This is a genomic window from Streptomyces sp. NPDC087901 (genome assembly GCF_044742205.1).
GTDB lineage: Bacteria > Actinomycetota > Actinomycetes > Streptomycetales > Streptomycetaceae > Streptomyces.
This window is the reverse complement of sequence record NZ_JBIUUC010000001.1, coordinates 60833-118001: the sequence shown is the minus strand read 5'-3', so window position 1 is coordinate 118001 and position 57169 is coordinate 60833. Positions and strand designations below refer to the sequence as shown.

Here is a 57169-nt window from a genome sequence, read left to right as displayed (position 1 = left end):
GGCGGGGCGGCCCGGACGGTCGACCCGGATGGCGACGGTGTTCTCGGGGGCCGGGCCGCTGCCGTCGCGCATGCCCGGCAGTGCACCGCGGGTGGGGTCCGCGGGTGCGGGGCGGCGCGGGTCGGCGGGGGCCCGGTCCACGGGTCCGGGGGCGCCGGTGTCCGGGGTGCCGCCCGCGGGCGTCCGCGGACCGGCCTCGGCGGGCCCGCCCTGGGGTCCGGGCTCGCCGCCCCAGGAGACCCGCCGGTCGCGCTCGCCGCCGAAGCCGGTCTGCCGGGAGGCGTCGGCCTGCCAGGCGGTGGCGGGTTCGGGGCGGTTCCCCTCGTACGGCTGCTCGTCGAAGAAGACCGGTCCGGTCTCCTCCACCGCGGCGGGGCCGGGTGCGGCGGCGTGCGGTGCGGCCTCCTCCCCGGCGGGTGCGGTGGGCAGGGGCTCACCCTGCTGCGGGGCGGGCCGGCTGGTGCCTGGCACCCACGAAGCGCCGTTCCAGTACCGGACGTATCCGGGAATGGACGGGTCGGGGTAGTACCCCTCGCGGGGGCTGTCGTCACCGGGTGCCGGGGTTGGGGCGCTCATCACCGTGGTCCCGTATCTCTTCGAGGCCTTGGACCGACCGGCGACTGGGGGCGGCGTCGCCCACCCCCCAATTGCGGGTCGGTCCCAATACAAGGGTCCACATCTATCAGACGCCCGCCCGCCAACGGGCCGGTCCTGGCGTTTGGGCCACTTTCCGGTCCCCCCGAAATATTTTTCCCGAAGTCGCGTAATGGATGACGGGGAGGGTGCTCTCTCCCTGTGCGGGCGGTCGTGCGACCGGCCCACAGGCATCGAAAGGACGCACCTCATGAACACCGTCGTGGAACGAGAGCTCGAGCTCAAGCTGGTCCTGTCGCCCGAGCGCAGCATTCCCGTGCCCGCCCGGCTGACGTATCGCACCGAGGATCCCTACGCCGTGCACATCACCTTCCACATCGGCTCGGACGCCCCCGTTCACTGGACGTTCGCCCGCGATCTGCTGGTCGAAGGGGTGTTCCGGCCGTGCGGGCACGGGGACGTGCGGATCTGGCCCACGAAGGTCGACGGGCGCAGTGTCATCTGTGTGGCGCTGACCTCGCCCGACGGCAACGCCCTGCTGGAGGTGCCGTCGGCCGCGGTGGCCACCTGGGTGGAGCGGACGCTGGGCCTCGTTCCGCCGGGTACGGAGTCCGGGCGGCTCGGCATCGACGAGGCGCTGGCCGAGCTGCTCGCGCCGCTGCCGGCCGACGACCTGTGGATGAGCGACCCGTGGCCGTCGGACGAGTCGCAGGACGGGGAGAGTTGAGAGCCGGGCGGGACCCTGGGCCGGTGCGTCAGAAGACCTTGCCCGGGTTGAGCAGGCCGAGTGGGTCGAAAGCCTGTTTGATGCCCCGGTGCAGTTCCACGCTCACGTCGCCGAGTTCCCGGGCGAGCCACTCCTTCTTGAGCACGCCCACGCCGTGTTCGCCGGTGATGGTGCCACCGAGTTCGAGGCCGAGCGCCATGATCTCGTCGAAGGACTCGCGGGCCCGCCGGGACTCGTCGGCGTCGGTGTGGTCGAAGCAGACGACGGGGTGGGTGTTGCCGTCGCCCGCGTGCGCGCAGACGCCGATGGTGAGGTCGTACTTCTCGGCGACGGCCGCCGTGCCTTCGAGCATGGCGCCGAGCTGCGAGCGCGGTACGCAGACGTCGTCGATCATGGTCGCCGACTTGACGGTCTCCAGCGCGGTGAGCGACATCCGCCGGGCCTGGAGCAGCATTTCGGACTCGGCCGCGTCCTCGGCGGGGACGACTTCGGTGGCTCCGGCCGCGGTGCAGAGTTCGGCGACGGCCGCGAGGTCGGCGGAGGGGTCCGGGGTGTCGAAGGCGGCGAGCAGGAGTGCCTCGGTGGTGTCGGGGAGGCCCATGTTCGCCATCTTGTTGACGGCACGGACTGTTGTACGGTCCATCAGTTCGAGGAGTGACGGTGTGTGACCGCGCTCCATGATGCGGCAGACGGCGTCGCACGCGGTCGCCGCGCTGGGGAACTCCGCGGCCAGGACGAGCTGCTGCGGCGGCTGCGGCTTGAGCGCGAGCACGGCCTTGACGACGATGCCGAGGCTGCCCTCGGAGCCGACGAAGAGCCGGGTGAGGTCGTATCCGGCGACGCCCTTGGCGGTGCGGCGGCCGGTGGTGAGCAGGCGTCCGTCCGCGAGGACGACATCGAGTCCCAGGACGTATTCGGCGGTGACCCCGTACTTCACGCAGCACAGGCCGCCGGACGCGGTGCCGATGTTGCCGCCGATGGTGCACATCTCCCAGCTGGAGGGGTCCGGCGGGTAGTACAGCCCGTGTTCGTTGACCGCCCGGGAGAGGACGGCGTTGATGACGCCCGGTTCGACGACGGCGATGCGGTCGACGGGGCTGATCTCCAGGATCCGGTCCATCTTCACCAGGGAGAGCACGATGCAGCCGTCCGAGGCGTTGGCCGCGCCGGACAGGCCCGTGCGGGCGCCCTGGGGGACGACCGGGACGCGCAGCGCGGTGGCGGTGCGCATGATGTGCTGGACCTGCTCGACGGTGCGGGGGAGCGTGACGACGGCGGGGGTGCCCGCGTCGCAGAAGCTGGCCATGTCGTTGGAGTAGGCGGCGGTGATGTCCGGATCGGTGACCACGGCCTCGGCCGGCAGACCCGCACGCAGTAGTTCGAGAAGATCGTCCATGATCCAAGACTCGCACCCGGGCCCATTGGTGTGAACCCGTCTGCGGCAGCGTTCGCAAGGCGCGGTGTGTTCTTCGTACTGACGCAGAGTGATCGGCATGGACGTCACGCCAGAGCAGACCCCGACGGCCCACGGGCCGGACCAAGACCTCGAGACTCCCCGCACCGCGCCCTACGAGTCCCCGCCCGACCCCGCGTCCCTGGCCGAGCCGCCGCCCGCCTCGCTGCGCACGACCCTGCGCAGGGCCGCGTTCGGTGTGGTGGCGGGGGCGGTGCTGGTGACGGGTGCGGTGGTCGCGGTGCCCCACGACGACCAGGACGCGGCGCCGCCCCTGCCGGGTCCGGTCGCGCGGGCGATGAGCGCGACGGCCGCGGGCTCCCCCGCCTCGCTCTCCGATCTGACGGCGCTCATCGGTGACCGGCAGAAGTGGGTGGGGACGCATCCGTCGGACGCGCGGTCGTGGGCGGTGCTCGGGTCGGCGTACGTGCAGTGGGGGCAGCGGGCGTCGGACGCGGCGTACTACGCCCGGGCCGAGCAGGCGCTGAAGCGGTCCCTGGACGTGCAGCCGGGAGAGCGGGGGAACGAGGCGGCCTGGGTGGGTCTCGCCTCGCTCGCCAACGCCCGGCACGACTACGTGACGGCGAAGAAGTGGGGCGAGACTGTACGGTCCCGGCAGCCCAAGCAGTGGACCGTTTACCCGGAGCTGGTCGACGCGTACAACGGCCTCGGTGACTACAAGTCGGCGACCAGGGCCGTGGAGAAGTACGCCGCGCTGCGGTCCGGTGTCCCGGCGCTGGGGCTGACGGCACAGATGTACCGGGACCGTGGCTGGCGGGAGGACGCGCTGGCGACCGCGCAGGACGCGGCGAACCGGGCGAAGACGCCCGCGGAGAAGGCGGCCTGCCTGTCCCGGCTGGGCGAGCTGGCCTGGGAGCGGGGTGAGCCGGAGGAGGCGGTGGCGCAGTACGGGGCCGCTCTGCGCACCGATCCCGCCCATCATCCGTCGCTCGCCGGCCGGGCGCGCGCACTGGCGGCCCTCGGGCGCACCGACGAGGCCCAGCGCGACTACCAGGCGGCGCTGACGAAGTCGCCGCGCCCGGCGTACATGCTGGAGCTGGGCGAGCTGTACGAGTCGCTCGGCCTGGACGGCGATTCGGTGAACCAGTACACGCAGCTGCGCAGGGCGCTGGCCCGGACGAAGGCGCGGGGTGTGGACGACTCCCTGCTCCTGGGCCGGTTCGAGGCCGCCCACGGCGACGCGGCCGCTGCGGTGGAGCTGCTGCGGGCGGCGTGGGGCCGCGGCCACCACAGCGTGGCGGTGGCCGATGCGCTGGGCTGGGCGCTGCACCGCTCGGGCGATTCGGACTCGGCACTGGAGTACGCGGAGCAGGCGGTCGACTCGGGTGGTCAGAACGCGTCGTACGCGTATCACCTGGGCATGGTCCAGAGGGCGTTGAAGGACTTCGGTCCGGCCCGCCGCCATCTGGAGGAGGCCCTGCGCACCAACCCGCAGTTCTCGCCGCTGGACGCGCCCCGGGCCCAGGAGGCGCTGGACACGCTGGGGCTGCCCCCGGCGGGTGGTCCGAAGGACATGCAGCCGGCCGTTCCGGCCGCCCCGCAGGCTCCGGAGCCGTCGCAGGAGCCGTCGCCGGCTGCCGAGCCGGAGCCCGGCCCGGTGGAGCCCGAGGCTCCCGCCGGGGAGGCGCCGGCTCCCGGTGAGGCCCCGGCCCCGGCGGCCGGGCCGCCGGGGCACCGGGCGAAGCCGGGCGCGCCGAAGGCCGCCGCGGCAGCCGCGAAGACCGGCGGCGCCGCGCACGCCCGGGCGAAGCCGTCGGCCGCGCATTCACCGGCGGGTCACTGACGCCGCCTACCGCACAGCACGACGGGTGGGCCGGGGATCCGGCCCACCCGTCCGCGACTGCGGGAACCCCGCCGGGGCAGCTCCCCAGCCCGTCGCGATGCGGGAACCGCTGCCACGAGTGTCCGCAGCCGCCACCGCGTTTACCTGGTTCTTATATTTCGTATATCGTGCGTGCGTTCGACCTCCATGCGACCTCAAGGAAGACCGCCGATGAGCGCTCCCACACCCCCCGCCGCCCCGCAGTTCCCGCAGGGGCAGCCCACTCACGGGGCTGGACCTGCGCCCGCTACCGCACCCCCCAAGAACAACAGGATGAGGAAGCTTCTCGGCGTCGTCGTCATGATCGTCGTCGCGGTGGTGGTGAAGCTCGGCATCGGTTACATCTCCTCCGACTCGCCGGTGCACGCCGAGGTCGGCGACTGCGTCAAGGTCACCGGCGCCGAGAACAGCCCCGACGTCGAGACCAAGGGCTGCGAGGACAGCGACGCCAACTACAAGGTCGTCAAGGTCATCGAGGACACCTTCGACACCAACTCCTGCACGGTCGGCGAGGCCGCGCTCGCGCAGGAGTGGGACGCCGAGAAGTTCGTTCTCTGCCTGGACCCCGTGAAGAAGTAGGGCGCGCCGGGACGTTCCGCAGGCGGGCCGGCGGCCTGCGGAACGTGTCTCCGGCAGGCGGATGTGCGGTGTCCCTGAACCGCCCTCATCCATGGAACGCGACGGGCGGACCGGAGAGATCCGGTCCGCCCGTCGCGGTCATCCCGCAGTCGTCACCGTTGGAACGCTCAGAGGTTGCCGCGCTTCTCCTGCTCGCGCTCGATCGCCTCGAACAGGGCCTTGAAGTTGCCCTTGCCGAAGCCCATCGAGCCGTGGCGCTCGATCATCTCGAAGAAGACCGTCGGCCGGTCCTGGACCGGCTTGGTGAAGATCTGCAGCAGATAGCCGTCCTCGTCGCGGTCGACGAGGATCTTCAGCTCGCGCAGGGTCTCGACGGGCACCCGGGTCTCGCCCGCCCACTCGCCGAGGGTGTCGTAGTACGAGTCCGGGGTGTCGAGGAACTGCACGCCGGCCGCGCGCATCGCCCGCACGGAGGCGACGATGTCGTTGGTGGCGAGCGCGATGTGCTGGACGCCGGCGCCCCCGTAGAACTCCAGGTACTCGTCGATCTGGGACTTCTTCTTCGCGACGGCCGGCTCGTTGATCGGGAACTTGACCTTGAGCGTGCCGTCGGCGACGACCTTGGACATGAGCGCGGAGTACTCGGTGGCGATGTCGTCGCCCACGAACTCCTTCATGTTGGTGAAGCCCATGACCTTGTTGTAGAAGCCGACCCACTCGTTCATCCGGCCGAGCTCGACGTTGCCGACGCAGTGGTCGACGGCCTGGAAGGTGCGCTTGGCCGGCGGCTCGACGATCGGGGCGGCGGCGGCGAAGCCGGGGAGGTAGGGGCCGTCGTAGCCGCTGCGGTCGACGAGGGTGTGGCGGGTCTTGCCGTACGTGGCGATGGCGGCCAGGACGACGGTGCCGTGCTCGTCCTTCACCTCGTGCGGCTCGGCGAGGCCGAGCGCGCCGTGCTCGACGGCGTAGGCGTACGCGGCCCGGGCGTCGGGGACCTCGATGGCCAGGTCGACGACGCCGTCGCCGTGCTCGGCCACGTGGTCGGCGAGGAAGCGGCCGTGGTCCGTGGACGCCCTGATGACGGAGGTGAAGACGAAGCGGGCGGAGCCGTTGGTGAGGACGTAACTGGCGGTCTCGCGGCTGCCGTTCTCCGGTCCGGAGTAGGCGACCAGCTTCATGCCGAAGGCCGTCGAGTAGTAGTGGGCGGCCTGCTTGGCGTTGCCGACGGCGAAGACGACCGCGTCCATTCCCTTGACCGGGAAGGGATCGGCCTGCCGCGCTGTCCTGGGGGTGCTGTGCATCGTCTCAGTCATGTCCGAAGGTTCCCGCCGCTTCGCAAGGTGCGCAACAGTTCGTGAATTCGCTGGGCAATCTGCCCAGCGCCTCGCCATGATGGGCGGGCTATCTGTACACGATGACCATCACAGTGACCCTTCGGAGGCCGGCCGTGGCGATCGATCACCTGGACGGGCGGCTCATCGTGCTGCTGGCACGTGAGCCCCGGATCGGCGTCCTGGAGGCCTCGCGCCGGCTCGGCGTGGCGCGCGGGACGGTGCAGGCGCGCCTGGACCGTCTTCAGTCGAATGGCGTCATCCGCGGCTTCGGTCCGGACGTCGACCCGGCCGCACTCGGCTATCCCGTCACCGCCTTCGCGACGCTGGAGATCAAGCAGGGCCAAGGCGCCGACGTGCGGGCCCACTTGGGCGGCGTACCGGAGGTGCTGGAACTGCACACCACCACCGGGCACGGCGACATGCTGTGCCGGCTGGTGGCCCGTTCCAACGCCGATCTCCAGCGAGTGATCGACCGGGTTGTCGGATTTGATGGCATTGTCCGGGCCTCCACGGCCATCGTCATGGAGAACCCCGTACCCCTGCGCATCATCCCGCTCGTCGAGCAGGCGGCGCAGGACACCGACTGAGCCGAGGAGTGACGTGTGAGCTTCTGGGAGTACCTGGGAAATCGTCACCAGCAGTTGCTCACCGACGCGTTCCAGCACGCCAGCGCGGTCTTTCAGTGCATGGTCATCGCCACCGCGCTCGGCGTCCTGATCGGGGTGGTCAGCTATCGCAGCGGCTGGGGCTCCTCGGTGGCGATCACCTCGACGGCGACCGTCCTGACCATTCCGTCGCTCGCCGCGATCGGTCTGCTGATCCCGCTGGTGGGGCTCGGGGTGGCGCCGACGGTGATCACCCTGACGCTGTACGGGCTGCTGCCCATCGTCCGTAACGCCATCGTCGGGCTGCGCGGCGTCGACCCGGCGCTCGTGGACGCGGCGAAGGGCATCGGGATGTCGCGGATCGCCCGGCTCACCAAAGTGGAACTGCCGCTCGCCTGGCCGCCGATCCTCACCGGCATCCGGGTCTCCACCCAGATGCTGATGGGGATCGCCGCCATCGCCGCGTACGCCTCCGGGCCCGGTCTCGGCAACGAGATCTTCCGCGGCATCGCCTCGCTGGGCAGTGCCAACGCGATCAATTCGGTGCTCGCGGGCACGCTCGGCATCGTCGTCCTCGCCCTGCTCTTCGACGCCGCCTACGTCCTGCTGGGGCGGCTCACCATCCCGAGGGGGATCCGTGTCTGAGACCGCGGCAGAGGCCGAACCGAAGCCGGCCGCCAACGCCACCTCCGGCGCCACCATCCAACTGGAGGACCTGACCAAGCACTATCCGGGGAACCCGAGCCCGGCCGTGGACAACGTGTCGATGGACATCAAGGCCGGCGAGACGGTCATCTTCGTGGGCCCGTCCGGCTGCGGGAAGTCGACCACCCTCAAGATGATCAACAGGCTGATCGAGCCGTCCTCCGGACGCATCAGGATCGGCGACGAGGACGTCACCGACATCGACCCGGTGAAGCTGCGCCGGAAGATCGGTTACGCGATCCAGTCGTCCGGGCTCTTCCCGCACATGACGGTCGCCGAGAACATCGCCCTCGTACCGAAGATGGTGGGCTGGTCGAAGTCGAAGGTGAAGGACCGGATCGAGGAGATGCTCGATCTGGTCGGTCTGGACCCGCGCGAGTTCCATGACCGCTATCCGCGCGGGCTCTCCGGGGGTCAGCAGCAACGCGTGGGCGTGGCACGGGCGCTGGCCGCGGATCCGCCGGTACTGCTGATGGACGAACCGTTCGGAGCGGTCGACCCGATCACCCGTGACCACCTCCAGGACGAACTGATCCGGCTCCAGCACGAGCTCCACAAGACGATCGTCTTCGTCACCCACGACTTCGACGAGGCGATCAAGCTGGGCGACCGGATCGCCGTGCTGCGCGAGCACTCGCACATCGCGCAGTTCGACACCCCGGAAGCCATCCTCACCAATCCGACGGACGACTTCGTCTCCGGATTCGTCGGGGCCGGTGCGGCACTGAAGCGGCTCAACCTCACCCGCGTACGGGATGTGGAGATCGCCGAGTTCCCGACGGTCACGGTCGACGACCCGCTCCAGTCCATCTTCAACAAGCTGCGCAGCGGCCCGCACAACGAGCTGCTGATGCTGGACCGCAGGAACCGTCCGTACAAGTGGCTGCGGCGCGGCGACCTGATGCGGGCCCGCGGTTCGCTGGCACGGGCCGGGCAGCTCGTGCACGACACGGTGACCAGGGACGCGACGCTGCACGACGCGCTGGAGGCGGTGCTGACCGACAGCGGCGGGCGGGTCGCGGTGACCGGGCGGCGCGGGGAGTTCATCGGCGTCGTGGACATGCACACCCTGATGAACTCCGTGCACGAGCTCCTGGAGGCCGACCGGCTCACCGCCATCGAGCACCAGCACGACCTGGAGGAGCTGCGCACCCACCAGACCGTCCAGGAGCTGGAGGGGGGCACGGGCGCATGAGTACCGACTCCCCGTCCGGCCCCCGCTCCCCCCGGAAGGCCCCCGCCTCCGACCGGGACCGCCCACCGGGCGAGCACGACGTCAAGGGGCTCGCCTTCCATGACGAGGAGGAGGAGCCCGCCCCTCCACCGGCCGGCCCCCCGCGCCGCCTCACCTGGCAGAAGCTGGTGGTGGTCCCTGCCGCGCTCGCGGTGGTGCTGGTCATCACGTACGTATGGATCACCAACGTCGACCTCGACTCGATCGCGGAGAACTCCCTGGCGGGTGACACGGTCCAGCTGCGGTGGTGGCAGCACGTCCGGCTGACGGCCATCTCGACGTTCTGGGTGCTGATCATCGCCATTCCGCTGGGCATCGCACTGACCCGGCGCGGTCTGAGCAAGGCCGCTCCGGTGGTCACCGCGATCGCCAACATCGGGCAGGCGACCCCGGCGATCGGTCTGCTGGCACTGCTGGTGATCTGGCTGGGCATCGGCCCGTCGACGGCGATCACCGGCATGGTGATCTACGCCGTGCTGCCGGTGCTCTCCAACACGGTGGCCGGTCTGAAGGCGATCGAACCGACGCTGGTGGAGGCCTCGCGCGGCATCGGGATGTCGGCGATGGGGACGCTCAGGAAGGTCGAACTCCCGCTGGCCGTGCCGCTGATCCTGGCAGGTGTGCGGACCGCGCTGGTGCTCAACGTGGGCACGGCGACCCTGGCGACGTTCGGCGGGGGCGGCGGGCTCGGGGACCTGATCACGTCCGGCATCCAGACGCAGCGCATGCCGGTGCTGGTGCTCGGTTCCGTGCTGACGGTGGTGCTGGCGCTGTTGGTGGACTGGCTGGCCTCACTGGTCGAGGTGGCGCTGACACCGCGCGGACTGGAGGTGGGGCAATGAGGACGCGACGCGTGCGCACGGTCCTGGCGGGTGCGGCCGCGCTGGCCCTCGCGCTGGCGGGGTGCGGGCTGAAGAGCGGCTCGCCGATGGTGGACGATGTGGTGCCGGGGCCGTCCGTGGAGGGGCAGCCGCTGGACGGTGCCTCACTGACCGTCACCTCGAAGAACTTCAGCGAGAACATCATCCTGGGCCAGATGATCGGCCTGATCTTCAAGGCCGCGGGGGCCGAGGTCCTGGACCGGACGAACCTGCCCGGCTCCATCAGCGCCCGCGAGGCGATCGCCCAGGGCGACGCCGACGCGATGTACGAGTACACGGGCACCGGCTGGATCACGTATCTGGGCCACGCCAAGCCCATCACCGACCCGCTGGAGCAGTGGGAGGCGGTGCGCGACGCGGACCGGAAGAACGGGGTGACATGGCTGCCGCAGTCCACCCTGAACAACACCTACGCGCTCGCCATCAGCAAGAAGAACAATGCGAAGTACCACCTGAAGACGCTCTCCGACGTCGCCGCACTGTCGAAGAAGAACCCCTCGGCGGTGACGGTCTGCGTGGAGAACGAGTTCGCCTCGCGCAACGACGGACTGCCCGGGATGGAGAAGGCGTACGGGATGTCGATCCCGGCCGGCAACATCAAGAAGATGGACGCGGGCATCGTCTACACCCAGGTGTCCAAGTCCGACTCCTGCCTGCTGGGCGAGGTGTTCACCACGGACGGCCGCATCAAGGCGATGGACCTGGACGTGCTGGTGGACAACAAGCACTTCTTCCCCAACTACAACGCGGCGCCCGTCATCCACACCGCGACCTTCGACAAGTACCCGGTGATCGCAGACCTGTTGGACCCGCTCAGCGCACGGCTGACCACGGAGGTCGCACAGGTGCTGAACGCCAGGGTGGACGTCGACGGGGAGGACCCGCACGAGGTGGCGAAGGCGTGGCTGATCGAGGAGGGGTTCATCGAGGAGGGGTGACGGGAGGGCCGGTTCCGGGGAGGGCAGCCCGAGGAGGACTTCCAAAGAAGATGTTGCAAAGACATGTTGCAAAGCTGTCTTTGTAACTCTATGGTTGGGGCATGCCAACGACAGACGGCGACGACAACACCGCCACCGCACCGGACCCGAAGGTCCTCAGCATCGACGCCCGCTCCCTGCGGGGCCTCGCCCATCCGCTGCGTCTGCGGCTGCTCAGCTCGCTGCGCGAGTTCGGACCCGCGACCGCCTCGGGCCTCGCCGAGCGGCTGGGCGAGTCCAGCGGCGCCACCAGCTACCACCTGCGGCAACTGGCCTCGTACGGCTTCGTCGAGGACGACCCGGCGCTCGGCAAGGGACGCGAGCGCTGGTGGCGGGCCGTGCACGCCGGCGCCTCCTTCGACCCGGAGTTCCTGTACGACCCCGATCCCGAGGTGCGCGGCGCCATGGGCGTCGTACTCCACGAGGTCGCGACGATGCACGCACAGGAGCTGAGCACCTGGCTCGGCACGATGCACGAGTGGCCCCGGGAGTGGTACGAGGGCTCGGACCTCAGCGACTTCAAGGTGCGGCTCACTCCTGAGCTCTCCAGGGAACTCGCCGACAAGGTCCACGAACTGGTCAACAGCTACCGCGGACGCGTCCCCGAGGACACCGAGGGATCCGCCGTCGTCCGCACCCACCTGCACGTCTTCCCGCGCCCCACCGACTGACGCCTCACCGACTGAAGGGACCACCCGCCATGCATCCCGAGACGCACCTTCAGCTCCACCGCATCCGCTCCGCCGAACTCCGCGACCGGGCAGACACCTTCCGCCTCGCACAGCGCCCCGCCGCCCCGCGCAAGGACCTGCGCACGCGGCTCGGCTGGACCATGGTCGAACTGGGCCTGCGCGTCCTGCCGGACCGGACCGCCCTGTCGCCGCGCGCACCGCGCACCGCGTAGCCGTAGCGCTCCCGGCGGCCCTGCGGGCCGCCCGCCCGCGGTCAGCAGCTCGGGATCTTCCCCCCGTGGTCCAGCGCCCTCAGCGAAGACACCGCACCCTTCAGAGTCGTGACCGGAATCAGCCGAAGCCCCTTCGGCAGTTCGGACTTCGCCTCCTTGCACTCGGCCTTCGGTACGAGGAAGACGGTCGCCCCGTCCCGCCGGGCCGCCTGCGTCTTGAGCGAGACACCGCCGACCGCGCCGACCTCGCCGTCCGCCTGGATGGTGCCCGTGCCGGCGACGGTGCGGCCGCCGGTGAGATCACCGCCGGAGCCGTCGCCGTCGAGCTTGTCGACGATGCCGAGCGCGAAGAACAGGCCGGCGCTGGGGCCGCCCACGTCGGCGAGGTGGAGGGTCACGTCGACCGAGCCGGGCTTCTCGCCGAGGTAGTTCAGAGCGGCGTCGACCGCGGAGTCCTGCGACTTCACCATGTCGTCGAGGTTGTGCTTCTCGATCTCCTTCTCGGAGCCGCCGGACGGGTAGACGGAGTCGCGCGGCATGACCGCCCGGTCCGTACGGAACCAGCTGTCGATCACATCGCCGAACCCGACATCGGCGTCGGGCCCGGTGGCCACGATCGTCGTCATCCGCAGCTGGCCCTTGGTGGGCCGGGTCGGAGTGCCCTCGATGCTGATCACGGGAGTGCCGTGGTCGTCGCCGAGCACATTCGTCGTCGTACCAGGCTGCGCCAGCGTGAACGGCAGCGGCGCGAAGGCGGCGACGCCGAAGAGGGCGACGACCGGGAGGGCGCACAGGGCGAGGGTGCGGGGGCGCGAGCGACGTGTGAACACCCACCCAATCTAACGGTCCGCGAGCCTGTGGTCCGCGGCCCCACCACGGGTGCTCCGCGTGGTACGGGTTCGCCGTGCCCGGTGGGTGGGGGTGTGGCCCCTCCGAGGCGTCTCCTCAGAAATGGCGTGTGCACCCGGCAACGCCGCGGACCCGGGTCGTACGCCATTTCCTGCGGGGCCCCCTGCACGCCCCCACCCGACCTCACCCGCGTCTGCACACCGGCGACACAACGCCCGCAGACGCCAGACGGCCGGGTCCGGGGCCGCGCAGGGGAGTCCCCGCAGGACGACGAACAGATACCCGGCTCCGGCTGCGTACCCGCCGAACGTTCGTCGTCCGAGGAGACACCCCGGAGGGGCCCCGGACCCCCACCACCGGCACACCGCGCACCCCACGGGGCACCCGCACAAACAAGCCCGTCCGGCGATTGAGGACAAAGACCCGCGCCCCGGACAGGCGCAACGAACAAGGGACCCGAGCCCAAGGCCCCCCACTGCCGCCCGCCCAAGGGCTACGCGCTAGCGAAGCGCGTCCGCGACCTCGCGCGCGGCGTCCACCACTCGGGGCCCCACCCGCTCCGGGACGGCGTCCGCGAGCATCACCACACCGACGCTGCCCTCGACCCCTGTCACTCCCATCAGCGCGGCCGCGGCCCCGCTGGCCCCCGCTTCGAGCTCCCCGTGGGTGAGGGTGAAGGCCGTCTCACCCACCGGCTTCAGCCGTGCGGCAAGGATCGCCCGGCCTGCGGCGCCCCGGTCGAGGGGGTGACGGAAGCCGGCCCGGTAGGCCACGTGGTAGTCCGTCCAGGTCGGTTCGACGACCGCGACGGCAAGCGCGTCCGAGCCGTCGACCAGCGTGAGGTGGGCCGTGGCCCCGATGTCCTCGGCCAGGGAACGCAGCGCGGGCAGCGCGGCCTCCCGTACGAGCGGATGCACCTGGCGGCCCAGGCGCAGCACGCCCAGGCCGACTCTCGCCCGGCCGCCCAAGTCTCTTCGGATCAGGGTGTGTTGTTCCAGCGTGGCGAGCAGACGGTAGACCACGGTGCGGTTGACGCCGAGTTTGTTGGACAACTCGGTGACCGTCAGGCCGTGGTCGGTGTCGGCGAGCAGCTTGAGGACGCGCAGTCCTCGGTCGAGCGTCTGGGAGGTCTCCGCGGTCACGACGCCCTCTCCCTCTTTGGTGAGCGGCGGCGGCTGTTCCCACGGATTGTGCGTCACCGGTCCCAGCGGCGACGCACGGAGAGGCCGCCGGTCTGGCCAGGCACCGGCTGCGCTCCGCGGCGGCGTTGCCACGGGGCGTTCACATTTTTGGGACAGTAGCGAGCCAGTCCGCTCAGCGGAAGACCTCGTCCAGAATCCGGGCGCTCGTGAAACCGCGGTTGGGCCGGAAGAACATAAGTGCCGGTCAGCGGGGCGCCGGCCGATCGGCGCGCATCTACGCGCGTCCATGTCGGCCGACTCCCTCGCGACGCTCCGTACACCGGATGTGAACCGGCGTTAACTCACTGTGAACAATTTCTGGACAGTTTTTCCGTTCACGAGTACCTCGCAGGCCCTGATCGCCTTCGTCGCCGGGTCCCGGACGGTGAAGTTGAGCGCGAAGGTGCCGTCGAGTCCGATGACCCGGGTGACATAGGAATCGGCGGTCTGCTTGCCGTCAGCGGTGCGTCCGGTGACGGAGACCGTGGCGACGGGGGCGAAGCCCCGGCCGGTCACCTGGACGACCGTGCCGGGTGGCCCTTCGGGCGGCGAGAGCGCGAAGGAGGCCCCGGCGGGGACGGTGCCGTCCTGGACGGTGAAGGCGGCCGTCTCGGTGCGCGGGTTGACGAGGACCTCGCGAACCCTCAGGGCAACGGTGTCGGCCGCGTTGACGGTGAAGGTCTGCGAGAACGCCCCGTCGAGGCCTACCACCTTGGTGCGCACCGGGTCGGAGGTCTGCGAGCCGTTCGCCCGCAGCCCGACGATCGACACGGTCGCCACCTTCGCGAAGCCCTGCCCGAGAACGGTGACCGCGGTGCCCTTGGGTCCGGCGGCCGGGGTGAGGACGACGAAGGTCGGGGCGACGGTCAGCTGGGTGAGGGCCTGCGCGCTGCCGGCGGTCACCTGGAGGGCGTAGACGCCGCGGGCGGTGGATCCGGCGGCGGTGACCGTACCGGTGAGCGTGCCGTCGGCTGCGATCCGCAGGGTGGAGCCGCTGATCCCGGCCGCGGCGCAGCCGCTGCCGTCGGCCGCGCACAGGGCGGCGGCGGGGGTGACGCCCGAGGGCCAGCCGTCACCGGACACACTGATCGTGCCGCCCGGCTTGACCTTGGCCACGCCCGCGGAGAGCGTCGCGGTGGCCTCGGTCACGGTGAACGGCGTGGTCAGTACGGTGGCCGGATCGTTGCCCTCGTCGACCTGGATCGAGGCGATCGCCGGGTCCGAGACGGTGAAGTCCACGGCGAACGTGCCGTCGGGGCGGCTCTTCACGTAGACGGCCGTGTCGTCGAGCGTCGATCCGGCCGCGTCGAGGCCGACGGTGTTGATCCACCGGTCCTGGTAGTAGTCGCTGCCGCTGACGGTGATGACACTGCCCACCGGTCCGCTGCCGCGGGACAGGGCGATCGCGCGGGGCCCGTCGGGGACGAAGGCCTTGACGGTCAGGGGTGCGGTCGCCTCCTTCGTACCGTCGCCGACCTTCACGAGGTACGAGCCGTCCGGCACCGCGCCGGCCGCGGCGAGCACGGCGCTGCCGGTCAGCTGTCCGGAGCCGTTGACGGCGAGGGAGCTCTCGGCGAACTTCCCGGCGTCGCAGCCGCCGCCGTCCGTCGCGCAGAGCGACGGTACGGGGGTGCCACCCACGGTCCAGCGGCTGCCCGACAGGGCGACGGAGGTGGACGGCCGGGCCGGCGCGATGGGGGCGATGAGGGTGGCCGGCTGGCCGGCGCTGCCCTCCGCGGTCACGGTGCCGATGGAGCCGCCGCCCGCGGTGACCTCACAGGTCGTCGTGTAGGTGGAGCCGAGGACCTTCGTGCGGGTGACGTTTCGCAGCGGGGTGAAGGTGATCGGGCCGCTCGCGTTGGCGGGGATGAGGAAGTCCCCCTCGTACGGCGGGATCTCGATCGGCTGGCCGGACGGGACGTCGAGGGAGACCTCGGGCCCGGTGACGGTGACCGTGCCGGTGGCGCCGCCCGACATGGCGAGGTCGACGCTCGGGGTGGTGGGCACGTCGTTGAGGCTGAGCCCGCTGGTGGCGGGGGACGGGCCGAGCGACACCTTCGCGTGGACCTTGCCACCCGGGTCGACGACATCGGGCGTCAGCTCGATGCTGAACTCCTGGGGCCCGGTCGCCTCGCCCTGACCGGCGGGCAGGGTGCAGTGGACGGTCGGGGTGATGGTGCCGGCGTGGGCGAGGGGGGCGAGCGCGACGGTTCCCCCGGTCCACGCGAGTACGGCTCCGGCGCCGAGGGCGACGGCGCGGCGCCATGCCGGGCGGCCCTGTTTTCCGGTGAGTCTGCGATGCGCGAACATGCGGCTCCTCCAAAGGAAACGGAATGCGACTGATCCGAATGCGGAATGGACGACGCCCGCCTGTTCCATTGCTGTACGGAACAGACGGGCGTCCTCGGTGCTTTCCCTGATGGCCCCTGTGGCCTTGATGACCCCTGTGGCCTTGATGGCCTTTAGGAACTCACAGCAGGGTCAGGGTCAGGGTGGCGCTGTAATCTCCGGGCCGGGTGAATTCGGGAACCGTGAGGGCGAGACCCGCCTCGGCGTCGAACTTCCCGCCGGTGAACGGACGTGATCCGTCCGGATTCATCCGGCAGAGGCTCGCCGCCTCGCTCCCGAGCACGGTGGGCGATCCGGCCACCGGCGTCCCCACGCTCCCGTCCTGTGCCGCGCAGGCCGGCGCCCACCGCACCGCACCGGCCGGGATGGTGCTCCCGTCGGCGCTCGTGAAGCCGGTGAGGGTGGCGGTCAGGGACCAGCCGCTGTTGACGCCGCGGGCATCCTGCACCTCCACCCGGTTCAGGTGGGCCCTCTGCACACCGCTGTCCGCGCCCAGGACCGTCGTACCGAAGTCGACGGTGTCACCGTCCTGGGTCATGGAGAGCGTTCCCGCCCTGACCTGGGTGCTCACCTGCTGCTCGGCCGTGCTGCCGCCCCCGCCGCCACCGGTGGTGACGGTGAACGGGGCGGTGCGTACGGTCGCCGGGTCGTTGCCCTCGTCGGCCTGGACGGCGGCGACGGCGTCGGAGATGACGGTGAACTCGACGGCGAAGGTGCCGTCCGCGCCGCTCTTCACATAGACCGCGCTGTCGTCGAGCGTGGTACCCGAGGCGTCGAGGCCGATGACGTTGATCCAGCGGTCCGGGTTGTAGTTCCGGCCACTGACGGTGATCACGCTGCCGACCGGGCCGCTGTCGGACGACAGCTCTATCTCCCGGTTGCCGGCTGCGACGGCTTCGACGGTGAGGGGGGCGGTGGCCTCCTTGGTGCCGTCGTTGACCTTCACCACGTAGCGGCCGTCGGGCACCGCTCCGGCCTCGCCGAGGGTCGCGGTGCCGGTGAGTGTGCCGTACGAGTCGATCCTCAGGGTGTGCGAGGTGAACTTCAGCGGATCGCAGCCTCCACCGCCCTCCGCACACAGCGACGGCACGGGGGCGGCGTCCGGGGTCCACCCCGAACCGCCCAGCTTCACCGCGGTGTTCGGACGCGCGGGGTCGGCGGGAGCGGTCAGCGTGGCGGGCTCGGCCGCGGAGCCCTCCGCGGTGACGGTGCCGATGGAACCGCCGCCGTCGACGATGTCGCAGGGGGTCTCGAAGACCGATCCGAACACCTTGGTCTGCGTCAGTGTGCGGATCGGAGCGAACGAGATCTCGCCCGAGGCGTCAGCCGGAACCAGGAAGTCGCCTTCGTACGTGGGGATCTCGATGTTCGTCCCGACCGGCACGTCCATCGAGAACTCGGCGCCGCGCACGGTGACGGTGCCGGTGGCCCCGCCGGACATCGCGAGGTCGAGACTGGGGATGGTCGGTACGTCCTCCAGGGCGATGGCACTGGTGGCCGGGGACGGGCCCAGCGTCACCGTCGCGTGCACCTTTCCGCCCGGTTCGACGACGGCCGGCGACAGATCGACGGTCATCTCCTGCGGTCCGGTCGCCTCTCCCTGACCCGCGGGCAGGACGCAGTGGACGGTCGGGGTCACCGTCCCGGCCGCGGCCGCCGTACCGGCGGACGGGGACGGTGCGGCCGTCGCCCCGACGCAGCCCAGTGACAGTACGAAGCAGGCCGCGAGCAGACCGGTCACACCGGGTCTTCGTCGTCGGATCACCTGACACCCTTTCATGGACCATTGATTGCGCACATTGAGGAGGTCACGTGCAGAGAAGTCAAGAGAGAGCTGATTGATCCTTTTCTGAAATGCCCTAAACGGATTTTGGCAGACGTTTTTCGCATACCTGTTGACTTCTTCGAAGATCACCGTTTCACTGCACCCGACATGCCGGGCCCGGCACGCAGATCCGCACGTACAGCGAATGCACCGAGTGCAGCGAGACGGCGGATCCGCGAAATTCAAACCGGAAGGAGTTCCACCCGTCATGTCGATCTCTTCAACCCGCGCGTCCGGCCGAAGACGCCTACCGCTGATCCTGGCGGCGGCGTGTTCGACAGCCGGACTGCTCGCCCTCTACGCCCCGACGGCCTCCGCGGTGACCCCGCTCGTCGCGACGGCCACCTTCGACTGCGGCTCCTGGGGCAGTGGCTCCGCGACCCTGACCGCCGCCGACAACGGCACGACCAAGTCCATCAAGCTCACTTCCTCGGCGATCACGATGCCGGCCGGCTCAAGTGCCGATCCGAACAGCATCACGACGACGCTCAAGGTCTCCAAGACCGTGGGCGGCGTCACCAGCCAGATCCAGTTCTCCGCCAAGGCCAACCCGGGAATGACCTACCCCAATCCGATCACCCTGGGGCCGCTGAAGCTCAGCTCCGGCACACTGGCGGCCAGCAACAGCACCAACTCCGTGGTGCTTTCCGCTCCCGCGACCGCCACCAACTGGTCACTGCAGATCGTGACCTCGTCCCCGACGTCCGCCACCGTGCCGTGTGTGGCGACGTCCGTCCAGTCCGCGCCGTTCGTCTGGTAGCGGCCCGCGCATGACGCCGGCCCGGGGCGAGGACAGCTGTCCCCGCTCCGGGCCGGTGCGTGCGCGCCGATGCCGGCTCACGTCATGCGGGTGGCCCACTCCTGGACCTTCTTGATCCGCTGCTCGATCTGCCCGGCCGTGGCCTCCGCGCTCGGCGGCCCGCCGCACACCCGGCGCAGCTCGGTGTGGATGACTCCGTGCGGCTTGCCGCTCTGATGCGTGTAGGCCGACACCATGGTGTTCAGCTGCTTGCGCAGCCCCAGCAGCTGCTTGTGCGTGACCACCGGCCGGTCCTCGGCCGGTTTCTCCAGCAGGTCCGCCTCCGAGGCCGGCCTCTGCCGGCTGTGCGCGATCTGCCGGGTCTGCCGCTTCTGGAGCAGCAGTTGCACCTGGTCGGGTTCGAGCAGCCCGGGGATGCCGAGGTAGTCCTGCTCCTCCTCGCTGCCCGGGTGTGCCTGCATGCCGAACTCGGCACCGTCGTACAGCACCCGGTCGAAGACCGCGTCGGACTCCAGCGCCTCGAACGGCAGCTGCTCCTCGGTCTCCTCGTCCTCCAGCTTCTCGGCGTCGGCGAGGAGCTTGTCCTCCTCGGCGAACGGGTTCTCCTCGTCGCTGCCCTTCTTGGGCTTGTCGAGGACGTGGTCCCGTTCGACCTCCATCTCGTTGGCGAAGTCGAGGAGCATCGGGATCGTCGGCACGAAGACGGAGGCGGTCTCGCCGCGTCTGCGGGAGCGCACGAAGCGGCCGACGGCCTGGGCGAAGAAGAGGGGCGTCGAGATGGTGGTGGCGTACACGCCGACGGCCAGGCGCGGCACGTCGACGCCCTCCGACACCATGCGGACGGCGACCATCCAGCGCGATCCGTCCTCGGTGAACGTGTCGATCTTCTTCGACGCGGCCTTCTCGTCGGAGAGGACGACGGTGGGCTTCTCGCCAGTCACCTTCTTGAGGATCTTGGCGTACTCGCGCGCCGACTCCTGGTCGGTGGCGATGACGAGCCCACCCGCGTCAGGGATGCCCTTGCGGACCTCGGTGAGCCGCTTGTCGGCGGCGCTGAGGACGTTGGGGATCCAGTCGCCGGTGGGCGCGAGCGCGGTGCGCCAGGCCTGCCCGATGGCGTCCTTGGTCATCGGCTCGCCGAGCCGCGCGGCGATCTCGTCACCGGCCTTGGTGCGCCAGCGCATGTTGCCGCTGTAGCTGAGGAAGATGACGGGGCGGACGACGCCGTCGGCGAGCGCGTTGCCGTAGCCGTAGGTGTAGTCGGCCGAGGACCGCCGGATCCCGTCGTTCCCCTCCTCGTACGCGACGAAGGGGATCGGGTTGGTGTCCGAGCGGAACGGCGTGCCGGTGAGGGCGAGCCGACGGGTCGCCGGGTCGAACGCCTCCTGGCAGGCCTCGCCCCAGGACTTCGAGTCGCCGGCGTGGTGGATCTCGTCGAGGATCACCAGGGTCTTGCGCTGCTCGCACCGGTTGCGGTGCAGCATCGGGCGGACGCCGACGCCCGCGTACGTGACCGCGACCCCGTGGTACTCCTTGCTCACGGGGCCCGCGCTGTACTCGGGGTCGAGCTTGATCCCTATCCGGGCGGCCGCCTCCGCCCACTGCTTCTTCAGGTGCTCGGTGGGAGCGACGACGGTGATCTGCTGCACGACGTGATGGTGAAGCAGCCATGAGGCGAGGGTCAGCGCGAAGGTGGTCTTCCCGGCGCCGGGGGTCGCGACCGCGAGGAAGTCGCGCGGCTGCTCCTGGATGTACCTCTCGAGGGCGCCCTGCTGCCAGGCTCGCAGCTTTCCGGCCGTGCCCCAGGGGGCGCGGCCGGGAAAGGCGGGTGAGAGGTGGTGGGAGGCGGTAGTAGTCACGGTCTCCGGTTCGGGTCTCTCGGGTGCGTGTGGTGCTGTCCGCACGGACCGGGACGGGCCCGTACGCGATACGACAACCGGGCCACCCTACCGGGGGGCGGGGTGGAACCCCGTACGAACCAGCCGTGGTTCGGCACCTCTGAGACCCTCTTCACAGGGGGACTCCCTACTTGGCAAACCTGGGCAGCTGCTCCGCGATCTTGGGCATGTCCAGCACTCCCTGACAGACGTCCAGCACGAACTGCTCGGCCTCGTCCACATCGAAGCCCGCGTTCAGCGGATGACCGTTCATATGCAGGAAAACCCAGGTCGCGTACCAGGCGATGCGCTTGTTTCCGTCGACCAGCGCGTGGTTGCGCGCCAGTGACTCCATCAGTGCGGCAGCCTTCTGCCAGACGTCCGGGTAGGCGTCCTGGCCGAACACGCTCGACTGCGGGCGGGCCAGTGCCGAGTCGAGCAGCCCGTAGTCACGTACCTCTGCCGTACTGAGGCGCTCCGCCAGGTTGAGCAGCTCGGGCATGGTCAGGTACTGCATCAGGCGAGCCTCCGGTTGAGCTCCTCACTCGCCTTCAACACGTGCTCCGCCGCCTCGTTGAAAAGGCGTGAGTGTTCGTTTATGGCGGTGATCACCGCATCGTGGGCGAAGGACTGCATGCTCCGCCCCTCCGCCTCGGCACGCGCACGCAAAGCGTCCAGCTCTTCTTCGGTGAACCGCAGATTCAAACCAGCCATGAACCGATGGTACTACGCGGTACTACGCAGTACTACGCGTTCACCCGCACCCGCGTAGCCACCCACGCCCCCACCAGCGCCACCCCCGCCATCGGCAGGAACACCACCGCGAACGCCCCCGGGTGCGAGCCGGAGCCGCCCGCCTCCACCGCCTCGTGCACGGCTCCCACCGCTCCCCCGCCGAGTGCCGCGAACGCCGCGCCGCCCGCCGCGAGCAGCAGGACGTTCGAGAGACCGTCGGAGATCTGCAGGGCCGCGGAGTTCGCCCCCGCCTCCTCGGGCGCGGACAGCTTGAGCAGCAGCACACTGGTCGAGGCGATCACCATGCCCATGCCGAAGCAGCCGAAGGCCCAGGCCACGGCGACCGTCCAGACCGGCACCCCGTCGATCAGCACGGCGGGCGCGGCCGCGATCGCCGCGGCGACCAGCACCATGCCGCCCACCATCAGCCGCTCGCGGTGCGGTTCCGCGCGCGGCCGGGACTGTACGTACGAGCCCAGCGCCCACGTCCCGCCGCCGGCGGCGAGCGAGAGTCCGGCCATCGTCGGGGACATCCCGCGCTGGGTGACCAGCATCAGCGGGACGAACGACTCGGCGGCGATGAACGATCCGGCCGCCACCCCGCGCAGCAGCACCACTGCGGGCAGCCCGCGTGCCGCGCGGCCGGTGCCCGGGGGCAGCAGGCCGCGGACGGCAGGGACGAGCAGGGCGACGCCGGCGGCGGCCGGCAGCAGCGAGAACCAGTTCCGCTCCTGCCCGGCGTACTGGAGCAGACCGGCGCCCAGCGAGATGCCCAGCGCGAGCGCGATGCGCCGGCGGTCGTACGGCTCGACGGGCGCCGCCGGGTCCGCGGGCCCGGACGCCATCCGCCGGATCGCAGGCAGCGCGAGCACCAGCGGGAAGACGACCAGCACGGGGATGCCGACGAAGACCCAGCGCCACCCCAGGTGCTCGGTCACACTCCCGGCGGCCAGTGGCCCCACGACGGACGGGATCACCCAGCTCGCGGCGAACGCGGCCAGGATCGCCGGCCGCAGACGCTCCGGGTAGGCCCGGCTGATCACCACGTACAGCGCGACGATCACCAGCCCGCCGCCGAGCCCCTGCACCGCCCGGCCCCCGATGAACATCCACATGCCGCCGGCGGTCCCGGACAGCAGCAGCCCCGCACCGAAGGCACTGATCCCGGCGGCGAGCGGCGCGAGCGGGCCGCGCCGGTCGGCCCACTGGCCGGACAGCACCATGGCGAAGAGGCTCGTGGTGAAGTACGCGGAGAACGCGAAGGCGTACAGCGGGATGCCGTGCAGCTCACGGGCGGCGACCGGCATCGCGGTCCCCACGGCGGTCGCCTCGAAAGCGATCAGGAACACGACGGAGACGATGCCGATGCTGAGCGCCCGGTAGGTCCGTCCGAGGACACCGTCGGGCGCTGCGGCCACCGCTGCCCCGAGGGCTTCGACGGTGTCTTCGGTGCGGGGCGAGACATCGGCGTCGCGCGGTTCCAGGGCGGTCATGAGCCCAAGGGTAAGGGGCATAATCCGTCATGAACCCTGTCTCGGGTCGCCCCCGTTCTCGTCCCTTGGTCGTAAGACCGCTCCGGGGAAACGTGAACGCCGTATGGCAGTCGCATTGCACGGCGGCCCGCACTCTTGAACGGCCGGCCGCCCCGGGCCTACGGTCGAGCACAGAACAACGCACGACCGTGTGCCCGAGAGGTTCAGGGGCTCGACTGCAACTCGAGTTACACCGGTTCGAATCCGGTCACGGTCTCCACACACCACCGCCCGCCCCTCACACAGAGGGGCGGGCGGTGGCATGTACGAGCCGCAGGATGCCAGGAGGCGACCGGCGCCGCCCCATCCCAGGAATGTATGACATTTTGGACACCCGAACGGTCCCGCGGGTCGCCCACGAGGTTTCCGGTCCTGATCGCTGAGTACGCTGCCGGCCGGGGACAGCCCGGCATTCTCCGGGCTGCGGGGCAACCCGGAGAACAGCGGCTGTGCGACGTTCAGGACTTGGCGGTGGCCACGGCCGCCTGGGGCCTGATCGGGAGGCGGTTGACCGGGCGCCCGGTGGCCGAGCGGACTGCCGCGGCCACGGCGGCCGGTGAGGTCACGACCGGGATCGCCGAGGCGGGCTTGGCGCCGAAGGGGGCCACCACATCGCGTTCCTCGACGAGCTTGACGATGCGGATGTCCGGTGCGTCCAGCGCCGTCGGCAGGGCGTAACCCGTGAGGTCGGGGTGGCGGATGAGACCGCGGGCGGTGCGGAGGTTCTCCGTCAGGGCGGTGCCGATGCCCTGCGTGATGCCCGCTTCGATCCGGGTCGCCAGCTGGGAGGGGTTCAGGACCCGGCCGACGTCCTGGGCGATCGCCATCTCCACGACACGGATCGAGCCGAGCTCGATGTCGACGTCCACCACCGCGCGGATCGCGCAGAACGCAAGGCCGACGAAGGCGTCGCCCTGACCCGACTCGTCGAGCGGCTCGGTGGGGTGGGGGCGGCACTGGGCGGTGGCCCAGAGCTCCTTGCCGTCCATCGCCTCCGCGACGGTCGTGGAGAGCACCCCGTCGTACGAGGTGATCTTGCCGTCGGCGATCTGGAGCAGCTCGGTGGACATGCCGAACTTGTGGGCCAGTGGCTGGAGCAGCTGGGTGCGGACCATCTTCGCCGCGCGTTCGACCGCTCCGGCGGAGACCCAGGTGTGGCGGCCGTGCGTCGCCGGACCCGCCGGAGGCTGGTCGGTGTCGACGGACGCGACGTGCACCTCTTCGATGCCCAGCGTCTCCTGCACGACCTGACGGGCCAGCGTCGAGAAGCCCTGCCCCGTCTCGACCGCGGCACAGATGACGGTGGCGACACCGTCGTGGACCCGGACCGTGGCCGTGGAGACCTCGTCGGCACCCTCGGCGCCGAGCATGTGGACCATGCCGAGCGCGTACCCGACCCCGCGCCGCACGGCGCCGGGTTCACCCGCACCCTCGGGGCCGCCGGGCAGCAGCCAGTCGTCCTCCGGGGTGTCCTTGGGCAGCGAGGGCAGCGGGAAGTCGCGTACCGCGCGCAGGAGTTCCGCGACCGGGGCGGGGCAGGTCACCGTCTGCCCGGTGGGCAGGATGTCGCCGGTGGACAGGGCGTTGCGCAGCCGCAGTTCGGCGGGTTCGATGCCGAGCTTGGCCGCCAGCTTGTCCATCTGTCCCTCGTACGCGGCACAGACCTGCATCGCGCCCTCGCCCCGGACATGGCCGGACGGCGGGTTGTTCGTACGGACCGCCCAGCCCTCGATGAAGGCGTGCGGGACGACGTACGGACCACAGGCAAAGGCGACGGCGGCGGCCAGGGACTCGGACGAGGAGTCGGCATACGCGCCCGCGTCCAGGAGGATCTGGGCCTCGACCTTGACCAGGCGGCCCTCGGCGTCCGCGTGGTGGCGGTAGCGGAGCAGCGTCGGGTGGCGGTGCGCGTGACCGAGGAAGGACTCCTCGCGGGTGGCGGCCAGCTTGACCGGGCAGCCGGTACGCAGCGCGAGCAGGCCGAGCGGGAGCTGGAAGCCGGGGTCCTCGCGGTCGCCGGTCGCGCCGGGCACGCCGGTGACGACGAGCTTCACCCGGTCCGGTTCGAGGCCGAAGCACGCGGCGGCGAGGTCCCGGTCGGTGTGCGGATCGGTGGACGCGGTGTAGATCTCCACGCCGCCGTCGGGGCGGGGCACGGCGAGTCCGGCCTCGGCGCCGATCGGGGCCGGGTCCTGACGGCCGATGCGGTACAGGCCCTCGACGACGACCTCGCCGACGATCTCGGGGTCGCCGTAGCGCAGCGGGATGTGGCGGATCAGGTTGCCGTCGGGGTGCAGCGGCTCGGCGGCGAACGCCTTCTCCGGGTCGGTGACCGGTTCCAGCACCTCGTACTCGACGGCGATCGCGGCAGCGGCCAGCCGGGCGGTGTCCGGGTGGTCGGCGGCGACCGCGGCGATCGGCTCGCCGTGGTGGCGGACCAGGTCGGACGCGAAGACGGGGCGGTCGACGACGAGGCGGCCGTAGTCGCTCTCGCCGGGGACGTCCTCGTGGGTGACGACCGCGCGGACGCCCGGCATCTCGGCGGCGGCCGAGGTGTCGATGGACAGGATGCGGGCATGCGGGTGCGGGGAGCGGAGCACGGCCGCCCAGAGCAGTCCCTCGGCCCACAGGTCGGCGGCGTACGGGAAGGTGCCCTCGGTCTTCGCGCGGGCGTCGGCGGGCGGCAGGGAGGCGCCGAGGCCGAGCAGCGGCTGCTCGGTGTCGGGGCCGCTCGGGCCGTCCAGTGACGGGATGCTGATCGCCGTGTGGGTCGCGCCCGCAGCGGTGGCCGCGTCGTTGCTCACGCCATCCCTCCGTCCTGCAGATGGGCCTGCACACTACCCGCGCCCGGCGCTGCCTGGTGCGGGATGCGGGCTTCGTCCGGCTCCGTGGTCTCCTGCGCGGGCCGCGAGGCCGCCTCGGAGGCGGCCTCGCGGCCCGCGACGACCTCGTTCACCGCGTCGAGCACACCGCGGTAACCGGAACAGCGGCAGAGGTTGCCGCAGAGCGCCTGACGGGTTTCCAGCTCGCTGGGGGCGTGGTTGCCCTCCAGCAGGTCGTGGATGGTCATCGCCATGCCCGGGATGCAGAAGCCGCACTGGACGGCACCGCAGTCCGCCAGGGCCCGCTGGACGTCGGACGGCTCGCCGTCGACGGCCAGGCCCTCGACCGTACGGACCTCGCTGCCCGCCGCCGTGGCCGCGGGGACCAGGCAGGAGGCGACGAGACGGCCGTCCACCTGGACGTTGCAGGCACCGCACTCGCCCTGCGAGCAGCCGTCCTTGGCGCCGGCGAGTCCGAGGCGCTCGCGCAGCACGTAGAGCAGCGACTCGCCGATCCAGGCATCGGTGACGGGCCGGTCGGCGCCGTTCACATGGAGCACGTAGGAGGCGGCGGGATGCTCGCTGGGCAGGTCGAGCGGGGCGGCGGGCACGGCGTCCGCGACGGCGTCGTCGGGGGCCGCGTCGGCCGGCGCCGCTTCGTCCGGGGCCGCGTTGTCCGGGGCCGCGTTGTCCGGGGCCGCCGCGTCGGGCTGCTCCGCGTCCTCGGGGGTGGCGTCCGGCGCGGCCTCGTCCGCCGGGGTCCGGTGCGCGGGGTCCTCGGATGTGCCCGGGGCGGCTTCCGCCTCGGGGCCGGCGACCGGGTCCGGGCCGGGCTCGTCCGCGGGGGCGTCGGCCGGCGCGTCGGAGGCGGGCTCCGGCAGGTGGCCCAGGTCCGTACCCAGCACCGGGGTGTCCCTGACGCCGGGCTGCGGCTCCTGCGTCGCCCACGGCGCGGGCGCGCCGCCCGGCAGCGTGGCCGGCGGGATGCGGTCCGCGTACAGGCCGGCCGCCAGCGCGGAGGCCGAGAACTCGCCGGACTCCTCCGGGAGCTCGCCGTCGGCGACCGGGATCGTCCACTGTCCGGTGTGGCCGGCCGGCTCGGCGGGGCCGCCGGACTCGGCGAAGTTCCACTGGCCGGTGGCGGCCGGGTCCACGGGGTACCGGTCCGGGTACTCCGGAGAGGCCTGCGGACCGGGCTGCGGGTATCCGTACGGTGTCTGCTGCTGGTTGGGGTCCGGCCAGTGCACCGCGGCGGGTGCGGACTCCGCACCGGGGCCCTGCGGGCCCGGCCGGCCGTGCTGGTCCTGATGGTCCGGCGTCGGGACGATCCAGCTGCCGGTGGCTGCCGGGTCGAGGCCGGCCGCGGGGGTCAGCGGAAGGATCATCGGCGGCACGTATCCCTGGCCGGGTGCGGCCAGCGGGATGTTCGCCAGGTCCTCCGGCGGCAGGTGCACGAAGGCGGTCGCCTCCGCGTCGTACTCGCCGCCCTGGGGGGTGGGCTCCCAGCCCCCGTGCTGATCGGTGTGGTCCTCGTTGCTCACGACAGTGCCCTCCCCAGCGCGCGTCGGGCCAGCGCGGCGACGGTGCGCCGCAGGTGCAGTACGGCGGGAGGCAGCGGTGGTGCCTCTCCCCCGTCGGCCGGTGGTGCCTGGTCCGGGATGCAGGCGGCGGCGACGTACTCGCCGAAGGCGGCCAGCGCGTCGGGGGCCAGGCCTCGTTCGCCGTCCCAGTCGATCAGTGAGGCGATCCAGCGCTCGGCCTCCAGCGGCCGCAGCGGCATCGGCGCGATGGCGCCGACCGCGCAGCGCACTCCCCGCCGGGCCGGGTCGAGCACGATCGCGACGGAGGCGGTGGCACGGCCGGGGCCGGTGCGTCCGGTCGCCTTGAGGAAGACCTGCGGGGCGTGCAGCAGCGGGACGCGGACGAAGCCGATCAGCTCGGCGGGCTCGAGCATCTCGCGGCCCGCCAGCAGGTGCGAGACGGGGATCTCGCGGCGCGCGCCGCCGGGGCCCGCGATGACGAGCTCGGCCTCCAGGGCGGCGAGCACGGGCAGGGCGTCGCCGGTCGGTGCGGCGGTGGCGATGTTGCCGCCGAGCGTTCCGGCGTTACGGATCTGGGGCGGGCCGGCCGCGCGCGCGGAGGCGGCGAGCGCGGGGATGAGGGCGGCGAAGTCGGGCCGCCCCATGCGTGCGTGGGTGAGACCGGCGCCCAGCAGGGCGTGGCCGTCCTGGTAGTGCCAGCCGCGGAGCTCACTGATCCGGCCGAGGCCGACCAGCCCGGAGGGGCGCAGGAGCCCCTTGTTGACAGCCGCCATCAGGTCCGTGCCGCCTGCCACGGGGACGGCGGCGGGCATGGCCCCGAGTGCCGCCACGGCCTCGTCCAGCGAGGCAGGCAGCGTGACGGACTGCGTCGCCTGCGGTGCGTGCGTGGTCAACCCAGCTGCCCCTTCCCGGTGTCCCGGCTGTCCCGCCTGTTCCGCCGTACGGTACGTGCTCAAGGCCCGGACGTGGCAACTCTGGCACATCTTCGGACCGGCCCGACGCGAGGGTCCACGAAGGGAGTATCCGTCCCCGACCAGGGGAATGATCCCGTTTCGCACCTCTTCGGTACAGAGTGCGAATTGCCGTGCTTACACGTGCTTGTACGACATATCCGTTCCGGTGGATGAGGGCTCCCCCGGGCAGACTCCCCGACCGAACGGGCACCGCCACCACGGTCCCTGGGACCGTGGTGGCGGCAACCGGGCAGCGTCCGGCACTCACACGTTCGGGGGTGTCCCCTCGATCGGGCGTCCGAGGACGCCGGGGCGCTGCTGCCACGGCAACGGGCCGCCCGGCGGCCGGTAGTCGACACCGAGGGCGTCAAGTCGCGCGTAATGCGTGGACATTCGCCGCTCGAAGTCCGCGAAGTCCCGGTCCGCGGGGGCGGGCAGGGCCGACCAGGCGACCTCGGCGAAGGCCGCGAGGCGGGGAAAGACCTGGTAGTCGACGCGGGACCGGTTCTGCATGACCTCGGTCCAGACGTTGGCCTGGGCGCCGAGGACGTGACGGGCCGCGTCCGGGGAGAGCGCCGGCGGTACGGGCTCGAAGCGGTACACGTCCTCCAGGGTGCGGACGTATCCGATGGGCATCGGCTCGTCGGGGCCGCCGTGCTGACGGTGGTCCAGATACACCTGCTGCTCCGGGCACATCACGACGTCGTGCCCGGCCTCGGCTGCCGCGATGCCGCCGGCGTACCCACGCCACGAGGAGACGGCCGCGCCCTCGGCCAGTCCGCCCTCCAGGATCTCGTCCCAGCCGATGAGCCGGCGGCCCCGTGCGGTGAGCCAGGTGTCGAAGTGGCGGATGAACCAGGACTGCAGCTCGTCCTCGTCGGCGAGGCCGAGTTCCTTGATGCGGGCCTGCGCGGCCGGTGACTGCTTCCACTGGTCCTTGGGGCATTCGTCGCCGCCGACGTGGATGAACGGCGAGGTGGCCGCGGGGAAGAGCTCCAGCAGCTCCTCGAAGACGCCCTCGAAGAAGCGCAGGGTGTGGTCGGAGGGGGCGAGCACGTTCGGGTTGACGCCCCAGTTGTCCCAGACGGTCAGTGCGGCGGTGTCGACGACGTCGGTGTTGCCCAGCTCCGGATAGGCGCTGATGGCGGCCTGCGAGTGGCCCGGGATGTCGATCTCGGGGACGACCCGGATGTGGCGCTCGGCGGCGTACGCCACGATCTCGCGGATGTCGTCCTGCGTGTAGTAGCCGCCGTGCGGCGTCTCGTCCCAGAGCTCGGACGCCCGATGGCCGTACTTCGTGCGCGAACGCCACGCGCCCACCTCGGTCAGGCGCGGGTAGCGCTTGATCTCGACGCGCCAGCCCTGGTCGTCGGTGAGGTGGAAGTGGAAGACGTTCAGCTTGTGTGCGGCGAGGAGGTCGAGGTAGCGCAGGACGTCGTCCTTCGGCAGGAAGTGCCGTGCCACGTCGAGCATCAGCCCGCGCCAGCCGAAGCGGGGGCGGTCCTCGATGTCCCTGAACGCGAGGGCGGTCTCGGTACGGCCGTCGACGGGTGCCCGGCGGAAGGCCTCCGGCCCCAGCAGCTGACGCAGCGTCTGGGCGCCCCAGAAGACGCCGGCGGGGCTGCCGCCCGTGATCACGACGCTCTCGTCGAGCTGGGTGGTCAGCCGGTAGCCCTCTGACGCCAGCGCCGGGTCGATGCGCAGCCGGATCGCTCGCGCGGTGTCCTCGCCGCCCGGTGCGAGCGGCAGACCGAAGGCCGCGCCGAGCGTGGCACGCAGCCACCGTTCGGTGCCCTCGGTGCCGGGTGCCGCCGCGATGGTGGTGGACGGATCCAGGAGGAATCCGCACCGCCGTTGGTCACCGACGCTCACGGGCGCCGGGATCAGTTCCATGTCCATGACGTCAGTCCTTAACCGCTCCGCCCAGTCCCGAGACCAGGCGTCGCTGTACGAGTACGAAGAAGACCAGCACGGGCACGGTCATCACCGTCGAGGCTGCCATGATCCCTCCCCAGTCGTTTTCGTCGGGTTTGAAGAAGACCAGCAGCGCCATCGGGAGCGTCGACTGGGAGGTGTCGCTGATGAGGAAGGACTTCGCGAACAGGAAGTCGTTCCAGGTCGAGATGAACGAGAAGACGCTGGTCGCCACCAGCCCCGGGAAGACCAGCGGGAAGAGGATCTGCCACAGGAACCGCGTACGGCTCGCCCCGTCGATGTACGCCGCCTCCTCCAGGGCGTCGGGGACGGCCTTGACGAAGCCGCGCAGCATCCAGATCGCGAACGGCAGCGAGAAGGCCAGGTGCGGCAGGATCAGCGAGCCGAGCGTGTTCAGCTGGCCGAAGTCCCGCATCAGGAAGAACAGCGGGATCGTCAGCGCCTCGACCGGCACCATCTGCGCGACCAGGAACATGATCAGCAGAGTGGTCCGGAAGCGGAACCTGAACCGGGTCACCGCCGTGGCCGCCAGGAAGGCGATCAGCGCGGAGAGCACGACGACCGTGCCGGCGACGAGCAGGCTGTTCAGGAAGTAGCGCCCGAAGTCCTGCTGCTGGAAGACCCGGCGGAAGGAGTCCAGGGACGGCGACAGCGTCCAGGGCCGCGGGTGCGCGGACTGGATCTCGCCCGCCGGCTTGAGGGCGGAGAGCACCATCCAGTACAGCGGGAAGGCGACCGCGGCGGCGATCAGCAGGGCCGCGGCCTCGGCGGCGAGCCGGCCCGGCCGGCGGACGCGCAACAGGGACGGCACGCTCACAGTTCCTCCCCCTGGCGCCGCACGAGGCGCAGATAGACCAGCGTGACGGCCAGCAGGATCACCAGCATCACGACGCCGATCGCCGAACCGAGGCTGTACTGCGAGGACGCGAACGCCTTCTGGTACGCGTACACGTTGAGCACCAGGTTCTGGCCTGCGATGCCTCCGCCGTTGGTCATGACGTAGATCTGGGTGAAGACCTTGAAGTCCCAGATGACCGACTGGATGGTGACGACGACCAGGATCGGCCGCAGCATCGGCGCCATGACCGACCGCCAGATCCGCCACTGCGAGGCCCCGTCCAGCGCGGCCGCCTCCAGCACCTCGGCCGGGATCGCCCGGATGCCCGCGTACACGGTCACCATCACGAACGGGAACGAGCACCACAGAACTTCGAGGAGCACCAGCGCGAAGGCGCTGTAGCGCCCGTACGTCCAGGAGTGGTCGCCGAGCCCCAGCACCCGGTTGACCGGCCCGAAGTCGGCGTCGAAGAGGAAGACCCAGACGGTCGAGCCGGTGATCGCCGGGGTGGCCCAGGCACCGAGCGCGGCCATCATCAGCGCGAGCCTGGGCACGGCCCGCACCCGGGTCAGCAGGACGGCCAGCGCGCAGCCGGTCAGCAGGGTGGCCAGGACGCAGGCCGCGGCGAAGACCACGGTGGCCAGGAGCACCTGCCAGAACTGGCTGTCGTGGAAGAGCGTCGCGTAGTTGCCGAAGCCCTGGAAGGTGGCCGGTTCGCCCCCGCTGACCTGGGCCTGGGTGTACTCCAGGAAGGAGATCAGGCCCAGTTGGTAGATCGGGTAGACCAGCAGCCCGCCGATCGTCACGAGTGCGGGCAGCAGATAGAGCCAGGGGGTCCAGCCCGGCCGCCCGGCGGGTGAGGCCGGGCGGGCGCGGCGCCGGAGCGGGCGGGGAGGGGGACCGTCCGTTCCGGGTACGGGGGGCGCTTTGTACGCCGTGCTGTTCGCCGTCATCGTCAGCCCGCGTCGGCGAACGCCGCGTCCATCTTCTTCGCCGCGTCGTCCGAGGCCTTCGCCACGTCCTTACGACCGCTGACGATCTCCTGGAACATCGTCGGCAGGATCAGCGAGGAGTCGATCTGCCCCCACGCCGGCGAGGCGGGGACGAACCTGGCGCCGGCGCCGAGCGTCCTGACGAACGGTTCGACGAACGGCTCCCGCTTCGCGGCATCGGCCCGCACGTCCGTGTAAGTCGGCAGGAATCCCATCGCGTCGAACATCTTCGCCTGGGTCGCCTTGCCGGTGAGCGCCTTCATCAGGTCGACGGCCAGGGTGCGGTGCGTGCTGCTCTTCAGTACGCCGATGTTGTTGCCGCCCGCGAACGCCGGGGCGACGGAGCCCTCGGCCACTCCCGGCAGCGGCACCACGGCGTACTTCCCCTTCACCGTGCCCGCCTCGACCGCCGTGTGGCTGAAGTCGCCGCCGATGGCCATGGCGGCCTTGCCTGCGGCGAAGGCGGTGACGGTCGCGTTGCCGCCCATGGCGGCGCACTTGGCGGCCGGGCAGTTGGTGTCACCGAAGAGCGAGGTGTAGGCCTCGATGCCCTTGCGCGCCTTGTCGCTGTTGATGGCGGCCTTGTACGAGGAACCGCTCCCGTCGGCCAGTTCGCCGCCGTTGGCCCAGAGGAACGGCATCGCGCCGTAGGTGTAGGCGCCGCCGACCGCGAGCCCGTACAGGTCCGGCTTCTCCTTGTGGATCTTCTTCGCCGTGGATATCAGCTCGGCCTGGGACTTGGGGGCCTTGATCCCCAGCTCCGCGAAGACGTCGGTGCGGTAGTACAGCGCCCGTACGCCGACGAAGAGCGGCGCCCCGTAGACCTTGCCGCCGACCGTCACGGACTGCCTTGCGGTCGGGTCTGTGTCCTTGGCCTCGTCCCAGGCGGCGAACTCCGCGCTCACGTCGGCCAGTCCGCCGTCCTTGACGTAGCCGGCGGTGTCCGTGTTGCCGTACTCGATGAGGTCCGGGGCGCTCTTGGGGTCGTTGAACGCGGCCTTGACGCGCTGGGCTCGGGTCTCGACCGGGATGTACTCGATCTCGACCTTCGCGTCCTTGTGGGCCTTCGCGAAGCCGGCGACGGCGGCGTCGACGACTTTCTCCTTGGGCTTGTTGCCGACCTCCTGGAACAGCCAGACGCGCAGCGTGCCGGTCTTCTCGTCCCCCTTGGCGCCGGTGTCGGAGGTCTGCGGCGCACCGCAGGCGGTGGCGGTCAGGCCGGCCAGCACAAGGGCCGCGGCCGGGGCGGCAATTCGGGCAGAAAGCTTCATCCGGGAACCCCTACCGGTAGGCGTTGCAGCATATGCAACGCTCGTTTCGTTCTGCACAACTTGCAGGAGGGTAGGTCCGGACCATGCTGCCGACAAGTGGTCTCAACCACTCTGTGACCGACGGACGCAGCCCGCGCGACGCCGCCGGGGCCGCACAACGAAAAACCCCCGGGGCACGCACCTGCGTGCCCCGGGGGTTCTCCCGGGCTGTTCGGTGGTGCGGGTGGGACTACTGCTTGTCCTTGCCGCCCTTGCCCTTGTCCTTGTCGCCGCCGGCGCCCATGGACTCGTAGATCTCCTTGCACATGGGGCAGACCGGGTACTTCTTGGGGTCGCGCCCCGGTACCCAGACCTTGCCGCACAGTGCGACCACGGGGGTGCCCTCCAGGGCACTCGCCATGATCTTGTCCTTCTGGACGTAATGGGCGTAGCGCTCGTGGTCGCCGTCGCCGTTCGACACCTGTGGTGTCGGCTCCACGAGGGTTCCGGTGCCTGACCCGCGCTCGGGCTCAAGAGTGCTCATAACCGCCAAGCGTACTGAAAGACCGGGCATCAGTTCAGCGAAGGGTCGTCCGGATACGTGGCGATCATGGCCAGTTCGCTGCGCTGACGGCGCAGGACCGCCCGCCAGAGGCTTTCCGGGCGCGGCGAGGAGACGTCACCCGGTTCCGACTCGACGACGAACCAGGCGCCCTCGGCCAGCTCCGCCTCCAGCTGGCCGGGGCCCCAGCCCGCGTAACCGGCGAAGATCCGCAGTGAGCCGAGGGCCGCGGCCAGCAGTTCCGGGGGCGTCTCCAGGTCCACCAGGCCGATCGCCCCGTACACCCGGCGCCAGCCCAGGGGGCCCTCGTCGCCGGGGATCACCGCCACACCGAGCGCCGAGTCCAGCGAGACGGGGCCGCCCTGGAAGACGACGTCCGGCTCGCCGGTCAGCTCGGCCCAGGACGCGAGGATGTCCCCGACGCCGACCGGGGTCGGGCGGTTCAGGACCACACCGAGCGAGCCCTCCTCGTCGTGGTCGAGGAGCAGCACCACCGCGCGGTCGAAATTCGGGTCGGCGAGGGCGGGTGCGGCCACGAGCAGTCGCCCTGTGAGCGAGGACACCTCCGTCATGGCAGAAATGATCCCGCATCTTCGGCGTTCGCGGGGGCCAAGTGACCTCCTCGTCGCCCAGGGTGCCCGAGCGCAGCTCAGGGCGCACGGGTGCACAAGGAGCGCACGGCCTGACGGCCGATCCGGACGGTAACCCTCCGCAAGATCTGAGGAGCACAGCGTGTTGTGGCGGATTCATGACGTTCGCGCACCCCCCGCTCTCTTATGGAAGGGGGGTGCCTGGCCATTACCCTTTCGGTTGGCCCCCTGCCCGACCACTCCGGAACGCGAGATTCATGACCGGCACAGACGATGTCCTGCTTGTCCACGGCGGAACCCCGCTGGAGGGCGAGATCCGCGTCCGAGGCGCCAAGAACCTGGTGCCGAAGGCAATGGTCGCCGCGCTGCTCGGCAGCGGGCCCAGCCGACTGCGCAACGTGCCCGACATCCGCGATGTGCGGGTGGTGCGCGGGCTGCTGCAGCTGCACGGTGTGACGGTCCGTCCGGGTGACGAACCGGGTGAGCTGATCCTCGACCCCACCCATGTCGAGAGTGCGAACGTCGCCGACATCGATGCCCACGCGGGCTCGTCGCGCATCCCGATCCTCTTCTGCGGCCCGCTGCTGCACCGGCTGGGCCACGCGTTCATCCCGGGGCTCGGCGGCTGCGACATCGGCGGCCGGCCTATCGACTTCCACTTCGACGTGCTGCGCCAGTTCGGCGCGACGATCGAGAAGCGGGCGGACGGCCAGTACCTGGAGGCCCCGCAGCGGCTGCGCGGCACCAAGATCCGGCTGCCGTACCCGTCGGTCGGCTCCACCGAGCAGGTGCTGCTGACCGCGGTGCTCGCCGAGGGTGTCACCGAGCTGTCCAACGCGGCCGTGGAGCCGGAGATCGAGGACCTCATCTGCGTGCTGCAGAAGATGGGCGCGATCATCTCCATGGACACCGACCGGACCATCCGGATCACCGGTGTCGACCGTCTCGACGGCTACACGCACCGGGCGATCCCGGACCGTCTGGAGGCCGCCTCCTGGGCGTCCGCGGCGCTGGCGACCGAGGGCAACATCTACGTCCGCGGCGCTCAGCAGCGTTCGATGATGACGTTCCTGAACACCTTCCGCCGGGTCGGCGGTGCCTTCGAGATCGACGACGAGGGCATCCGCTTCTGGCACCCGGGCGGCGCTCTCAACGCCATCGCGCTGGAGACGGACGTGCACCCCGGCTTCCAGACCGACTGGCAGCAGCCGCTGGTCGTGGCCCTGACGCAGGCCGCCGGTCTGTCGATCGTGCACGAGACGGTGTACGAGTCGCGGCTCGGCTTCACCTCGGCGCTCAACCAGATGGGCGCGCACATCCAGCTCTACCGTGAGTGCCTGGGCGGCAGCGACTGCCGCTTCGGCCAGCGCAACTTCCTGCACTCCGCGGTCGTCTCCGGGCCGACGAAGCTGCAGGGCGCCGATCTGGTCATCCCGGACCTGCGCGGCGGTTTCTCGTACCTGATCGCCGCCCTGGCGGCCCAGGGGACGTCCCGGGTGCACGGGATCGACCTGATCAACCGCGGCTACGAGAACTTCATGGACAAGCTGGAGAAGCTCGGCGCGAAGGTGGAGCTGCCGGGCGGTTCACTGGTCTGAGGACACGTCCCGGGGGCCCGCGCCCCCGGGACTGTGCCTCTGAAGGCCCGGAACGGCGTTCTGCGGCCCGTACGCCAAAGGGCGGCCACCCTGGTCGGGGTGACCGCCCTTCGTCGTACCCAGGGGTGTTACTTGCCCTTGGCGGCTTCCTTGAGCTTCGAGCCCGCGGAGACCTTCACGCTGTAGCCGGCCGGGATGTTGATCGGGTCGCCGGTCTGCGGGTTACGAGCGGTGCGAGCGGCACGGTGGGTGCGCTCGAAGGTCAGGAAACCGGGGATGGTGACCTTCTCGTCGCCCTTGGCGACGATCTCACCGACGGTCTCGGCGAGCGCGGCCAGCACGGCGTCGGCGTCCTTGCGAGTCACCTCGGCGCGGTCGGCCAGGGCGGCCACCAGCTCACTGCGGTTCATGTTGTTACTCCCGTGTTCTTCTTGCCTGTGAGGCGTGAGATCGAAGCCGATGCTGCCAGGGCCCTCGGACAGTTCCCGGACCCGGGTCTGTCCTAAGAGGATCCGTAACCGGACCCTCTTAACCTCGCGCCCTGTGGGGTCTCCCCTGGACGTAGTCCTGAGGAAGCATCCTGCCCCCACCTGCGGCGGGAAAGCCAATCCGGCACCCTCCGGAGTCACACGAAAGGCACCACTGCCTCGTCGTGGTGACGTTCCGTCGACTCCCCGAAAGCGGTCCGCAGCGGATGCGGGGCTCTGTGGGACGCGTCGCCCGCCCACCCTAAAGGGGCGTTTGGGGCGCCGCGACCCGCGACGCGCCGGATATCAGACGGACGTGGGGCCCGTCACAGCCGCGCCGGCCGCCTTCGCGGCCTCCCGGACGGCTCCCGCGACCGCTCCGGCGACCTTGTCGTTGAAGACCGACGGGATGATGTAGTTCGCGTTCACCTCGTCCTCGGCGACGACGTCGGCGAGGGCGCGCGCGGCGGCGAGCATCATCTCCGTGTTGACGGTGCGGGACTGGGCGTCCAGCAGGCCGCGGAAGACGCCGGGGAAGACCAGGACGTTGTTGATCTGGTTGGGGAAGTCCGAGCGGCCGGTGGCCACAACCGCCGCCGTCTGACGTGCGATTGCCGGGTCGACCTCGGGGTCCGGGTTCGCAAGCGCGAACACGATCGCACCGTCGGCCATGGCCGCGACATCGTCGCCGTCCAGCACGTTCGGGGCCGACACGCCGATGAAGACGTCGGCGCCCACGACGGCCTGCTTGAGGGTGCCGGTGACGGACTCGGGGTTGGTGTTGTCGGCGATCCAGCGCAGCGGCGAGTCGGCGTCGGCGGAGACCAGGTCCTCGCGGCCGGCGTGCACCACACCGTGGATGTCGGCGACGACCGCGTGCTTGACGCCTGCGGCGATGAGCAGCTTCAGAATGGCCGTACCGGCCGCTCCGGCACCGGACATGACGACCCGTACGTCCCCGATCCCCTTGCCCACCACGCGCAGGGCGTTGGTCAGGGCGGCCAGGACGACGATGGCGGTGCCGTGCTGGTCGTCGTGGAAGACGGGGATGTCGAGGGCCTCGCGCAGCCGGGCCTCGATCTCGAAGCAGCGCGGCGCGGAGATGTCCTCCAGGTTGATGCCCGCGAAGCCGGGGGCGATCGCCTTGACGATCTCGACGATCGCGTCGGTGTCCTGGGTGTCCAGGCAGATCGGCCAGGCGTCGATGCCGGCGAAGCGCTTGAAGAGGGCCGCCTTGCCCTCCATCACGGGGAGGGCGGCCATCGGGCCGATGTTGCCGAGACCGAGCACCGCGGAGCCGTCCGTCACGACTGCGACGGAGTTGCGCTTGATCGTGAGGCGCCGGGCGTCCTCGGGGTTCTCGGCGATCGCCATGCAGACCCGGGCCACACCCGGGGTGTAGATCATCGAGAGGTCGTCACGGTTACGGATGGGGTGCTTCGACTGCATCTCGATCTTGCCGCCGAGGTGCATCAGGAACGTACGGTCGGACACCTTGCCGAGGATGACGCCCTCGATGTCGCGCAGGCCTTCGACGATCTCGTCGGCGTGCGACGTGGAGGAGGCGGCGATCGTGACGTCGATCCGCAGCTTGTCGTGGCCGGAAGCGGTCACATCGAGGCCGGTGACCGAGCCGCCGGAGGACTCCACGGCCGTGGTGAGCTGGGAGACCGCTGTGCCGCTCGCGGGCACCTCCAGCCTGACCGTCATCGAGTACGAGACGCTGGGCGCCGTTGCCATGGCCGAGTCCTTCGCTTTCCTTAGCTTCATTGCTATACGTGGCCGGATCTGTCGCTGCCGGACACGCCTTCCGATATTCGCACCTACCGACGAGTAGCCGGTAATGACTGCCGCTCTTCGGAAAGAGTTTTCCACCATACGAGACATGGCGGGTCCGGCGGAACCCCCGTCGGACCCGTAAACAGAAACAGACCCGCGTCACCGGAGGGTGACGCGGGTCTGTCTTCTTCAGTTGAACGGCACCGACCCGCCATGCTCGCCTCGCGGCAAGTGGTCGCTCGAAGCGACTAAGGTTGGGCCCGGGGGCTTGGATCGAGCCGGTGCCGACTCCAGGCTAACAAACACCCCGGAGAAGTGATTCCCCCAGCGCAGGCTGACCGTGAAAAGGCTCCGCGCCCCCGCCGCCCGGGGCCCGTCAGTCCCTGAGCAGGTCCGGCACCCCGTCCTCGTCGGGCAGGTCCCGCTCCCCCGAGACGACCGTCAGCTGCTGGGTCGCTCGTGTCAGCGCCACGTACAGCACCCGCAGCCCCGCCGGGGACTCGTCCGCGATCTCCGCGGGCGAGACGACCACCGTCGCGTCGTACTCCAGGCCCTTCGCCTCCAGGCTGCCCAGCGCCACCACGCGCTCGCCGAGCTCCGCGAGCCACCCACGGGCCTGCGCCCGCCGGTTCATCGCGACGACGACACCGACCGTGCCGTCCACCTCGCCGAGCAGCCGCCGCGCCTCCTCGCGCACGGCGCCGGCCAGATCGCCGTCCCGCACGGTCGCGAAGCGCGGCTTCACGCCCGTGGAGCGGACCGCGGCCGGTGACTCCATGCCCGGCATCGCGAGCGCCAGGACCTTGGCTGCGAGCTCGGCGATCTCCGCCGGGTTGCGGTAGTTGACGGTCAGCGTGAAGTTCCGGCGCGGGCGGCTGCCCAGCGCCTCGTCACGGGCCGCCGACGCCTCGTCCGGATCGGACCAGGAGGACTGCGCCGGGTCCCCGACGATCGTCCAGGTGGCGTGCCGGCCGCGGCGGCCGACCATCCGCCACTGCATGGGCGTGAGGTCCTGCGCCTCGTCGACGATGACGTGCGCGTACTCCGTGCGCTCCGCCGCGAGCCGCTCGGCCCGCTCCCACTGGGTCTCCTCGCGCTGCGGCATCAGCTCCTCCAGCCCCGTGAGCTGGTCCAGCGGATCGAACTCGCGCTTGCGCTTGGGCCGGTTCGGCGTGCCGAGCAGCGTCTGGAGCTCGTCGAGGATGGCCACGTCGTGGACGGAGAGCGGCCCGCGGCCCTCCGCGTCCAGCCGCTTCAGGGAGCGCGCGAACCGGCGCACCTCGCCCTGATTGAGGGTCCGGCGTGCCCAGCGGCCCAGCCGCTTCTCGTCGGCCATCGCCGCGAGCACCCCGCGCGGGGTGAGCTCGGGCCACCAGGCGTTCAGGAACTCGATGAAGGGAGTCTCGGTCGAGACGTCCTCGTCGAACGACGAGCGCAGTTCGGCCGCGAGCTCCTGATCGGTGTAGCGGCCCCGGCCCGACGACCTGCTCCACAACGCGTCGAGCAGCAGTTTGCGGGCGCGCGGGCGCAGCAGGTTGACCGGTGCCGTGCCGCTGAGCACGTTGTTGCGGATGCGCCGGAGCTCGTCCTCGTGCAGCTCGACGCGGGCGCCGAAGGCCACCACCCTGAGCCGGGTGGGCGTCCCGGCCTCCTGAGGGGCCTCGTCGGCCTCTCCGAACGCCAGCTGGCCCTCCTGGGCCGCCGGGCGCGGCACGGGCTGTTCCAGCGCCCCGCGGGCCGCCTTGCGCAGCACGTGGAGCATCCGTGAGGAGCCCTTGATCCGCGCGACGGCCGGTTCGTCGTAGGTGGTGGCGCCCTCGGTGCCGGCCGCCTCGTCGGACAGGGAGCCGACCGCACGGATCGCGACCTGGCCCTCCTCGCCGAGCGAGGGCAGCACGCCCTCGGTGTACGCGACCAGCAGCGGCGTCGGCGAGACGACGAGGATGCCGCCCGCGTACCGCCGCCGGTCCTGGTAGAGCAGGTACGCGGCACGGTGCAGGGCGACCGCGGTCTTGCCGGTGCCGGGACCGCCCGAGACCTCGGTGACCGAGGCGGCGGGCGCCCGGATCACCAGGTCCTGCTCGGCCTGGATGGAGGAGACGATGTCCCGCATGGTGTGGCTGCGGGCCTGTCCGAGCGCCGCCATCAGCGCGCCGTCCCCGATGACCGGGAGCTTCTCGCCCCCCAGGAACGCGGTCAGCTCGGGCCGCATCAGGTCGTCCTCGACCCCGAGGACCCGGCGGCCCTTGGAGCGGATGACCCGGCGGCGTACCACCCGGCCCGGTTCCTTCGGCGTCGAGCGGTAGAACGGTGCGGCCGCCGGGGCCCGCCAGTCGATGACCAGCGGCGCGTAGTCGGCGTCGAGGACCCCGATCCGGCCGATGTGCAGCGTCTCGGCGATATCGGCGGTGCTGTCCTCCCGTACGACGTCGTCGGCGGGTTCGACGGAGGTGAACGCGCCGTCCGGGCCGCGCTCACCGTCCTTGCCGAGCAGCAGGTCGATCCTTCCGAAGAGGAAGTCCTCGAACTCGCTGTTCAGCCGGTTGAGGTGGATTCCGGCGCGGAACACCTGGGCGTCACGTTCGGCGAGCGCACCCGGTGTACCCACCTGGCCCCGCTTGACGGCGTCATTCATGAGAAATTCCGCCTCGTGGATCTTCTCCTCGAGGCGGTGGTAAACACGGTCGAGATGTTCCTGCTCGACACCGATTTCCCGGTCCCGCAACGAATCGACAGCGGCATCCTGCGCGGCCACCGAGGCCCCTTTCTGACGTGCATTGGGCAGCCGTCAACCCTATGCGAAGGGGGGCCGTCGCGCACCTGCCGCAGGCATCGATCTTGCGCTCCGGGATATCGATTGCGTGTCGGGGAACATGCGGGCCCCCTCAGACGCCGACGCTCACCAGCCGTTCACCGTCGAACGTACGGACCTCGAAGTGGTCGATGTCCGCCCGCGCCATGGCCGCGCCGCCGTGGACGTAGAGCGGGTACCTGGCGGTGGGGTGGGTGGAGTCCGTGATGCCGTATCCCCATTTCGGAACGGACCAGGAGGTGACGACCTCCTCCTCACCGGTCTTCGAGACGGCGATCAGCCTGCACTTCTGCGGGCCCTTCACGTTCTTCAGCTCCAGCACGGTGTGCGTGCCCCAGGCCTTCGGCTCCATACCGACCGTGGCGTCGACCGCGGTGACCGGGTCGGTCGCCTGCGCCTTCTCCTTCATGTGGTGGAAGAAGGCGTCCTCGGCGGGGCTGGTGGGGTGCGGGTCGGCCGCCTCCACGCTGCTCGTGCCGCCGCCGGTGGCCATCACCGCGACCACCGGGCCGCCGATGATCAGCGCCGCTGCCGCCGCCATCAGATATCTCCCGCGCCGGGTGCGCCGGGCGCGCTTGGCCGCCACTTCGTCGACCAGGGTGTCGAGCACCCGGGGCGCGGGCGGCGTCGGAACGTGCGGGACCGGGCGGGCGCCCGGCACGGAGGCCGGGGACTCGGCGAGCATCGCAAGCATCGGCTCCATCCCGGCGAACTCGTCGAGGTGGGCGGCGCAGCGGGCGCAGCGGGCCAGGTGCGCCTCGAAGGCGGCGGCCTCGGCCGGGTCCAGGATGCCCAGGACGTACGCGCCCGCCACGTCGTGCCCGGAGTCGTCCACGGGGCCGCCGTGGCCGCCGGTGGCGGCGGGGGCGGGGGCTGCGGCAAAGGGGTCGGGGGGACCGGCCGGCCGGGGTCCGAAGGGCTCCCATTCCTGGTCGCTCATGCCGTGATCCCCCTCTCTTCGAGTGCGAGCTTCATCGAGCGCAGTGCGTAGAAGACCCGGGACCGCACCGTGCCACTGGGGATACCGAGCACCTCCGCCGCCTCGTTGACCGTACGGCCCTTGAAGTAGGTCTCGACCAATGCTTCCCGGTGGGCCGGGGTCAAATCGTCGAGTGCGTCCGAGAGCGTCATCAGCCACAGCGCCTTGTCGATCTCGTCCTCCGCGGGAATGACCTCCAGTGGCGACGGGTCGACCTCGTGCGGCCGGGCCTGCCGGCTGCGGTGGCCATCGATGACGATGCGCCGGGCGACCGTCACCAGCCAGGGCCGGACGGAACCGGTGGCCCTGTTGAGCGAACCGGCGTTCTTCCAGGCACGGATGAGCGTTTCCTGCACCACGTCCTCGGCGCGCTGTCGGTCGCCGGCGACGAGGCGGAGCACGTACGCGAGCAGAGGTCCGGCATGTTCGCGGTAGAGCGCCCGCATCAGCTCCTCGTCGGGGACGGCGGAGGGTGACGGGGGCGGCCCACTGCGATGCCGGGCCCTGTGCGGACGGTCATCGGCCACGGCCGCATCCTTGCGCACACGAACCTCCCGGTCGAGACCCTGTCGAGCTCCTTGGCCTTCGATACGGGGATGCGGGGCGATCCATTCAATGCGCGTCCAAGATTCTTTACGGCTCCGGGGTCTCCCGTTGCGGGAGGGCGCCCGCCGGGTCCGTGTGGCGCCGGCGGTGCCGGGCGACGCGTTCGCGGTTGCCGCAGACCTCGCTGGAGCACCAGCGCCGGCGCCGGCCGCGTGAGGTGTCCAAGTAGACGCGGCGGCAGTGGTCCGCCTCGCAGCGGCGCAGCCCGGCCAGGGCGACGGGGTCGGTGAGGAGGTCCACCGCGTCCCGCGCCACGGCGGCGAGCAGCGCCCCGCAGCCGGGTTCGGTGCTCAGGCCGCGTACCAGGGCGCCGTTCCCGGCGCGCACGGCGCACAGGCCGGGCGGGGCGGCGGCGGCGAGCGCGTTGACGCACTCCAGGGCGCCGTCCGCTGCCCGCCCGCCGAGCTGCGCGGTCAGCAGCCGGTCCACGGCGCTTCTCAGCTGCCGGAACCGCACGAGCCAGTGCTCGTCGACGCCGTCGAGCCGGGTGCCGCGCGGTACGGCCCCGGCGGCCACCAGCCAGTCGGCGAGCCCCTCGGACCGGTCCAGCGGGTCGGCGGCGGCCGGGCTCCCGGCCGCCGTCACGACCAGGTCCAGGCAGAGCCGCCCGGAGTCGAACCGCCAGTCGTACGAGCCCTTGCGCGCCGCCATGCGCATGCCACCGCCTCGGGTCCGGTCGCCGTCCCCACCAGAGTGCCCCGCGCGGCCGCCGGCCGTAACCCCTGCCGCGCGGACCCGCGACAACTGCCCTCCTACGATGACCTGATGGATGATCACCTGCGCAACGAGCGCCTCCGAGCCGGCTCCCTCGTGCTCCGCCCCTGGCTCCCGGGCGACCTCACGGTCCTGCTCGACGCGTACCGCGACCCGGCGATCCAGGCGGGGTCGCGCGCGCCGGTGGCGGACGAGGAGGCGGCGGCCCGCTGGCTGCATGACCAGGAGGAGGGCCGGGCTTCCGGGCTGCGCCACAGCTTCGCCGTGGTGGACACGGCGCTCGGGGACGGGCCGGTCGGCAACGTCGTCCTCGTGCACCCCGCGCCGGGGTCCGGTCCGGCCGAGGTCGGCTACTGGACGGCGGCGCACGCCCGCGGCCGCTCCATCGCCCCGCAGGCCCTCGAAGCGCTCACCGGCTGGGCGTTCACGGCGTTCGCCGGGGACGGACTCGTCACGCTCGACCTGCTGCACGAGGTGGACAACGAGGCATCGTGCCGGGTGGCGGAGAAGGCCGGATACGGCTTCGTGGAAGTGCTGCCCGCGCGCCCGCCGTGGCCGCGGGAGATCCACCGCCACGCGCACCGGGCGGACTGACGCGACAGCCGCCTCAGGCTCCGGACCCCGCCGGGTTCCCGGTCACCGGGCCGTCGTGCAGGATGCGCTGGAAGAGCCGGTGGTCGCGCCACTCCCCGTTGATGTGGAGATAGCGCGGGGCCACGCCGAACTCCTCGAAACCGCACTTGGCGAGCACCCGCTGCGACGCCGCGTTGTCCAGCACCGTACCGGCCTCGACCCGGTGCAACCGCAGCTCGTCCCGGGCGAGTTCGCAGATCAGCCGCACCGCGGCGGTGGCCAGCCCGCGCCCCGCGAAGTCCACGTCGACCCAGTAGCCGAGGGTGGCGCTGCGAAACGGCCCGAGCACCACGCCGTTGAGGCTGAACGCGCCGATCGCCCGGTCCTGCGCGTCGCAGAGCACCCAGGGCATGGCACGCCCCGCGTCACGGTCCGCCAGCGCACCCGCCAGCCGCTCGCGCTGCCCCTCCTCGGTGTAGAAGGCATCGGGCCGCACGGGCTCCCAGGGCCGCATGTACGTACGGCTGCGGGTCAGTGATCCGGCGAGGGAGCCTGCGTCGGCAAGGGCCGCGGGGCGCAGCCGCACCCCGGCGTCGACGCGATGGGTGTCACTACTCATCCGTCCACCGTAACCGCAGGTCGCAGCGGTCCGCCTATGGATTTGGCAGCGCTCAGGAGTCGGCGTACTTGGCGTCCGATGCCGGGTCCAGGGCCAGCCGGTAACCGCGTTTGACCACCGTCTGGATCAGCCGGGGCACCCCGAGCGCCGTGCGCAGCCGGGCCATCGCCGTCTCCACCGCGTGCTCGTCCGTACCGCTGCCGGGCAGGGCGCGCAGCAGATCGGCGCGGGCCACCACCCAGCCCGGCCGGCGGGCCAGAGTGTGCAGCAGGGCCATGCCTGCGGGCGGCACCGCACGCAGTTCGTCGTCGACCAGGACCGCGTGGCCGCGGATCTCGACCCGGTGACCGGCGACGGGCAACGTCCTTGCGCGGGAGGGCAGTTCGCGGCAGACCAGCTGAACGAGCGGGCCGAGCCGGAAGCGTTCCGGCTGGGCGGTGTCGATGCCGCGGTCCTGCAAGGGCAGTGCGGTGACCGGTCCGACGCAGGCCGAGAGGACGTCGCCCTGCAGGGCGCCCATCAGTTCGGTCAGCAGCCCGCGTTCCTCGGCCCGGCGCAGCAGGGAGACCGCTGCCGGGGCGCTGGTGAAGGTGAGCGCGTCCAGACCGCGGGCGACCGTGATGTCGATCAGCCGGTCGAGGGGGGCGATGTCCTCGGGCGGCATCCAGCGGTAGACGGGGACGCCGATGACCTCGCCGCCGGCCGCGCGCAGCGACTCCACGAATCCGGGGAGGGGTTCGCCGTGCAGCTGGAGGGCGATGCGGCGGCCCTCGACGCCCTCCTCCAGGAGCCGCTCCAGGACCTCCGCCATGGATTCGGACGCCGGTGACCAGGTCTCGGTCAGCCCGGCGGCGCGTACCGCCCCCTTGACCTTGGGGCCGCGGGCCAGCAGTTCGACCCCGCGCAGAGTGTCCAGCAGTTGTTCCCCGATGCCCCAGCCGTCGGCGGCCTCGATCCAGCCGCGGAAGCCGATCGCCGTGGTCGCGAGGACCACATCCGGGACGACGTCGATGAGTTCCTTGGTGGCGGCGAGCAGTTCGCTGTCGTCGGCGAGCGGCACGATGCGCAGAGCGGGCGCGTGCACCACGGTGGCGCCCCGCCGCCGCAGCAGCGTGCCGAGCTCGTCCGCCCGGCGCGCGGCGGTGACACCGACCGTGAAACCCGCGAGGGGCCCGTGCTGTTCGTCGTCGTGCATATGGTCTACCCGGCTCTCGTCCCGCTGCTGCTCAATGGTGCGGAGGGCCGAGCCTGCCAACGAACCATGACAGGCTCGGTTCACCCATATTTCCCGCCCGTTACGTCACCCGACATCGCAAGGTCATCATCACACCTCGGCGTAGCTGAGCTGGGGCTTCGCCGGGACGGCCGCGGTGCGGCGAAGGTATACCGCCCAGGTGAGTGCGAAACACACCCCGTAGAAGGCCAGGAAGGACCAGAAGGCCGCCGTTCCGGTGCCCGAGGTCTGGAAGGACTGCCGGAAGGCGAGGTTGATGGCGAGCCCGCCGAGCGCCCCGACCGCGCCGATGAGTCCCATCGCCGCCCCGGACAGCCGCCGTCCCTGGGCCGCCGCCTCCTCGCCGCGCAGCCCCTGGGCGATCGCCTTGGCGTGGAAGATGCCCGGGATCATCTTGAACGTCGATCCGTTGCCGAGCCCCGTGAGGACGAACAGCGCGGTGAAGCCGATCAGGAACACGGTGAGCGATTCGATGCCGGAGGCGTAGACGACGACACCGGTCGCCACAGCCATCGCGGCGTAGTTCGCCAGGGTGATCCGGGCGCCGCCGTACCGGTCGGCCAGCCAGCCGCCGACCGGCCTGATGAGCGAGCCCAGCAGCGGGCCGACGAAGGTGAGCGAGGCGGCCTGCAGCGGGGTCCGGCCGAACTGGGTCTGCAGGACGAGCCCGAAGGCGAAGCTGTAGCCGATGAAGGAGCCGAAGGTGCCGATGTAGAGCACCGCCATGATCCACGTGTGCGGATCGCGCGCGGCGTCCTTCGCGGCCCCGGTGTCGTTCTGCACGGGCGCCAGGTTGTCCATGAACCTCGCGGCGCACAGCCCGGCGACGACGATCAGCGGGATGTACACGCCGAGCACGATCCGCGGGTGCATGGCGCCCGCGGTCCCGATCACGAGGAGTCCGATGAGCTGCACGACGGGCACGCCGATGTTGCCGCCGCCCGCGTTCAGCCCGAGCGCCCAGCCCTTCTTGCGCAGCGGGAAGAACGCGTTGATGTTCGTCATCGAGGAGGCGAAGTTGCCGCCGCCGATGCCGGTCAGCGCGGCCACGGCCACGAAGGTGGTGTACGAGGTCCCCGGCTCCATCACCATGAAGGCGGTGACCGTCGGCACCAGCAGGGTGAACGCGCTGAACACGGTCCAGTTCCGGCCGCCGAACCTGGCGACGGCGAAGGTGTACGGCACCCGCACCAGGGCACCGACCAGCGTCGCGGTGGAGATCAGGAAGAACTTCCCGGCCGGGTCCACTCCGTACTCCGGGCCCATGAAGAGGACCATCACCGACCACAGGGTCCAGATCGAGAACCCGATGTGCTCGGAGAGTACGGAGAACCAGAGGTTCCGGCGGGCGATCCGCTCGCCCTTCTCCTGCCAGAACGTCTCGTCCTCCGGCTCCCAATGCTCGATCCAACGGCCAGCCATCACGCGCCTCCACGGGTGGTCGGGGTGTTGTCCCCGACGCTAGAGAGCGCGCGTTTCGGTGTGGTGCCGCGAGGTGACCGGTGCGCAACCTTGCTCTCACCGGGCCTGGGGCGGCCCGGTGAGACGGTGGCCGACGACCGCGTTTCAGCGGCTGTGGGCCGACTGCCGCTCGGGCCGGTTCTCTGCCGCGCCCGGCCGCCGGATCCTTTTCGGGGCGCCGTTGGGCCACAGCTGCGGCCGGCGCTTCGCCGCCACGTCCTCGGTCCAGCCGAACGCCAGGATGCACACCGCGATCAGCGCCCAGGCGAAGATCAGGACCGGTACCCAGCTCTCCAGCAGCCAGGGCACGTGCTCGCCGAGGAAGTCGACGGCCCACAGCCGGTCGTACATCGTCGCGGCGACGAGGATGCAGACGTTGTGCCAGAGGTAGATCGTGACCGCGCGTGAGTTGAGCAGCGTGATCGTGGTGTCCCAGGCCTGCAGCCGCTTGGGCCACTGGGTCCAGGACGGGCTGTAGTGCAGCAGGAGCATGACGCAGCCGACCGACCACAGGGCCTGCGCCAGCGGAATGGAGTCCAGGTCGAAACCGGCCCGGAACCCCTCGTGCGAGGCCCACCAGAGCCCCAGCGCGGCTACGACCGGGGCGAGGGACGGCACGATGTACGACGGCAGCCGCTTCAGGATCCCCTCCTGGTGGGCCATCCCGAGCACCCAGCAGGCACCGAACGTACTGAAGTCGGTGATCGCCGAGTCGATGCGCTCCGGGGTGGAGATCATCTCCCTGGACATGACGAAGGCCAGCACCAGAGGGGCGAGCAGGGTCGGCCAGGGCATCTTGCGCAGCCCCCGCAGGATCAGCGGCGACATCAGGACGTACCAGAGGTACGCGCGGATGTACCAGAGGGGCCCGGCGAGGTCGCTTCCCCAGGTCTCGCCCAGGAAGCCGTGGATGCCCGGCAGTTCTTCGGCGAACGGCGGATCGCTGAGCGGAAGGATCCAGAACAGCAGATGGGTCCACCACCAGCCGGGGTGCCCGTCGCTGTCCGGCGCCCAGCCCTGGAGCACCATGCCGGTGACCCCGATCGCGCCGAGCAGCCAGAGCGGCGGCAGCAGACGGCGGACGCGGCTGCGGATCACCTGCGCGGCGGGCCGTTTCAGCGAGCGGGCCATGAGGTTGCCGGCCAGGGCGAACATGACGCCCATCGACGGGAAGACGATCGGCAGCCACGCCCAGCCGGTGAGGTGGTAGAGGACGACGCGGAACAGCGCGAGGGCCCGGAGCAGGTCGAAGTAGCGGTCGCGGCCGGGCTTCCTCGGCCCGGGCACGGGTTCCGCCCCCGGTGTGGCGGAGGCCGGTACGTCCGGGGTCCGCGCCGGCATGTCCCGGGCCGGCGGCACCTGCTGCGGCAACGGCTGCGGCAACGGCTGGGTCCGCGGGCTGTAGGGGTCGTACGCGTTGTACGGCTTGTACGCGTCGTACGGCTTGTACGGCTCGTACGCGTCGTACGGTCCCTGGTTCTCGCGCGGGGCCGATTCGGGCGGGGTGGGGCTGGGATATGTCACGCGACGGGCCTCCGGTCGTTGCTGCGTCCGGTCCCCTGGCTCGGCATGGACCGCGGCGCTTCCACGGCCCCCGTGCGGCGCAGCTTCTGCCAGCGGAGCCGCCCGCCGGTGAGAGCGGTGATCCAGGACTGGAGCAACACCACGTACATGAGCTGCCGGTAGAGAATCTGCTGGAGGGGCAGCGAAAGCAGGTGGGTCATGCGCTCCCGGTCGAGCCGGAAGGCGTACGCGGCGCAGACCGCCTGTACCGCGAGGACACCGAGCCAGGCGACGATCGTCTGCTCGGTGGGGCCGAAGACGAGCCCGTACAGCAGGAAGACGTCGATGAGCGGGGCGAGCAGCGGGGCGACGACCATGAACAGGGCGACGAACGGCAGCCCGACGCGTCCGAAGCGGCCGGACGGGCCGCGCTCGATCACCGCGCGGCGGTGCTTCCAGATCGCCTGCATCGTGCCGTACGACCACCGGTAGCGCTGCGACCAGAGCTGCTGCACGGACTCCGGCGCCTCGGTCCAGGCGCGGGCGTTCTCCGCGTACACGACGCGCCAGCCGTCCCGGTGCAGGGCCATCGTGACGTCGGTGTCCTCGGCGAGGGTGTCCTCGCTCATGCCGCCGATCCGCTTCAGAGCTTCGCGGCGGAACGCCCCCACCGCGCCGGGGATGGTGGGCATGCAGCGCAGCATGTCGTACATCCGGCGGTCGAGGTTGAAGCCCATCACGTACTCGATGTGCTGCCAGGCGCCGATCAGTGTGTCGCGGTTGCCGACCTTGGCGTTGCCCGCGACGGCCCCGACCCGCGGGTCGGCGAAGGGCTGCACGAGCTCGCGGACGGTGGACGGTTCGAAGACCGTGTCGCCGTCCATCATCACGATGATGTCGTGACGGGCGTGCGCGATGCCGTTGTTCAGGGCGGCGGGCTTCCCGGCGTTGCGCTGGCGCACCACCCGGACGTGGCGCAGCCGCATCCGGTCGACCAGGTCCGCGGTGCCGTCCGTGGAACCGTCGTCGATGACGATGACCTCGAGCGGATAGTCGCTCGCCACCAGCGAGCGGACCGTGTTGGCGATGCACTTGCTCTCGTTGTACGCGGGCACCAGGACGGACACCGGGCGGGTGAGCGGCTCGCCCCAGCTGAAGTCCGGTTTGCGGACCCGGCGGGCGTGCGCGAAGGACAGCAGCAGCATCAGGCCGAAACGGGCCAGGACCAGCACTCCGATGACGGCGAGACCCACCACCAGCACATCGGTGATGTGCTCCGAGACCTCCACGGCGGAGACGAACGCCTTGCCCTTCCAGAGCGCGTACCCGGTGACCGGGGTGTGGGCGCTGGGGGCGCCGAGGGCGTCGGTGAGATTGGTGAACTCGTAGCCGCGCTCCTGCATCTTCGGCAGGAACTTCCCCAGGGCGGTGACGGTCTGGGACCGGTCACCGCCGGAGTCGTGCATGAGGATGACGGCGCCCTCGCCGTGCTCGGGAGTGGCACGGTCGATGATCGCCTCGACGCCGGGCCGCTTCCAGTCCTCGCTGTCCGTGTTGTTGACGACGGTGAGGTAGCCGCGGCTGCCGACGTACTGGGTGACCGGCCAGGACTTGTCGTCCATGGCGTCGGCGAACGAGGAGTACGGCGGCCGGAACAGGGACGTACGGATGCCGGCCGCGCCCGCCAGCACCAGCTGGTTCTGGGACAGCTCCCAGTCGATGCGGCTGGTGGACTGGTAGGAGAGGTCGGGGTGGTTGAAGGTGTGCAGCCCGACCTCATGACCCTCCTCGACCATGCGCTCGACCAGATCGGGGTAGCGCGAGGCCATGGTGCCGGTGACGAAGAAGACGCCGTGCGCGTGGTACTTCTTCAGCTCGTCCAGCACCCGGGGGGTCCACACCGGGTCGGGGCCGTCGTCGAAGGTCAGCACGATCCGGCGGTCGGGAATCCGCAGCGTCTTGGCGGGCTCGGTGGCGCTGCGCGCGTCGATGACCGGGCCGCCGTCCAGCACCTGCTCGGGCACCCGGTCGGTGGCCGCCGGTGGCTGGATCCGGTGGTCGGCGTGGATCTCACTGTGCACGTAACCGCGCAGCATCAACATGGCGAGCAGGGCAACGAGGAAGAGGAACGGCAGCATGTAGCGCATGGGGAGTCTGCGCCGCCGGATCTGCTTCCTGCGGCGGTGCCCGACCCGCGGGGCGGGGGTGGTCATCTAGCTGGCGCCTTCTCGCTCTTGCACAGGAGGATCGGGTGTGGTGGCCGGCGAGGTCACGGGGTCCGGGGACGCGATCGTCGGATCGGCGCTCGGCGTCCCCGAGCCGGCGGCCGGTGCGGACGCGGACGTCTCGCCGGCCGGCCCCCCGGCACCGGTGCTCGATGCCGCGCCGGTGTGCTGCGCGGACGGTGAGACGCCGGCCGAGGCGGAGGTTCCGGTCCCCGTGGCCGAGGAATTCCGTGCGACGGCGCCACCGGTGCCGGTCGCGCTCCCCTCGGTCTCCGGAGTGGCGAACGGCAGGACGTCGTGAGTCGCACCAGGTGAGACCAGGGCCCCCGGGGTCTCCGCGAGCGTGGCCGGCGTCCGCACCTCTTCCGCCTGCTGCTGCTCCTCCTGGCCGGAAAGCGGCAGGACGGGCGCGCTGGAGTTGCCTCCGAGCAGGGCGACGACGAGCGTCACCGCGTAACCGACACAGATCGCGGCCAGGACCCAGCCGAGCCGTCGGAGCGTCTTGCTGCGCCGGCCGCTCTCATCGACGAAGACCGGACCGTCGGAGCCTTCCGGAGCGCTGGGTTCCGGGATCAGCTCGGAGAGCTGCCGTCCCAGTCCGTCGAGCTGGATGGTGACTTCGTTCGGCTCATGGGTGTGCCCCGTACGGGCACCTTCACGCCAAGTTTCCACAGTTGTACGCACTTTCCCCACTCAGGACCGGGTGCGCGCAACTGACCGGATCTGTGCCGCCGGACCGGGCCCCCACCCTGTCCGCGTGCGCCCCCCACCACAGTGCACCCGGGCCATGAATGTAGCGCACGCCGACGCCGCTCCGGCCCGCAGGCGGGCGTTGTTCCTCATGAGAGATACATCTGTTTTCGAACCGTGGTGCGGGCACTGCCCCGGGTGGTTCGGTCGCGGGAGCACGACGTGGGAGTGCACGCCGGGGCGCACGCCCCTACGCGCCGGTCGCGGTGCCGCAAGGCCGCAAGGCCGCGGCAACAAAAACGAGGACCCCGCTGCCGGTGGCAGCGGGGTCCTCGTTCACATGGGAATTGTGGAGATGGCGGGAATCGAACCCGCGTCCAACGGTGCGGAACCAGGGCTTCTCCGAGTGCAGTTCGCTACGCTTTTCTCGGCCCCGGAGGTCACGCGAACAAGCCTCCGACAGGCCCAGTCACTGTTTGATTTCCTTCTAGGCCCCGTGACCGGGCTTAGAAGTTTAGATCCCTAAGTGATGCCAGGATCCGGGTCGGGATCAATCCCGGGCTGACACTCCGCAGAGTCTTCGCTTAGCTGCTAATTAGGCAGCGAGGGCGAAGGCGGAGGAATCGCGCTTTGAAGTGGCGATTATTGTTTGCGACATATGGTTTACGAGATCATTGTCGCTTCCTCGACTCGCTTCCCCTGCCTCGACATCCGCTGTCGAAACCGATCATCCCCATGTTGATTTTTCAAAGGTGGTACACACCCCGTGGGGTGCAGTGCCATCGTACGTGACCAACGCACGACGATGCCAGCCTATTCCTGCCGCACCGGCCGGCAGCCACTGGCGCGGGGTGCGCTCAGGCGCTCCGCTGGCGGCGGCGGGCCGCCGAGATCGCCCGGTTCGTCTCCCTCGTGTCCTGCTTCTCGCGCAGTGTCTGCCGCTTGTCGTACTCCTTCTTGCCCTTCGCCAGCGCGATCTCGACCTTGACCCGGCCGTTGGTGAAGTACAGGGCGAGCGGCACGATCGTGTGCCCGGTCTCCTGCGACTTCGACTCCAGCTTGTCGATCTCGGCCCGGTGCATCAGCAGCTTGCGCTTGCGCTTGGCCGAGTGGTTGGTCCAGGTCCCCTGGACGTACTCGGGGACGTGGATGTTGTGCAGCCACGCCTCGCCGCCTTCGATCTGCACGAAGCCGTCCACCAGGGAGGCCCGGCCCATGCGCAGAGACTTGACCTCGGTGCCCATCAGCACGAGGCCGCACTCATAGGTGTCGAGGATGGTGTAGTCGTGGCGCGCCTTCTTGTTCTGCGCGACCATCTTGCGCCCGGTGTCTTTTTCCTTAGCCATAGTGCGGCCATTTTCGCACTACGACCCACCCCCGAGGCCACTCAATACCGTCTCGGCCCGCTGCTGGGCCCGTGCGCTCACCGCGAGGTCCGGGGTGATGCCGTGGCCGTCGACGCTCCGGCCCGCCGGAGTGCGGTAGTGCCCCACGGTCAGCTCGGCCACGGAGCCCCCCGCGAGCCTGCTCGGCATCTGGACCGACCCCTTGCCGAAGGTCCGCGAACCGACCGTGACCGCCCGGCCCCGGTCCTGCAGCGCGCCGGTCAGGAGCTCGGCCGCGCTCATGGTCCCGCCGTCGACGAGGACGACGACGGGCCGCTCGGTGTCACCGCCCGCCTCGGCGTACAGGGCACGCTGCTCGCCGTGCACGTCGTACGTGGCGACCAGGCCGCCGTCCAGGAACGCGGAGGCGGCCGTGACGGCCTCGGTGACGAGTCCGCCGGAGTTGCCGCGCAGATCCAGCAGCACACCGGCGCCCGCAGGCGCCCCCAGGACCGCGTCGCGGACCGCGTCGCCGGATCCCTTGGTGAACGAGTCGACCTCGATCAGTACAGCTGCGGAGGAATCGGTCCGGTCCGGTCCGAGCCGCTGCACGGAGACGGTCTCGGTGGCGAGACGGGCCCGCCGCAGCGTCTCGGTCCGGGTGACGGAGCCCCGCTGGACGCCCAGCACGACGGTGGTCCCGGCGGCCGCGCCGGTGCGGTCACCCCGCAGCAGCGCCACGACGTCGGAGACCGGGCGCCGGTCGACCCGGCTGCCGTCGACCGTGCGCAGCACATCGCCCGCACGGATTCCGGCTCCTTCGGCGGGACTGCCCGGCTGGACCCGGGCGACCGCGACCAGCCCGTCGGCGGAGCGTCTGGCGGCGATCCCGACGCCCGTGTACGAGCCGTCGAGGGCCTGCTCGAACTCCTGGTACTCCCGCTCGTCGTAGACCGCGCCCCAGCGGTCCCCGCTACGGCTGACGGCCTCCTCGGCCGCCTCCGTGCCCGACTTGCCGTCGGCCACGGCCTCGGCTGCGGCGTCGGCCACCGCGTCGCGGTCGGCGGCCGCGGCGACGGACCGGGTCTCCACCTCGGCGCCCCGCCCGTCCCCGCGCGGCAGCGCCCCGGTCGCGGCGGCCGTGGCGAGCACACTCGCGAAGACCAATGTCAGGGCCGCCCCGCGGCGAAGACCGCGGGGCCCGACACGACACTCGGGGCCCGGCATGGCGCCGAGTCTAGGACAACGCCCTGTGGGCGCACGGCCCGTTGGCCGCGCGCCGCACAGGGCGCTTGTCACACCTTGAGGTACTTGCGCAGTGCGAAGAGAGCGGCAACTGCGGGCATCAGCAGCCCGATCGCCAGGACCAGCGGGAGCTTGGTGAGGACGGCCTCCCAGCCGATGAAGTCGATCAGATTCAGCTTGTCCTGGAGGGCGAGACCGCCGTCGATCAGGAAGTAGCGCCCGGCCAGCAGCATGACGCAGGCCAGTACGCCGCCGATCAGGCCGGCGAACGCGGCCTCCATGATGAACGGCATCTGGATGTAGAAGCCGGAGGCACCGACGAGCCGCATGATGCCCGTCTCCCGCCTTCGGCTGAACGCGGACACCCGGACGGTGTTGACGATCAGCATCAGGGCGATGACGAGCATCAGCGCCATCACGAAGAGCGCGGCGACGTTCATACCGTTCATCAGACCGAAGAGGTTGTCCAGGATGCTTCTCTGGTCCTGGACCGACTGCACCCCGTCACGCCCCGCGAAGGCCGTGGCGACGACCTTGTACTTCGTGGGGTCGTGCAGCTTGACGCGGTAGGACTCCGGCATCTGGTCCGGCGTGATGTTGCCCGCCATCGGGGAGTCGCCAAACTCCTCCTGGTAGTGCTTGTACGCCTGGTCGGACGACTCGTAGATCACCGTGTCGACGACGTCCATCTTCCTGAGATCGGCCAGGATCTCCTTCTTCTGCGGGTCGGTGACCGCACCCTTGGCGCACTGGACCACCGTCTCCGCATCCCCCTTGCCGCAGAGGTAGATGGAGACGTTGACCTTGTCGTACCAGTAGTCCTTCATCGTGCTGACCTGCTCGCGCATGAGCAGCGCGCCACCGAACAGGGCAAGCGAGAGGGCGACGGAGACGACGACGGCGAAGGTCATCGTGAGGTTGCGACGGAGGCCGACGCCGATCTCCGACAGGACGAACTGGGCGCGCATGGCGTCCTTTCAGTGCTGGGTGCTCAGTGCTGGTAGCCGTAGACGCCGCGCGCCTGGTCGCGTACGAGACGGCCCTGCTCGAGCTCGATGACGCGTTTGCGCATCTGGTCGACGATGTTCTGGTCGTGGGTCGCCATGATCACGGTGGTGCCGGTCCGGTTGATCCGGTCCAGCAGCTTCATGATCCCGACCGAGGTCTGCGGGTCGAGGTTGCCGGTCGGCTCGTCCGCGATCAGCAGCATGGGCCGGTTGACGAAGGCCCGCGCGATCGCCACGCGCTGCTGCTCACCACCGGAGAGCTCACCGGGCATCCGGTCCTCCTTGCCGCCGAGACCGACGAGGTCGAGGACCTGCGGGACCGCCTTGCGGATCTCACCGCGCGGCTTGCCGATCACTTCCTGGGCGAACGCCACGTTCTCCGCGACGGTCTTGTTGGGAAGGAGGCGGAAGTCCTGGAACACCGTGCCCAGCTGGCGGCGCATGTGCGGCACCTTCCAGTTGGACATGCGCGCGAGGTCCTTGCCGAGGACGTGGACCATGCCCTGGCTGGCGCGCTCCTCGCGGAGGATGAGACGCATGAAGGTGGACTTGCCGGAGCCGGAGGAGCCCACCAGGAAGACGAACTCACCCTTCTCGATATCGAGAGACACATCCCGTAGAGCGGGACGGCTCTGCTTCGGGTAGGTCTTGGAGACGTTGTCGAATCGGATCACGGATGCACCACGGTCGGCCGGGAGTAGGTGAGCGTGACCATACGCGAACCGGGCTCAGGCGTGCAGGCGCGCGTACCGGGATGGGTGATTTACGGTGAAACGGCAGCGGTCGGGCTCCCCCGGCAGGGGACCGGACCGGGAACGGAGCGGGAGGTATCCGGCGGGCCGCGCCGAAATCCCTGCGAGCTGGCACAGTGGTAGGGGGAACGGTTGCGTTTCCGTGAGCGTTGTGCGGAGAGAAGGCTTGTGCGGCTCCGCCGCGCGGGAGGAGGAAAGCGCATGACCTATGACCGATTGGTGTGCGCGAACTGCGCGGCGCCCGTGAACGAGGGGCGCTGCCCCGTATGCCGGGCCAGCCGTGCCCGTATGCAGCAGGAACAGGAGCAGGGGCCGTTCGCCGGCATCAGCCCGGCGATGCTGATCGCCCTGATGGTGGTGCTGCTGGCCGCGCTGGCGTTGCTGGCGCACCAGACCGTGTAGCGCACCTGCTGTCCGCCCGCCCGCCCTTTTGCCGGGCCGGCAAAACGTTCGTCCTCGAACGCGCTGACAGACGCACAGGGGCCCCGGATACCGATCGGTATCCGGGGCCCCTGCTCACGTACGCGTACGTACCGCTGCTGCCCGTCAGGCGGCGGTGCGGCCGTTCATCAGGCGCGGGAGGATCCGGAAGCCGACGCCTCCGGCGATCATCGTCGCGGCGCCGACCAGGAGGAACGTGGTCTCGGCGGCACCGGTCTCGGCGAGCTCGTCCTTGCCCTTGCCCTGCTCGACCGGCTGGTTGCCGACCGAGTCGGTGTCGGTGTTGTCCGCGCACTCGGCACCGTCGAGGGAGACGGTGCAGGTGTCGGTTTCACCGGTGGTGGAGCCGGTGGAACCGGTGGTGGAGCTGCCACCGTCGGTGCCGCCGTTCGCACCCGCGTTGGCGCCCGCGTTGCCACCGTTGCCACCGTTGCCACCGGCGTTGCCACCGTTGCCACCGTTGCCACCGTTGCCACCGGCGTTGCCACCGTTGCCACCGGCGTTGGCGCCGGCGTCCGCACCCGCGTCAGCGCCGGCGTCAGCGCCAGCATCCGCACCGGCGTCAGCGCCAGCGTCGGCACCGGCGTCAGCACCAGCATCCGCGCCCGCGTCAGCACCAGCATCCGCACCGGCGTCAGCGCCAGCGTCGGCACCGGCGTCAGCACCAGCATCCGCGCCCGCGTCAGCACCAGCATCCGCACCGGCGTCAGCG

51 protein-coding genes, 1 tRNA gene and 1 other RNA gene (1 of these 53 only partly in view) are annotated in these 57169 nt (G+C 70.7%); 15 read left to right on the top strand and 38 right to left on the bottom strand.

From position 1 onward, the window contains the following. Positions 1-576, bottom strand: the 5' end (the start) of a protein-coding gene (locus tag ACIOEW_RS00485; protein ID WP_401960091.1) for an RDD family protein. Its footprint begins 1005 nt before the window's first position; 576 of the gene's 1581 nt are visible here — the first part of the coding sequence; the start codon lies at positions 574-576; the stop codon falls past the left edge of the window. A 268-nt stretch (positions 577-844) separates the two neighbouring features. Here ACIOEW_RS00485 and ACIOEW_RS00480 point away from each other — a divergent pair, with 268 nt between their 5' ends. Next, entirely contained in the window at positions 845-1321 is a 477-nt protein-coding gene (locus tag ACIOEW_RS00480) for an SsgA family sporulation/cell division regulator (RefSeq protein ID WP_362543377.1), read from the top strand. Between the two features lie 28 nt (positions 1322-1349). Here the strand turns inward: ACIOEW_RS00480 and ACIOEW_RS00475 are convergent, their stop codons facing one another. Further along, a complete protein-coding gene (locus ACIOEW_RS00475) occupies positions 1350-2717 on the bottom strand; it encodes an FAD-binding oxidoreductase (RefSeq protein WP_401960088.1) in 1368 nt (455 codons plus the stop codon). A gap of 97 nt (positions 2718-2814) precedes the next feature. On the opposite strand from ACIOEW_RS00475, the gene ACIOEW_RS00470 reads away from it, so the two are divergent. Together ACIOEW_RS00470 and ACIOEW_RS00465 are read left to right on the top strand one after the other, a co-directional pair. Beyond that, positions 2815-4578 (top strand): tetratricopeptide repeat protein, encoded by a 1764-nt coding sequence (locus tag ACIOEW_RS00470; RefSeq protein WP_401960086.1) that lies wholly within the window; start codon positions 2815-2817, stop codon positions 4576-4578. A gap of 312 nt (positions 4579-4890) precedes the next feature. Next, a complete protein-coding gene (locus ACIOEW_RS00465; RefSeq protein ID WP_362543386.1) occupies positions 4891-5196 on the top strand; it encodes a hypothetical protein in 306 nt (101 codons plus the stop codon). A 167-nt stretch (positions 5197-5363) separates the two neighbouring features. Here ACIOEW_RS00465 and hppD read toward each other — a convergent pair whose 3' ends face one another. Next, on the bottom strand, positions 5364-6509 hold the full coding sequence (hppD, locus tag ACIOEW_RS00460; protein WP_401960084.1) for a 4-hydroxyphenylpyruvate dioxygenase: 1146 nt from the start codon (positions 6507-6509) through the stop codon (positions 5364-5366). Positions 6510-6643: 134 nt separating this feature from the next. On the opposite strand from hppD, the gene ACIOEW_RS00455 reads away from it, so the two are divergent. From ACIOEW_RS00455 to ACIOEW_RS00425, 7 genes are all read left to right on the top strand, one after another. After that, positions 6644-7117 carry an Lrp/AsnC family transcriptional regulator gene (locus ACIOEW_RS00455; RefSeq protein WP_266779334.1) on the top strand — a complete coding sequence of 158 codons (474 nt, stop codon included), beginning with the start codon at positions 6644-6646 and terminating at the stop codon, positions 7115-7117. Positions 7118-7132: 15 nt separating this feature from the next. Next, positions 7133-7780 carry an ABC transporter permease gene (locus ACIOEW_RS00450; protein WP_401960081.1) on the top strand — a complete coding sequence of 216 codons (648 nt, stop codon included), beginning with the start codon at positions 7133-7135 and terminating at the stop codon, positions 7778-7780. Then, a complete protein-coding gene (locus ACIOEW_RS00445) occupies positions 7773-9035 on the top strand; it encodes a betaine/proline/choline family ABC transporter ATP-binding protein (protein WP_362543395.1) in 1263 nt (420 codons plus the stop codon). The genes ACIOEW_RS00450 and ACIOEW_RS00445 overlap by 8 nt, the downstream gene beginning before the upstream one ends. After that, positions 9032-9916 (top strand): ABC transporter permease, encoded by an 885-nt coding sequence (locus ACIOEW_RS00440; RefSeq protein ID WP_362543397.1) that lies wholly within the window; start codon positions 9032-9034, stop codon positions 9914-9916. Before ACIOEW_RS00445 ends, ACIOEW_RS00440 begins: the two co-directional genes overlap by 4 nt. Beyond that, positions 9913-10893, top strand: a complete 981-nt coding sequence (locus ACIOEW_RS00435; protein ID WP_401960078.1) for a glycine betaine ABC transporter substrate-binding protein — start codon at positions 9913-9915, stop codon at positions 10891-10893. The genes ACIOEW_RS00440 and ACIOEW_RS00435 overlap by 4 nt, the downstream gene beginning before the upstream one ends. Positions 10894-10994: 101 nt before the next feature. Further along, positions 10995-11603 (top strand): winged helix-turn-helix domain-containing protein, encoded by a 609-nt coding sequence (locus ACIOEW_RS00430; protein WP_362543403.1) that lies wholly within the window; start codon positions 10995-10997, stop codon positions 11601-11603. Between the two features lie 29 nt (positions 11604-11632). Next, a complete protein-coding gene (locus tag ACIOEW_RS00425; protein ID WP_362543406.1) occupies positions 11633-11836 on the top strand; it encodes a hypothetical protein in 204 nt (67 codons plus the stop codon). Between the two features lie 41 nt (positions 11837-11877). Here ACIOEW_RS00425 and ACIOEW_RS00420 read toward each other — a convergent pair whose 3' ends face one another. From ACIOEW_RS00420 to ACIOEW_RS00405, 4 genes are all read right to left on the bottom strand, one after another. After that, on the bottom strand, positions 11878-12666 hold the full coding sequence (locus tag ACIOEW_RS00420) for a S16 family serine protease (protein WP_401960076.1): 789 nt from the start codon (positions 12664-12666) through the stop codon (positions 11878-11880). Positions 12667-13185: 519 nt separating this feature from the next. After that, positions 13186-13827 (bottom strand): helix-turn-helix domain-containing protein, encoded by a 642-nt coding sequence (locus ACIOEW_RS00415; RefSeq protein WP_362543411.1) that lies wholly within the window; start codon positions 13825-13827, stop codon positions 13186-13188. Between the two features lie 336 nt (positions 13828-14163). Next, the gene (locus tag ACIOEW_RS00410) at positions 14164-16176 is read right to left on the bottom strand and encodes a hypothetical protein (protein ID WP_401960074.1); all 2013 of its coding nucleotides are present in this window, start codon (positions 16174-16176) and stop codon (positions 14164-14166) included. 160 nt (positions 16177-16336) lie between these two features. Continuing rightward, entirely contained in the window at positions 16337-17956 is a 1620-nt protein-coding gene (locus ACIOEW_RS00405; RefSeq protein WP_401960071.1) for a hypothetical protein, read from the bottom strand. A gap of 292 nt (positions 17957-18248) precedes the next feature. Here ACIOEW_RS00405 and ACIOEW_RS00400 point away from each other — a divergent pair, with 292 nt between their 5' ends. Continuing rightward, positions 18249-18800, top strand: a complete 552-nt coding sequence (locus ACIOEW_RS00400; protein ID WP_401960069.1) for a hypothetical protein — start codon at positions 18249-18251, stop codon at positions 18798-18800. Between the two features lie 77 nt (positions 18801-18877). Here ACIOEW_RS00400 and ACIOEW_RS00395 read toward each other — a convergent pair whose 3' ends face one another. The 4 genes from ACIOEW_RS00395 to ACIOEW_RS00380 form a co-directional block, all read right to left on the bottom strand. Then, positions 18878-20659: a DEAD/DEAH box helicase gene (locus ACIOEW_RS00395; RefSeq protein WP_362543423.1), complete on the bottom strand. Its 1782-nt coding sequence runs from the start codon at positions 20657-20659 to the stop codon at positions 18878-18880. Between the two features lie 166 nt (positions 20660-20825). Further along, positions 20826-21194 carry a type II toxin-antitoxin system death-on-curing family toxin gene (locus ACIOEW_RS00390; RefSeq protein ID WP_362543425.1) on the bottom strand — a complete coding sequence of 123 codons (369 nt, stop codon included), beginning with the start codon at positions 21192-21194 and terminating at the stop codon, positions 20826-20828. After that, positions 21194-21391: an Arc family DNA-binding protein gene (locus tag ACIOEW_RS00385; RefSeq protein WP_124723270.1), complete on the bottom strand. Its 198-nt coding sequence runs from the start codon at positions 21389-21391 to the stop codon at positions 21194-21196. Before ACIOEW_RS00385 ends, ACIOEW_RS00390 begins: the two co-directional genes overlap by 1 nt. 32 nt (positions 21392-21423) lie before the next feature. Beyond that, positions 21424-22905, bottom strand: a complete 1482-nt coding sequence (locus ACIOEW_RS00380; protein WP_401960064.1) for an MFS transporter — start codon at positions 22903-22905, stop codon at positions 21424-21426. 184 nt (positions 22906-23089) lie between these two features. Here ACIOEW_RS00380 and ACIOEW_RS00375 point away from each other — a divergent pair. Continuing rightward, positions 23090-23164 (top strand) — tRNA-Cys (locus ACIOEW_RS00375). A 238-nt stretch (positions 23165-23402) separates the two neighbouring features. On the opposite strand, the gene ACIOEW_RS00370 is transcribed toward ACIOEW_RS00375, so the two are convergent. The 9 genes from ACIOEW_RS00370 to ACIOEW_RS00330 form a co-directional block, all read right to left on the bottom strand. Then, on the bottom strand, positions 23403-25748 hold the full coding sequence (locus ACIOEW_RS00370) for a xanthine dehydrogenase family protein molybdopterin-binding subunit (protein ID WP_401960061.1): 2346 nt from the start codon (positions 25746-25748) through the stop codon (positions 23403-23405). After that, complete coding sequence (locus ACIOEW_RS00365; protein ID WP_401960059.1) at positions 25745-27307, bottom strand: 2Fe-2S iron-sulfur cluster-binding protein; 1563 nt, start codon at positions 27305-27307, stop codon at positions 25745-25747. The genes ACIOEW_RS00370 and ACIOEW_RS00365 overlap by 4 nt, the downstream gene beginning before the upstream one ends. Beyond that, positions 27304-28200: an FAD binding domain-containing protein gene (locus tag ACIOEW_RS00360; protein ID WP_399308996.1), complete on the bottom strand. Its 897-nt coding sequence runs from the start codon at positions 28198-28200 to the stop codon at positions 27304-27306. The genes ACIOEW_RS00365 and ACIOEW_RS00360 overlap by 4 nt, the downstream gene beginning before the upstream one ends. A 324-nt stretch (positions 28201-28524) precedes the next feature. After that, on the bottom strand, positions 28525-30159 hold the full coding sequence (locus ACIOEW_RS00355) for a beta-N-acetylhexosaminidase (RefSeq protein WP_401960056.1): 1635 nt from the start codon (positions 30157-30159) through the stop codon (positions 28525-28527). Positions 30160-30163: 4 nt separating this feature from the next. Further along, positions 30164-31012, bottom strand: coding sequence for a carbohydrate ABC transporter permease (locus ACIOEW_RS00350; RefSeq protein WP_401960055.1), 849 nt, complete (start codon positions 31010-31012; stop codon positions 30164-30166). Next, the gene (locus tag ACIOEW_RS00345; protein ID WP_362543445.1) at positions 31009-31986 is read right to left on the bottom strand and encodes a sugar ABC transporter permease; all 978 of its coding nucleotides are present in this window, start codon (positions 31984-31986) and stop codon (positions 31009-31011) included. Before ACIOEW_RS00345 ends, ACIOEW_RS00350 begins: the two co-directional genes overlap by 4 nt. A gap of 2 nt (positions 31987-31988) precedes the next feature. After that, positions 31989-33296 (bottom strand): extracellular solute-binding protein, encoded by a 1308-nt coding sequence (locus tag ACIOEW_RS00340; RefSeq protein ID WP_401960051.1) that lies wholly within the window; start codon positions 33294-33296, stop codon positions 31989-31991. A gap of 229 nt (positions 33297-33525) precedes the next feature. Further along, complete coding sequence (locus tag ACIOEW_RS00335; protein WP_362543450.1) at positions 33526-33819, bottom strand: DUF3039 domain-containing protein; 294 nt, start codon at positions 33817-33819, stop codon at positions 33526-33528. A gap of 29 nt (positions 33820-33848) precedes the next feature. Further along, positions 33849-34409 carry a YqgE/AlgH family protein gene (locus ACIOEW_RS00330; RefSeq protein WP_362543453.1) on the bottom strand — a complete coding sequence of 187 codons (561 nt, stop codon included), beginning with the start codon at positions 34407-34409 and terminating at the stop codon, positions 33849-33851. A 275-nt stretch (positions 34410-34684) separates the two neighbouring features. Here ACIOEW_RS00330 and murA point away from each other — a divergent pair, with 275 nt between their 5' ends. Continuing rightward, positions 34685-36025, top strand: coding sequence for a UDP-N-acetylglucosamine 1-carboxyvinyltransferase (murA, locus tag ACIOEW_RS00325; protein WP_030922987.1), 1341 nt, complete (start codon positions 34685-34687; stop codon positions 36023-36025). Between the two features lie 128 nt (positions 36026-36153). Here murA and ACIOEW_RS00320 read toward each other — a convergent pair whose 3' ends face one another. From ACIOEW_RS00320 to ACIOEW_RS00295, 6 genes are all read right to left on the bottom strand, one after another. Beyond that, positions 36154-36435, bottom strand: a complete 282-nt coding sequence (locus ACIOEW_RS00320) for an HU family DNA-binding protein (protein ID WP_003968811.1) — start codon at positions 36433-36435, stop codon at positions 36154-36156. Positions 36436-36798: 363 nt separating this feature from the next. Next, entirely contained in the window at positions 36799-38232 is a 1434-nt protein-coding gene (locus ACIOEW_RS00315) for an NAD-dependent malic enzyme (protein ID WP_362543456.1), read from the bottom strand. 415 nt (positions 38233-38647) lie between these two features. Next, entirely contained in the window at positions 38648-41026 is a 2379-nt protein-coding gene (locus tag ACIOEW_RS00310; RefSeq protein ID WP_401960046.1) for a HelD family protein, read from the bottom strand. Positions 41027-41156: 130 nt separating this feature from the next. Next, complete coding sequence (locus tag ACIOEW_RS00305) at positions 41157-42023, bottom strand: anti-sigma factor family protein (RefSeq protein WP_401960044.1); 867 nt, start codon at positions 42021-42023, stop codon at positions 41157-41159. Further along, positions 42020-42607 carry a sigma-70 family RNA polymerase sigma factor gene (locus ACIOEW_RS00300; RefSeq protein WP_266779397.1) on the bottom strand — a complete coding sequence of 196 codons (588 nt, stop codon included), beginning with the start codon at positions 42605-42607 and terminating at the stop codon, positions 42020-42022. Before ACIOEW_RS00300 ends, ACIOEW_RS00305 begins: the two co-directional genes overlap by 4 nt. A gap of 88 nt (positions 42608-42695) precedes the next feature. Continuing rightward, the gene (locus ACIOEW_RS00295) at positions 42696-43319 is read right to left on the bottom strand and encodes a CGNR zinc finger domain-containing protein (RefSeq protein ID WP_401961468.1); all 624 of its coding nucleotides are present in this window, start codon (positions 43317-43319) and stop codon (positions 42696-42698) included. A 114-nt stretch (positions 43320-43433) separates the two neighbouring features. On the opposite strand from ACIOEW_RS00295, the gene ACIOEW_RS00290 reads away from it, so the two are divergent. Continuing rightward, complete coding sequence (locus ACIOEW_RS00290) at positions 43434-43976, top strand: GNAT family N-acetyltransferase (protein WP_401960041.1); 543 nt, start codon at positions 43434-43436, stop codon at positions 43974-43976. Between the two features lie 13 nt (positions 43977-43989). Here the strand turns inward: ACIOEW_RS00290 and ACIOEW_RS00285 are convergent, their stop codons facing one another. The 11 genes from ACIOEW_RS00285 to ftsE all read right to left on the bottom strand — a co-directional run bounded on the left by ACIOEW_RS00285 (position 43990) and on the right by ftsE (position 55938). Beyond that, positions 43990-44574, bottom strand: coding sequence for a GNAT family protein (locus ACIOEW_RS00285; RefSeq protein ID WP_362543470.1), 585 nt, complete (start codon positions 44572-44574; stop codon positions 43990-43992). A 52-nt stretch (positions 44575-44626) separates the two neighbouring features. Continuing rightward, on the bottom strand, positions 44627-45769 hold the full coding sequence (locus ACIOEW_RS00280) for a uroporphyrinogen-III synthase (RefSeq protein ID WP_401960038.1): 1143 nt from the start codon (positions 45767-45769) through the stop codon (positions 44627-44629). Between the two features lie 129 nt (positions 45770-45898). Further along, positions 45899-47230: a nitrate/nitrite transporter gene (locus tag ACIOEW_RS00275; RefSeq protein ID WP_362543476.1), complete on the bottom strand. Its 1332-nt coding sequence runs from the start codon at positions 47228-47230 to the stop codon at positions 45899-45901. Between the two features lie 144 nt (positions 47231-47374). Further along, positions 47375-48610, bottom strand: a complete 1236-nt coding sequence (locus ACIOEW_RS00270; protein WP_401961465.1) for an acyltransferase — start codon at positions 48608-48610, stop codon at positions 47375-47377. Between the two features lie 179 nt (positions 48611-48789). Then, positions 48790-50919, bottom strand: coding sequence for a glycosyltransferase (locus ACIOEW_RS00265; protein WP_401961460.1), 2130 nt, complete (start codon positions 50917-50919; stop codon positions 48790-48792). Between the two features lie 66 nt (positions 50920-50985). Next, a complete protein-coding gene (locus ACIOEW_RS00260) occupies positions 50986-51669 on the bottom strand; it encodes a hypothetical protein (RefSeq protein ID WP_401960035.1) in 684 nt (227 codons plus the stop codon). Between the two features lie 365 nt (positions 51670-52034). Next, positions 52035-52422, bottom strand: a transfer-messenger RNA (tmRNA) gene (gene ssrA, locus ACIOEW_RS00255). Between the two features lie 122 nt (positions 52423-52544). After that, positions 52545-53033, bottom strand: coding sequence for an SsrA-binding protein SmpB (gene smpB / locus ACIOEW_RS00250; protein ID WP_362543481.1), 489 nt, complete (start codon positions 53031-53033; stop codon positions 52545-52547). A gap of 18 nt (positions 53034-53051) precedes the next feature. After that, a complete protein-coding gene (locus ACIOEW_RS00245; protein WP_401960032.1) occupies positions 53052-54239 on the bottom strand; it encodes a S41 family peptidase in 1188 nt (395 codons plus the stop codon). Positions 54240-54307: 68 nt separating this feature from the next. Continuing rightward, on the bottom strand, positions 54308-55225 hold the full coding sequence (gene ftsX / locus ACIOEW_RS00240; protein ID WP_362543487.1) for a permease-like cell division protein FtsX: 918 nt from the start codon (positions 55223-55225) through the stop codon (positions 54308-54310). A gap of 23 nt (positions 55226-55248) precedes the next feature. Continuing rightward, on the bottom strand, positions 55249-55938 hold the full coding sequence (gene ftsE / locus ACIOEW_RS00235; protein ID WP_024489199.1) for a cell division ATP-binding protein FtsE: 690 nt from the start codon (positions 55936-55938) through the stop codon (positions 55249-55251). A gap of 279 nt (positions 55939-56217) precedes the next feature. Between ftsE and ACIOEW_RS00230 the strand changes: the two genes are divergently transcribed. Further along, positions 56218-56418: a hypothetical protein gene (locus ACIOEW_RS00230; protein WP_362543490.1), complete on the top strand. Its 201-nt coding sequence runs from the start codon at positions 56218-56220 to the stop codon at positions 56416-56418. Between the two features lie 144 nt (positions 56419-56562). On the opposite strand, the gene ACIOEW_RS00225 is transcribed toward ACIOEW_RS00230, so the two are convergent. Further along, on the bottom strand, positions 56563-57169 hold a 607-nt coding region (locus ACIOEW_RS00225; protein ID WP_401960028.1), incomplete at its 5' end, for an LPXTG cell wall anchor domain-containing protein.

Excerpts from the sequence above, each read along its gene's own strand:
- ACIOEW_RS00480 (WP_362543377.1), top strand. The coding sequence starts at position 845 with ATGAACACCGTCGTGGAACGAGAGCTCGAGCTCAAGCTGGTCCTGTCG.
- ACIOEW_RS00475 (WP_401960088.1), bottom strand. The coding sequence starts at position 2,717 with ATGGACGATCTTCTCGAACTACTGCGTGCGGGTCTGCCGGCCGAGGCC.
- ACIOEW_RS00470 (WP_401960086.1), top strand. The coding sequence starts at position 2,815 with ATGGACGTCACGCCAGAGCAGACCCCGACGGCCCACGGGCCGGACCAA.
- ACIOEW_RS00465 (WP_362543386.1), top strand. The coding sequence starts at position 4,891 with ATGAGGAAGCTTCTCGGCGTCGTCGTCATGATCGTCGTCGCGGTGGTG.
- hppD (WP_401960084.1), bottom strand. The coding sequence starts at position 6,509 with ATGACTGAGACGATGCACAGCACCCCCAGGACAGCGCGGCAGGCCGAT.
- ACIOEW_RS00440 (WP_362543397.1), top strand. The coding sequence starts at position 9,032 with ATGAGTACCGACTCCCCGTCCGGCCCCCGCTCCCCCCGGAAGGCCCCC.
- ACIOEW_RS00435 (WP_401960078.1), top strand. The coding sequence starts at position 9,913 with ATGAGGACGCGACGCGTGCGCACGGTCCTGGCGGGTGCGGCCGCGCTG.
- ACIOEW_RS00430 (WP_362543403.1), top strand. The coding sequence starts at position 10,995 with ATGCCAACGACAGACGGCGACGACAACACCGCCACCGCACCGGACCCG.
- ACIOEW_RS00425 (WP_362543406.1), top strand. The coding sequence starts at position 11,633 with ATGCATCCCGAGACGCACCTTCAGCTCCACCGCATCCGCTCCGCCGAA.
- ACIOEW_RS00410 (WP_401960074.1), bottom strand. The coding sequence starts at position 16,176 with ATGTTCGCGCATCGCAGACTCACCGGAAAACAGGGCCGCCCGGCATGG.
- ACIOEW_RS00400 (WP_401960069.1), top strand. The coding sequence starts at position 18,249 with ATGTCGATCTCTTCAACCCGCGCGTCCGGCCGAAGACGCCTACCGCTG.
- ACIOEW_RS00390 (WP_362543425.1), bottom strand. The coding sequence starts at position 21,194 with ATGCAGTACCTGACCATGCCCGAGCTGCTCAACCTGGCGGAGCGCCTC.
- ACIOEW_RS00385 (WP_124723270.1), bottom strand. The coding sequence starts at position 21,391 with ATGGCTGGTTTGAATCTGCGGTTCACCGAAGAAGAGCTGGACGCTTTG.
- ACIOEW_RS00380 (WP_401960064.1), bottom strand. The coding sequence starts at position 22,905 with ATGACCGCCCTGGAACCGCGCGACGCCGATGTCTCGCCCCGCACCGAA.
- ACIOEW_RS00355 (WP_401960056.1), bottom strand. The coding sequence starts at position 30,159 with ATGGACATGGAACTGATCCCGGCGCCCGTGAGCGTCGGTGACCAACGG.
- ACIOEW_RS00345 (WP_362543445.1), bottom strand. The coding sequence starts at position 31,986 with ATGACGGCGAACAGCACGGCGTACAAAGCGCCCCCCGTACCCGGAACG.
- ACIOEW_RS00340 (WP_401960051.1), bottom strand. The coding sequence starts at position 33,296 with ATGAAGCTTTCTGCCCGAATTGCCGCCCCGGCCGCGGCCCTTGTGCTG.
- ACIOEW_RS00335 (WP_362543450.1), bottom strand. The coding sequence starts at position 33,819 with ATGAGCACTCTTGAGCCCGAGCGCGGGTCAGGCACCGGAACCCTCGTG.
- ACIOEW_RS00330 (WP_362543453.1), bottom strand. The coding sequence starts at position 34,409 with ATGACGGAGGTGTCCTCGCTCACAGGGCGACTGCTCGTGGCCGCACCC.
- murA (WP_030922987.1), top strand. The coding sequence starts at position 34,685 with ATGACCGGCACAGACGATGTCCTGCTTGTCCACGGCGGAACCCCGCTG.
- ACIOEW_RS00320 (WP_003968811.1), bottom strand. The coding sequence starts at position 36,435 with ATGAACCGCAGTGAGCTGGTGGCCGCCCTGGCCGACCGCGCCGAGGTG.
- ACIOEW_RS00315 (WP_362543456.1), bottom strand. The coding sequence starts at position 38,232 with ATGGCAACGGCGCCCAGCGTCTCGTACTCGATGACGGTCAGGCTGGAG.
- ACIOEW_RS00305 (WP_401960044.1), bottom strand. The coding sequence starts at position 42,023 with ATGAGCGACCAGGAATGGGAGCCCTTCGGACCCCGGCCGGCCGGTCCC.
- ACIOEW_RS00295 (WP_401961468.1), bottom strand. The coding sequence starts at position 43,319 with ATGGCGGCGCGCAAGGGCTCGTACGACTGGCGGTTCGACTCCGGGCGG.
- ACIOEW_RS00290 (WP_401960041.1), top strand. The coding sequence starts at position 43,434 with ATGGATGATCACCTGCGCAACGAGCGCCTCCGAGCCGGCTCCCTCGTG.
- ACIOEW_RS00285 (WP_362543470.1), bottom strand. The coding sequence starts at position 44,574 with ATGAGTAGTGACACCCATCGCGTCGACGCCGGGGTGCGGCTGCGCCCC.
- ACIOEW_RS00280 (WP_401960038.1), bottom strand. The coding sequence starts at position 45,769 with ATGCACGACGACGAACAGCACGGGCCCCTCGCGGGTTTCACGGTCGGT.
- ACIOEW_RS00275 (WP_362543476.1), bottom strand. The coding sequence starts at position 47,230 with ATGGCTGGCCGTTGGATCGAGCATTGGGAGCCGGAGGACGAGACGTTC.
- ACIOEW_RS00270 (WP_401961465.1), bottom strand. The coding sequence starts at position 48,610 with ATGCCGGCGCGGACCCCGGACGTACCGGCCTCCGCCACACCGGGGGCG.
- ACIOEW_RS00265 (WP_401961460.1), bottom strand. The coding sequence starts at position 50,919 with ATGCGCTACATGCTGCCGTTCCTCTTCCTCGTTGCCCTGCTCGCCATG.
- smpB (WP_362543481.1), bottom strand. The coding sequence starts at position 53,033 with ATGGCTAAGGAAAAAGACACCGGGCGCAAGATGGTCGCGCAGAACAAG.
- ACIOEW_RS00245 (WP_401960032.1), bottom strand. The coding sequence starts at position 54,239 with ATGCCGGGCCCCGAGTGTCGTGTCGGGCCCCGCGGTCTTCGCCGCGGG.
- ftsX (WP_362543487.1), bottom strand. The coding sequence starts at position 55,225 with ATGCGCGCCCAGTTCGTCCTGTCGGAGATCGGCGTCGGCCTCCGTCGC.
- ACIOEW_RS00230 (WP_362543490.1), top strand. The coding sequence starts at position 56,218 with ATGACCTATGACCGATTGGTGTGCGCGAACTGCGCGGCGCCCGTGAAC.